Annotated in this window: 44 protein-coding genes (1 of these 44 running past the window's edge); 27 read left to right on the top strand and 17 right to left on the bottom strand. The window is 58.7% G+C overall.

What is annotated here, in order from left to right:
• Window positions 1–63, top strand: partial view of a rod shape-determining protein gene (locus HRF49_01305; protein MEP0813288.1) — the 3' portion only. Its footprint begins 942 nt before the window's first position; 63 of the gene's 1,005 nt are visible here — the last part of the coding sequence; the start codon falls outside the window, past its left edge; it ends in the stop codon at window positions 61–63.
• An 18-nt stretch (window positions 64–81) separates the two neighbouring features.
• Here the strand turns inward: HRF49_01305 and HRF49_01300 are convergent, their stop codons facing one another.
• The 3 genes from HRF49_01300 to HRF49_01290 all read right to left on the bottom strand — a co-directional run bounded on the left by HRF49_01300 (window position 82) and on the right by HRF49_01290 (window position 5,989).
• The gene (locus tag HRF49_01300; GenBank protein ID MEP0813287.1) at window positions 82–2,004 is read right to left on the bottom strand and encodes a hypothetical protein; all 1,923 of its coding nucleotides are present in this window, start codon (window positions 2,002–2,004) and stop codon (window positions 82–84) included.
• A 90-nt stretch (window positions 2,005–2,094) separates the two neighbouring features.
• Window positions 2,095–3,255 carry a fused response regulator/phosphatase gene (locus tag HRF49_01295; protein MEP0813286.1) on the bottom strand — a complete coding sequence of 387 codons (1,161 nt, stop codon included), beginning with the start codon at window positions 3,253–3,255 and terminating at the stop codon, window positions 2,095–2,097.
• Window positions 3,242–5,989, bottom strand: coding sequence for a PAS domain S-box protein (locus HRF49_01290; protein MEP0813285.1), 2,748 nt, complete (start codon window positions 5,987–5,989; stop codon window positions 3,242–3,244). Before HRF49_01290 ends, HRF49_01295 begins: the two co-directional genes overlap by 14 nt.
• 154 nt (window positions 5,990–6,143) lie before the next feature.
• On the opposite strand from HRF49_01290, the gene HRF49_01285 reads away from it, so the two are divergent.
• Both HRF49_01285 and HRF49_01280 read left to right on the top strand, forming a co-directional pair.
• Window positions 6,144–6,632, top strand: coding sequence for a metal-dependent transcriptional regulator (locus HRF49_01285; GenBank protein ID MEP0813284.1), 489 nt, complete (start codon window positions 6,144–6,146; stop codon window positions 6,630–6,632).
• Window positions 6,632–8,512 carry an Nramp family divalent metal transporter gene (locus HRF49_01280; GenBank protein MEP0813283.1) on the top strand — a complete coding sequence of 627 codons (1,881 nt, stop codon included), beginning with the start codon at window positions 6,632–6,634 and terminating at the stop codon, window positions 8,510–8,512. The genes HRF49_01285 and HRF49_01280 overlap by 1 nt, the downstream gene beginning before the upstream one ends.
• Here the strand turns inward: HRF49_01280 and HRF49_01275 are convergent.
• From HRF49_01275 to HRF49_01245, 7 genes are all read right to left on the bottom strand, one after another.
• A complete protein-coding gene (locus HRF49_01275) occupies window positions 8,509–8,967 on the bottom strand; it encodes a gamma-glutamylcyclotransferase (GenBank protein MEP0813282.1) in 459 nt (152 codons plus the stop codon). The genes HRF49_01280 and HRF49_01275 overlap by 4 nt on opposite strands.
• Window positions 8,968–9,008: 41 nt before the next feature.
• Window positions 9,009–10,118 (bottom strand): ABC transporter permease, encoded by a 1,110-nt coding sequence (locus tag HRF49_01270; protein MEP0813281.1) that lies wholly within the window; start codon window positions 10,116–10,118, stop codon window positions 9,009–9,011.
• Between the two features lie 23 nt (window positions 10,119–10,141).
• The gene (locus HRF49_01265) at window positions 10,142–11,275 is read right to left on the bottom strand and encodes an ABC transporter permease (protein MEP0813280.1); all 1,134 of its coding nucleotides are present in this window, start codon (window positions 11,273–11,275) and stop codon (window positions 10,142–10,144) included.
• Complete coding sequence (locus HRF49_01260; protein MEP0813279.1) at window positions 11,272–12,198, bottom strand: ABC transporter ATP-binding protein; 927 nt, start codon at window positions 12,196–12,198, stop codon at window positions 11,272–11,274. The genes HRF49_01265 and HRF49_01260 overlap by 4 nt, the downstream gene beginning before the upstream one ends.
• Window positions 12,199–12,243: 45 nt before the next feature.
• Window positions 12,244–13,164, bottom strand: coding sequence for an ABC transporter ATP-binding protein (locus HRF49_01255; protein ID MEP0813278.1), 921 nt, complete (start codon window positions 13,162–13,164; stop codon window positions 12,244–12,246).
• 1 nt (window position 13,165) lies between these two features.
• Window positions 13,166–14,320 (bottom strand): efflux RND transporter periplasmic adaptor subunit, encoded by a 1,155-nt coding sequence (locus tag HRF49_01250; GenBank protein MEP0813277.1) that lies wholly within the window; start codon window positions 14,318–14,320, stop codon window positions 13,166–13,168.
• Window positions 14,321–14,418: 98 nt separating this feature from the next.
• The gene (locus HRF49_01245) at window positions 14,419–15,063 is read right to left on the bottom strand and encodes a TetR/AcrR family transcriptional regulator (protein MEP0813276.1); all 645 of its coding nucleotides are present in this window, start codon (window positions 15,061–15,063) and stop codon (window positions 14,419–14,421) included.
• A gap of 217 nt (window positions 15,064–15,280) precedes the next feature.
• On the opposite strand from HRF49_01245, the gene HRF49_01240 reads away from it, so the two are divergent.
• From HRF49_01240 to HRF49_01230, 3 genes are all read left to right on the top strand, one after another.
• A complete protein-coding gene (locus tag HRF49_01240) occupies window positions 15,281–16,708 on the top strand; it encodes a hypothetical protein (protein ID MEP0813275.1) in 1,428 nt (475 codons plus the stop codon).
• A gap of 112 nt (window positions 16,709–16,820) precedes the next feature.
• Window positions 16,821–19,901, top strand: coding sequence for a HEAT repeat domain-containing protein (locus HRF49_01235; protein MEP0813274.1), 3,081 nt, complete (start codon window positions 16,821–16,823; stop codon window positions 19,899–19,901).
• A 214-nt stretch (window positions 19,902–20,115) separates the two neighbouring features.
• A complete protein-coding gene (locus HRF49_01230) occupies window positions 20,116–24,081 on the top strand; it encodes a GAF domain-containing protein (GenBank protein ID MEP0813273.1) in 3,966 nt (1,321 codons plus the stop codon).
• Here the strand turns inward: HRF49_01230 and HRF49_01225 are convergent, their stop codons facing one another.
• The 3 genes from HRF49_01225 to HRF49_01215 form a co-directional block, all read right to left on the bottom strand.
• Entirely contained in the window at window positions 24,082–24,558 is a 477-nt protein-coding gene (locus tag HRF49_01225; protein MEP0813272.1) for a hypothetical protein, read from the bottom strand.
• A gap of 169 nt (window positions 24,559–24,727) precedes the next feature.
• A complete protein-coding gene (locus HRF49_01220; GenBank protein ID MEP0813271.1) occupies window positions 24,728–25,066 on the bottom strand; it encodes a hypothetical protein in 339 nt (112 codons plus the stop codon).
• A gap of 18 nt (window positions 25,067–25,084) precedes the next feature.
• Window positions 25,085–26,107, bottom strand: coding sequence for an ADP-ribosylglycohydrolase family protein (locus HRF49_01215; GenBank protein ID MEP0813270.1), 1,023 nt, complete (start codon window positions 26,105–26,107; stop codon window positions 25,085–25,087).
• Window positions 26,108–26,312: 205 nt separating this feature from the next.
• On the opposite strand from HRF49_01215, the gene HRF49_01210 reads away from it, so the two are divergent.
• The 3 genes from HRF49_01210 (at window position 26,313) to HRF49_01200 (ending at window position 29,549) form a co-directional block, all read left to right on the top strand.
• Entirely contained in the window at window positions 26,313–27,206 is an 894-nt protein-coding gene (locus HRF49_01210) for an HDIG domain-containing protein (GenBank protein ID MEP0813269.1), read from the top strand.
• Window positions 27,207–27,311: 105 nt separating this feature from the next.
• Window positions 27,312–28,172: a 50S ribosome-binding GTPase gene (locus HRF49_01205; GenBank protein ID MEP0813268.1), complete on the top strand. Its 861-nt coding sequence runs from the start codon at window positions 27,312–27,314 to the stop codon at window positions 28,170–28,172.
• A 60-nt stretch (window positions 28,173–28,232) separates the two neighbouring features.
• On the top strand, window positions 28,233–29,549 hold the full coding sequence (locus HRF49_01200; protein ID MEP0813267.1) for a hypothetical protein: 1,317 nt from the start codon (window positions 28,233–28,235) through the stop codon (window positions 29,547–29,549).
• A 2-nt stretch (window positions 29,550–29,551) separates the two neighbouring features.
• On the opposite strand, the gene recF is transcribed toward HRF49_01200, so the two are convergent.
• A complete protein-coding gene (recF, locus tag HRF49_01195; protein ID MEP0813266.1) occupies window positions 29,552–30,691 on the bottom strand; it encodes a DNA replication and repair protein RecF in 1,140 nt (379 codons plus the stop codon).
• Between the two features lie 25 nt (window positions 30,692–30,716).
• Here recF and HRF49_01190 point away from each other — a divergent pair, with 25 nt between their 5' ends.
• From HRF49_01190 to HRF49_01175, 4 genes are read left to right on the top strand one after another with little or no spacing between them, the layout of a single operon-like run.
• Window positions 30,717–33,326, top strand: a complete 2,610-nt coding sequence (locus HRF49_01190) for a hypothetical protein (protein ID MEP0813265.1) — start codon at window positions 30,717–30,719, stop codon at window positions 33,324–33,326.
• A 12-nt stretch (window positions 33,327–33,338) separates the two neighbouring features.
• The gene (gene kdsA / locus HRF49_01185) at window positions 33,339–34,187 is read left to right on the top strand and encodes a 3-deoxy-8-phosphooctulonate synthase (GenBank protein ID MEP0813264.1); all 849 of its coding nucleotides are present in this window, start codon (window positions 33,339–33,341) and stop codon (window positions 34,185–34,187) included.
• 48 nt (window positions 34,188–34,235) lie between these two features.
• Window positions 34,236–34,949, top strand: coding sequence for a hypothetical protein (locus tag HRF49_01180; GenBank protein ID MEP0813263.1), 714 nt, complete (start codon window positions 34,236–34,238; stop codon window positions 34,947–34,949).
• A gap of 57 nt (window positions 34,950–35,006) precedes the next feature.
• Window positions 35,007–35,645 carry a hypothetical protein gene (locus HRF49_01175; protein ID MEP0813262.1) on the top strand — a complete coding sequence of 213 codons (639 nt, stop codon included), beginning with the start codon at window positions 35,007–35,009 and terminating at the stop codon, window positions 35,643–35,645.
• 34 nt (window positions 35,646–35,679) lie between these two features.
• Here HRF49_01175 and HRF49_01170 read toward each other — a convergent pair whose 3' ends face one another.
• Together HRF49_01170 and HRF49_01165 are read right to left on the bottom strand one after the other, a co-directional pair.
• The gene (locus HRF49_01170) at window positions 35,680–37,173 is read right to left on the bottom strand and encodes an FAD-dependent oxidoreductase (GenBank protein ID MEP0813261.1); all 1,494 of its coding nucleotides are present in this window, start codon (window positions 37,171–37,173) and stop codon (window positions 35,680–35,682) included.
• Between the two features lies 1 nt (window position 37,174).
• On the bottom strand, window positions 37,175–38,902 hold the full coding sequence (locus tag HRF49_01165; GenBank protein ID MEP0813260.1) for a DUF4127 family protein: 1,728 nt from the start codon (window positions 38,900–38,902) through the stop codon (window positions 37,175–37,177).
• A gap of 84 nt (window positions 38,903–38,986) precedes the next feature.
• Between HRF49_01165 and HRF49_01160 the strand changes: the two genes are divergently transcribed.
• The gene (locus HRF49_01160; GenBank protein ID MEP0813259.1) at window positions 38,987–39,994 is read left to right on the top strand and encodes an NAD(P)-dependent glycerol-3-phosphate dehydrogenase; all 1,008 of its coding nucleotides are present in this window, start codon (window positions 38,987–38,989) and stop codon (window positions 39,992–39,994) included.
• A gap of 7 nt (window positions 39,995–40,001) precedes the next feature.
• Here the strand turns inward: HRF49_01160 and HRF49_01155 are convergent, their stop codons facing one another.
• On the bottom strand, window positions 40,002–42,878 hold the full coding sequence (locus HRF49_01155; GenBank protein ID MEP0813258.1) for a S8/S53 family peptidase: 2,877 nt from the start codon (window positions 42,876–42,878) through the stop codon (window positions 40,002–40,004).
• Between the two features lie 615 nt (window positions 42,879–43,493).
• Between HRF49_01155 and HRF49_01150 the strand changes: the two genes are divergently transcribed.
• From HRF49_01150 to HRF49_01090, 13 genes are all read left to right on the top strand, one after another.
• Window positions 43,494–45,887 (top strand): hypothetical protein, encoded by a 2,394-nt coding sequence (locus HRF49_01150; protein MEP0813257.1) that lies wholly within the window; start codon window positions 43,494–43,496, stop codon window positions 45,885–45,887.
• Between the two features lie 18 nt (window positions 45,888–45,905).
• Window positions 45,906–46,820 (top strand): AtpZ/AtpI family protein, encoded by a 915-nt coding sequence (locus HRF49_01145; GenBank protein ID MEP0813256.1) that lies wholly within the window; start codon window positions 45,906–45,908, stop codon window positions 46,818–46,820.
• Window positions 46,804–47,664: a F0F1 ATP synthase subunit A gene (gene atpB, locus HRF49_01140; protein MEP0813255.1), complete on the top strand. Its 861-nt coding sequence runs from the start codon at window positions 46,804–46,806 to the stop codon at window positions 47,662–47,664. Before HRF49_01145 ends, atpB begins: the two co-directional genes overlap by 17 nt.
• A gap of 32 nt (window positions 47,665–47,696) precedes the next feature.
• Window positions 47,697–47,903, top strand: a complete 207-nt coding sequence (atpE, locus tag HRF49_01135; protein MEP0813254.1) for an ATP synthase F0 subunit C — start codon at window positions 47,697–47,699, stop codon at window positions 47,901–47,903.
• A 46-nt stretch (window positions 47,904–47,949) separates the two neighbouring features.
• On the top strand, window positions 47,950–48,447 hold the full coding sequence (atpF, locus tag HRF49_01130) for a F0F1 ATP synthase subunit B (protein ID MEP0813253.1): 498 nt from the start codon (window positions 47,950–47,952) through the stop codon (window positions 48,445–48,447).
• Window positions 48,444–48,992, top strand: a complete 549-nt coding sequence (gene atpH, locus HRF49_01125; protein MEP0813252.1) for an ATP synthase F1 subunit delta — start codon at window positions 48,444–48,446, stop codon at window positions 48,990–48,992. The genes atpF and atpH overlap by 4 nt, the downstream gene beginning before the upstream one ends.
• A gap of 40 nt (window positions 48,993–49,032) precedes the next feature.
• The gene (locus HRF49_01120; GenBank protein MEP0813251.1) at window positions 49,033–50,688 is read left to right on the top strand and encodes a F0F1 ATP synthase subunit alpha; all 1,656 of its coding nucleotides are present in this window, start codon (window positions 49,033–49,035) and stop codon (window positions 50,686–50,688) included.
• 16 nt (window positions 50,689–50,704) lie between these two features.
• The gene (locus tag HRF49_01115) at window positions 50,705–51,064 is read left to right on the top strand and encodes a hypothetical protein (protein ID MEP0813250.1); all 360 of its coding nucleotides are present in this window, start codon (window positions 50,705–50,707) and stop codon (window positions 51,062–51,064) included.
• A gap of 9 nt (window positions 51,065–51,073) precedes the next feature.
• Window positions 51,074–51,958 (top strand): ATP synthase F1 subunit gamma, encoded by an 885-nt coding sequence (gene atpG, locus HRF49_01110; GenBank protein MEP0813249.1) that lies wholly within the window; start codon window positions 51,074–51,076, stop codon window positions 51,956–51,958.
• Between the two features lie 11 nt (window positions 51,959–51,969).
• A complete protein-coding gene (atpD, locus tag HRF49_01105) occupies window positions 51,970–53,424 on the top strand; it encodes a F0F1 ATP synthase subunit beta (GenBank protein MEP0813248.1) in 1,455 nt (484 codons plus the stop codon).
• A 3-nt stretch (window positions 53,425–53,427) separates the two neighbouring features.
• The gene (locus tag HRF49_01100) at window positions 53,428–53,889 is read left to right on the top strand and encodes a F0F1 ATP synthase subunit epsilon (protein ID MEP0813247.1); all 462 of its coding nucleotides are present in this window, start codon (window positions 53,428–53,430) and stop codon (window positions 53,887–53,889) included.
• Window positions 53,890–53,891: 2 nt separating this feature from the next.
• Window positions 53,892–55,187 carry a UDP-N-acetylglucosamine 1-carboxyvinyltransferase gene (gene murA / locus HRF49_01095; protein MEP0813246.1) on the top strand — a complete coding sequence of 432 codons (1,296 nt, stop codon included), beginning with the start codon at window positions 53,892–53,894 and terminating at the stop codon, window positions 55,185–55,187.
• Between the two features lie 203 nt (window positions 55,188–55,390).
• A partial coding sequence (locus tag HRF49_01090) for a VWA domain-containing protein (GenBank protein ID MEP0813245.1) occupies window positions 55,391–57,671 on the top strand: 2,281 nt, incomplete at its 3' end.

Genomic DNA, 57,671 nt, shown 5'->3' with positions numbered 1-57,671 from the left:
TCCGTCGCCCTTGGAACCCAGGCGATTATCGAAGATCCGTTGACTTACCGCAGCTTTTACTAGCGCCCGGTTTTTGAAATTTCAATCGTGCGGATGATTCCGGGCATCCTCCCGCTGGTTTCCGCCGCCGGAATAATAGCCGCCTTCCTGTCCAAACGCATCGTCGAGAAGCGCTTTTGACAGGGGGACTCCCTCGTCCACGGATGTAAGCGTGCGCCAAAGATCCAAAAACTCGTTACGGGTCAACGCTCGCCCTGCACCGGCTTCCCGCCAGACTCTGTCAAGCCTTTCCAGTGCCATCCGCCGATCCAAGTCCCCCGAATGCGCAAGCGTGATGTACCCTCTGCGCCAGTCCATGTACGACAAAATCGCGTCTACCGTGGAAAGCGAACTGGCGACGGCCTCTTTGAGCCGCGTCGCTATCTTTTTTTCTATCCATTTTGCGCTCTCATGGTTGTAATTTTGAAGCATATCCAGGAAATCCTTGAACCGCCTGCGCCTTGCCGACTCCACGGGCTTGTCCGTCGAGTGCAGTCTTGGAATTTCCGGCCCGGCTGCGTTTGCGAGAGAATCCGCATCCGCCGCAACGGCGATGAAATTCGCCGGATTGATCATCTCAAGCGATGCAAAATCCTCGCGCGTGATCGGATTGACCGACAAGCCGCCGGCGGTTATCGCGCCCGCGGGGATTGCCGGCTCGGCGATTTCGCCCGTGTTTTCATGAACCTGCCCCGCGCTTGTCCCTTCAATCCATTTCGTAAGTCGGTCGAGCGATTCCAATGAAAGCAATCCGCCCCGCCCGAAGTAACTTTGCGGATCCGAAACGAGCCGCCTCATTTCGGCGGATAAAGGCAATTCAGGCAGCTGCTCCGGGTGCAACGGCGCGGGCGCGGATTCAACACGCGCATCGATTTTTTCCAAAGCGGCGAGGCTGTCCGCCAATTCCTTCTTATAAATTTCCAGGCTGGTTTGGAAGGCTTGGGTATCAATCGCGAATTCCCGGTCGCGCTCCGATTTGCCGACAATGGTTCGCGATTCGATCCACCGCCTGAACCTGTACCACAACTTGTATTCGTCCACCCTTCTGTCGTGCTCTTTGAGTCCGTACAAGGCCGACAGCTTGGATTCGCGCGCCGCATCCAGCTGTTTTTGAAGATTCCACGCTTCTTCCGGTAGGGATGACTGCCTGTCGATCAATTCGAGAACTGCCGAGAGCGATTTCGCATAATTCCCGGCGGCCGCTTTCACGTTCTTTGCTTTATCAACCAGCGAAGATGCGGCCGACGACAGCTTGTCCTTCGCGTAATCCGGAATTGATTCGATGTCCATCTTCAATGACGCAAAGTCGAGCCAGTCGTCCCAGGTGTATAAGGCAACCGGTTCCGGCCACACGACAATGCCTCCGTCCGAAACGAAGCCGGATGGCAGAATCACCGTCGGCGATTTTCCTTTATCCTCCGGCGCCGGTTTTTTGAATCCCGGCGGCGATATCGTCGCGTATTCATCCAACAATTCAAATAACGTTTTTCTGTCCGTTTTATACGATTCGATGGCGATCAAAAGAAGGTTATACGCTTCATCACAATCCAATCTCGCCGCGGCAATCCGCACCTCGAGGTCGGTGTAATCTCCGGTAAGCGCAGCCGCCTTCGCGTTCGCGCGATCGAAAGCGGCTGATGAATCGCGCATGTGGTTGATGAACAGGTTGTGATTTGTAAGCTCGTTTCTTATGCCGACCAGAATATCATGGTCGCTCGGCGTGAGTATTTCGACCTTCACCGACGCGACGGCGGCGTTGTCCCCGTCCCTTCCAAGGATGAATCCATCTCCAGGAGCATCTCCCCGGAAAGCTCCTCCCGCGATTTCGCCGAGCTCTGGCGGATAAACCGTCCAGTTTGCGCCAGCGCCGAGTAGGCTCCAAAAGGAAATGTACTCCCCCGGCTCGCATCGGATTTTCGCGGGCAGGACGGGTGTCAGACTTAAACCATCGCCCGAGCGGGACATTGCGCCGGAGGAACATACGGTCGCGGCAAACACCACGGCGACGGCCATTGCTTTGAAAATGGAATGTGGAAAACTTGCCGGACTCATCGTTCAAATAATTTCGACAAGCATAAGCGAAAAATCGTCGATTATCGGCGCGTCCGCCCTGAATTCGCGAACGTCGTCTTCGATCGCGGCTATAAGCCCGGAAAGGGGTCTTTTCGCGTGCTTTAACAGCGATGTGGCCAGGCGCGTTTCGCTGAACAAATCCCCTCCCGAGTTGCGGGTTTCCACCACGCCGTCCGTGTAAATGCAAAGCCTGTCTCCGGGATAAAGCGCAAGCACGTGCTCGACGTATTCGTGCGAAGGTACAACGAGCAGTCCGGGGCAGCTTGTTTCTAGGAAGGAGCATTTTCCTTCAGGAGTGACCTGAATCGGAGGGGGATGCCCTCCGATTGCGTACCTTAAAACGTATTCCTCGCCGTCAAACACGCCCGCGAAAGCGGTGAAGGCGCTGTCCATGTGGTATTCGTCGTAAAGGAACGAGTTGATGGAAGTGAATGCCTGCGCGGCGGACTTGCCGTCCAACATCTCTTTTTTTATAAGGCGCTGGACGATGCCCGTTTGGAGGCTCGCGGGAAGTCCATGGCCGACGACGTCGCCCACGACGAAACCCAGTCTGCGTTCGTCCAGCTCGACCACGTCCATAAAGTCGCCCGAAAGCTCCTCGGCGCTCTGGTATCCCGTTACCAGGCTGATGTGCCTTCCCTGGTAGCCCTGGGGAATCCATCGTTGCTGGATTGCGCCGGCCTTTCGAAGCTCGCTTTCACGCGTTACGTCGCGCTTTCGTACGGCTTCCAATTCGGCCTCGCGCCGCTTTGTTTTGGTGCGGCGCTCCAGGATTTCCCGCACTTTTTCCAGCATTTCCTTGGGTTTGTTCGGCTTCTGCAGGTAATCCGTGGCTCCTTTGCGCAAAGCGTCCACCGCGCTGTCCACGCTTGCGTACGCCGTGGAGATTATCACGTCAACCGCCGGGTACTCCGTATTGATTCGGCGAAGAACTTCAAGCCCGTCCATTCCCGGCATCCGCAAATCGGTGATGACGATGTCAACTTTGTTCGCGGCCATAACTTCCATTGCCTGCTCGCCGCTGGCCGCGATGAGCGTCCGGTAGCCGCCGCGGCGCTCGAGGAGCTGCGCCATCGCTTTGAGCGCTTCAAGCTCGTCGTCCACCACCAGAATTGTGGGAGTTTCAGGATTACTTTCCGTCATCTTTGTAGAGAGGCAAGTATACGGCAAACCGCGTACCCTGTCCAACTTCGCTTTCGACTTCGATTCTGCCCCCGAACTGGTTCACGATGCTTTCGCAGATGGCAAGCCCAAGCCCCACGCCCGACAAGCCCTTCGTGCTGAAAAACGGCTCGAAAATCCGCGGGAGCACTTCCGGCGGGATGCCGCAGCCGTCGTCGGAAACAACGAAGTAGCCGAAATCGCCCTCGCTTCCGGTGGCGATGTCTATTCTGCCCGGCTTTTCATCGAATGACTGCAGGGAATTTGTAATCATGTTGATGACAATTTGCTTGATCGGGCCGGACAATCCGTTGATATCCGGCAATCCGTGTTTCGGCTCGAACACGACTTTCGCGCCTTGCTCCAAAATTTGCTTGCGCATCAGAACGAGGACATCGTTGATTACGGCATTGAGGTCCAGAGGAATCGGCGACAGCCTTGAAGAACGATGAAGGTCGAGAAGGTTGCGGACTATGTCGCCGATCCTGTCGATTTCGCGGTTGACGGTGTGAAGGTACTCCTCGATTGCCCCTATCCCGTTTTGGGCATGCTTTTCGGCAAAATCTTCGAGGTCCATTTCCGCAAGCTCAAGGTTGTATCGAATCGAATTCAGAGGGTTGTTGATTTCATGCGCAAGGCTGGCGGCCAGCTGTCCGGTCGCGGCAAGCCGCCGGTTTTTGACCAGCTCTTCCCTGATCTGCACCTGGCGTGTGCGATCGGCGGCGATGACCAGCGCTCCTTCGATTTCCTCGTTTTCTCCGACGAGCGGGACGCCCCATATGTCCAGGTACGACGCGCCTTCTTCGCCTTCCGGCGTGAACTTGATTTCCTCGCTGTAGAACGATTCGCCGCGCAGGCAATCCGCGAGTTTTTCAAAGGCGCGGTCGGGGAGAATGGGATGTTCGGTATCGAGCGGCCGCCCCAATATTTCGGCGGCCATCCTGCCCGGCGCGCAAAGCTTCAGAATAAGGTCGTTGGCGAACGTCACGGCCAGCTCGGTGTCCACCACCATCAGCCCCACCGGCGCGTTTGCGATTATTTTTTCGTGCAGCTCCTTAAGCGCGATCAGAGTCCTTGTGCGCTCCTGGACCAGAGTTTCCAGGCTTTCATTCAGCTTTTCAAGCTGCTGGTTTTTTTCGATGATGTCTTTTTCGAGTTTTACCCTCTCCGTCACGTCTCGGACGGATCCCGCAAAGCAATGGCTTCCCGGAATCGGCCTGCTGTAAACTTCCACGTAAATATAAGTTCCATCCTTCCGCTTGATGTAAAGCTCGTAAGGGGAATCCAGCTTCTGTCCGCGCCTGCGAAGTTCCCGCTGCTCGTCCGCGTACGCGCGCTCCTCCGGTGGAACGATATCGTCAACGCTGATTCCGCCCAGCTCTTCAAAACTGTAACCGGTTATTTCGCAGAACTTGCGGTTGTACATGATGTACTTTCCGGTATCCGGATCGAAAGTGTAAAGCCCGTCCAAGCTGTTTTCGTACAAGTCGCGGTATTTGGTTTCGCTCTCGTAAAGCTCTTCGTTTTTCTTGGTTAACAGCCGGTTCGCCTCCTCCAGAGACCTGTTGATTGATTCGCGTTCCTTGAACGAGGTGGACAAATCGCGCGCCATCGCGTTGAAGCTGTTGCCGAGAAGTTCAAGTTCCATTACCCCGCTTATCGCGACCATCCGCTCCCAGTCGCCCTCGGCGATTTCGCGGCAGCGCGCAACAAGCTGGATCAGGGGGCGGGAAAATCTGCGCGCCTGAAGCGCAGTCAAAATGAAAATGGAAAGGAAAAGGACAAGCAGGGGCGGCCCGAGAATTATTGCCGTGCTTTTCATCTCTTCCACAAAAGCGGCGAGGGGCAGTTCCGCCACGACGATTGCCTGCTTGCCCGAAAGCACGGTGAAGCTGCCTAGGACGAGCACCCCCGTGTGATTCCAGTATCGCGCGGAGTCGGTTTCCCCGAGACGCGCGCGCTCTATCGCCTGACTGTACGCGAATGACTCCCTGACGGTGGCGGACTGGCTTTCGGACCATTCCAGGTTTCGTCCGTCAATCGTGAATATTGCGATGCTCGTGTTCCAGCTCTTTTCGAACAGCTTGCGCGTTCTTTTAAGCCAGCCCACGGCGTCCACGTGCTGCGCAATCACGAAGCTTCTTCCGCTCGGAAGGACAACCGGCGTGCTCTGCGATAACGCGACCTGCGAAAGCCTGCGGTCGAAAGCCAGGGGCGGATTGTAACTGCCTGTTTTGCCGTATTCGAACAGCCTCTCTTCCCTGAAATTCTTTCCGACAGAGTCAGCGGATAACTCCGGCCTGAAAACCATGTCCATTATGCAGTCGCCGGTCGCGCCGTCGAAAACCAAAAGCTCCATTACATGGGAATCCGGCTCGAGTGCGAAGAGTTTGAATTCGCGCTCCAAGCCGGCAAGGATGCTGCCCTCGTCCCCGGAGTTTTTCGCGTATTCGCCGAAAAGCGCCCGCACTGTCGTCCTTTTGGAAAGCAAATCCAGCCTGTCCATGCTTTCGCGGAAAAACTCCTCCGCCAAATTGGACGCGATGTGCCTGTCCGCTTCAATGGTGCGCATCGCAGTCCGTTCAAGCGCGGCGTAAAACTGCCATCCCAGATATAGGCCGAGCAGAATCAGAGGCCCAAGAGTGAACGACAGAAAGTACCGTCTGAAGACGTCCTGGATGCTGGGGGAATGCCTGAATCTGCGACGTAAACTCACCCGGCAAAAGCTCCGTCGGACAAAAATATCCTGCTGGCCAAGCGATTATATCGCAAGCTCGGCCTCCGGACCGCTTCCGCCGGGCATCGAAAAAGGATAAAAAAATTTATGCGATAAAGCCTATTACCCAAGGGTAATTGCAACAGGGTGACAAGTGCCGACTTCCGCTCTTACTCCGGTGCAACAGGATTATCTGGAACTGATGCTCCGCCTTTCGGGGGAAGGCGACGCGGGCGTTCGCGTGACCGACATTGCTTCCGAGATGGGGATCAAACCGCCCACGGTCGTCCGCACCGTCGCGCGGCTCCGCGCGGCCGGCTTCGCCGTGCAGGAAGAGCGCGGGCTTGTGCATCTGACCGACGCCGGACGGCGTGTGGCCGAGCAATTGCGCCACCGTCACCGCGACATCGTCGTTTTGCTCGTTGACGTGCTGGGGCTCGAACGTTCGCGCGCCGAAAGGGACGCCTGCGTTATCGAGCATGGATTGGCCGACGAGACGGCGGAGCGGCTTCACGAGTTTCTCCTGCGATGGTTCGAGCTTCCCGACGAAACGCGCGCCTTGCTGGCAAGCCCCGTATCTAAATTGGATTCTCCCCATTTCAATCTACTCGAAACGAAATCGAACAGAGGCGCCAGATACTGATGACAACCACCGCGAAATCGCACGACTTGTCGCTGTCCGAGGTTCATTCCACCGTCAAGATTCCTGCTTTCGGAAGTTGGTGGCGCCGGCTTTTCGCGTTTATGGGGCCGGCATACCTGGTAAGCGTCGGGTATATGGATCCCGGGAATTGGGCCACCGATCTGGAGGGCGGCGCGCGCTTCGGCTACCAGCTCATTTGGGTTCTTCTGATGAGCAACCTGATGGCCGTCCTTCTTCAGACGCTGTGCGCCCGTATGGGCATCGCGGGCAGGCGCGACCTTGCGCAAGCTTGCAGAGAATCCTATCCGCCTATTGTCAACATCCCGCTGTGGATTTTGTGCGAGCTCGCGATCGCGGCGTGCGACCTGGCGGAAGTGCTCGGAACCGCGATCGGACTCAATCTGCTTTTCGGTATGCCTTTGATATGGGGCATCGCGATAACGGTTGCGGACACGCTTTTGATACTGCTGCTGCAGCACTGGGGAATCCGCAAGCTCGAAGCGTTCATTCTTTCACTCGTTTTTATTGTGGGCGCGTCGTTCTTCGTCGAGATGCTGCTTTCCCCGCCGGTGATGGGAGACCTTATTGCGGGATTCATTCCCAGCATCGATGGAGACAGCCTGTACGTCGCGCTCGGAATGCTCGGCGCGACAGTGATGCCGCACAACCTTTACCTCCACTCCGCGCTCGTGCAAAGCCGCGCGGTTGAACGCACCGATGAAGGCAAACGCGCCGCGATGCGATTCAATCTGATAGACACCGTGATCGCGCTCAACGCGGCGTTTTTCGTCAACGCGGCGATACTTACGCTTGCCGCTTCGGTATTCCACGCGCGCGGAATCGAGGTCACCGAAATCCAGCAGGCTCACGAGCTGCTCGCGCCCCTTGTTGGAACCACGCTGGCATCCACGTTGTTCGCCGTCGCGCTGCTTGCCGCCGGCCAATCATCCACGCTCACCGGCACTCTCGCGGGCCAGATAGTCCTTGAGGGCTTCGTCAGGGTGAAAATGCAGCCTTGGGCGAGGCGGCTGGTTTCTCGCATGATCGCGGTCGTCCCCGCGGTTATCGTGGTGGGGATTTCGGGAAGCGAAGGCACGTACAAGCTGCTCATTCTATCGCAGGTGATTCTATCGCTTCAGCTTCCGTTCGCGATTGTGCCGCTTATAGATTTCACGAGCGACAAAAGAAGGATGGGCAAGTTCGCAAATCCGGTTTGGGTTAACGTATTGGCCTGGGCATGCGCGTTCGTCATCATCGGATTGAACATGTGGCTCGCATACCAGGTTATAAACGAATGGAGAAAGGCGGGGCCGTGGGTGGATTTTGTGGTCGTGCCGCTTGCAATCGGGCTGGTGATATTATTGGGGTTCGTGACGTTCCGTGCGCTTCTGCGGCGGTTGTTCGAAACCAAGGCGCAAAAGCCCGCCTCCCTCGACCTGGCAAAGCTGCCCGCTTCGCCCAAATACAAAAAGATAGGCGTCGCGCTCGAAGTGAAGGAAAGCGACATCAAGATAATGGAAAAGGCCGCGCCCATCGCCTCGCAGTGCGGCGCGGAGCTGATACTTATACACATAGTGGAAAGCGCCACCGCGCAGGTGTACGAGGGTTACGCGGAAGACAGGGAAGCGATCGAGGACGAAGAATACTTGAAAAATCTGGTTCAGCAACTCGAAGCGTCCGGGAGAGCCGCACGTTACAGGCTCGGATTCGGCAACGCTGCCAAAGGCGTGGTCAAAATCGCCACCGAGGAAAAGCTCGACCTGCTGGTTCTGGGCAGCCACGGCCACCGCGCGGTGCAGGATTGGATTTTCGGCTCGACGGTCGCGGTAGTCCAGCACGAGATCGGGGACATCCCGATTCTGGTCGTCAAGGGCACCTAAGGATCCGCGAATCTGGACTTTTCGGAGTTCCCGCAATCTTCGAGAGTCATAATCGCGTCGAGCGGATCCTCCGGATGTCCCCAGTCGCGGTATCCCTTGCGGATCGTGTCCAGATACCGTTCACTGGGCGGGCGGAAGTCCGTGGATCGCCCGATGTACGTGTATGCCTTTTCCCCGTCTATCTCGATTTCCAGCCGGTCGTAAACCGTGGGCACCCCTTCGAACCGATCCAGCGAGCGCTCGTCCGTGACGGAAAGCTCGTACAGCGCGCCGGGCACCGACGCGCCTTCCTTTGGAATTATCGTTGCGGTTCCCCCGCCGTCCCACCTGACGCTCTCTCCCACGAAAGCGAGTTGGTAGCCCTCAAGCACCGCGGCGCGGACGGGAACGGATTGCCGGCAGCGGACCGCCATCTGCGCCTTGAACAAGTTGCTCGCGTAAGCGAAGTAAAGCATGCGCGCCCCCTTAAGACCGCGACTATTATAGCTCCCATCCGTCAGTTCATTGATTTCCTGAACCTGGATATCGCGAACGACGCAATGGCGATGCCGAGCGCAAAGAGCGACGCGTACTGCGGCCATAGAACGTCCAGTCCGACTCCCTTCAAAAACACCGTGCGGATGATCAGCAGAAAATACCTCATCGGATTGACTGCGGTAAGCCATTGCACCGGCTCGGGCATGTTTGCGATCGGGAACATGAATCCCGAAAGCAATACCGCCGGAAACATGAACAGGAACGTGCTCATAAGAGCCTGCTGCTGCGTCTCGCTTATAGTCGAAATATACAGGCCGATGGACAGCGTGCAAAGCAGGTAGCAGGCGACCGCGAGAACAATCAGCAAGAGGTTCCCGCGCACGGGCAACCTGAACCAGCCGGTCGCGACCGCGACGACTATCGCCATGTCCGCGTAGCCGATTATCGCGAACGGCAGCGTCTTGCCGAGGATGAACTCGAGGCGCGTTATCGGAGTTACGATGATTTGCTCGATCGTCCCGATTTCCTTTTCGCGCACGACCGCCATTCCGGTAAGCAGCAGGCTGATAAGCGTGACGAGAATCATCATCAGTCCGGGGAGGAAGTGCCACCTGCTGTGCAGGTTCTCGTTGAACCATGAGCGCGTTTCAAGCGTGACGCCGGGCGCGGCCGCGGCCGCGCCGTAACGCGTTTTCATCGCGCTTTCAAGAAGGTCGCGCGAATATTCCGTAATTATTCTGGAACCGTACTGGAGAACTACTCCGCCGGTGTTTGAATCCGTTCCGTCCACCAGTACCTGCACCTGCGGCGCTTTCCCGGCTTTCAGCGCGGCGCCGTATCCATGCGCGATATGCAGCACAATGCTGACCGCTCCGTGGTCAAGGAGCTTTTCCGCCTGGTTTTCGTCGGCGATGCGCGCCGCGATCCTGAAAAGACCGGTACCCTCGAATTTCGACACCAACTCGCGCGATGCCGGCGTGCCGTCAAGGTCGTATACCGCCATCGGGATATTCACGACATCGGTCGTCGCCGCGTACGCGAAGACGAACATCTGGACGAGCGGCACCACGAAAATTATCGTGCGCATCCGCGGATCGCGGAAAATCTGGATGAACTCCTTACGAAGCATATGGAGGATGCGCGTCCGCGATATCAATCGAGCTTCCTCCTGAATTTCCGGTTGGCGACGAAAAGCACGATCGCGCCGAACACGGCCAGGAGCGCGGCTTCGGACAGCAGCGCTTCGGTGCCGAGCCCCTTCAAGTAAATTCCGCGCAAAATCCTTATGTAATACATCGCGGGCACGATGTGCGACAGATATTGAAGCGGTGCAGGCATCTGGAATATCGAGAACATCAGCCCGGAAAGAAGATACGACGGCAGAAACGTCGTTATCATCGCAAGCTGGCTTGCAAGCATCTGGTTTTTTGCGACGATGCTTATTATCATTCCCATCGAAAGCGCGCCCGCGAGAAAGACGGCGGAAAGCGCGAAAAGAAGCGCGACGCTCCCGCGCATCGGAACATGAAAGATGTACCGGCCGAGCAGGTATGCAAGAACGAGGTTCATCATCCCGATTGTGAAATACGGAACCAGCTTTCCGAGGATAAGCTCCGGGCCGCGCACCGGAGTTGAAATAAGCTGCTCCATCGTGCCGCGCTCCCATTCGCGCGCGACCGTGAGCGAGGTGAGTATCGCGGCGATTATCATCATTATCACCGCGATCAAACCGGGGATGATGTAATTCTGCGATTTCATTTCCGGGTTGTACCAGGCGCGCGGACGGAAATCCAGCGGCGCGGATATCGTGCGCCCGGTAGCGCGCAGAGCGTACCCGCTTACGATTTTTTGCGAATACGCGGCGGCGACCGCGTTCGCGTAACCGGTCGCGATCGTAGCGGTGTTCGCGTCGCTCCCGTCCGCGATAATCTGCACCTCCGCGTTTCTGCCGGAAGCTATTTTGCTCGCGAAATCATGCGGAATAACGACGGCGACAAGCGCGCGCGCGTGGTCTATCTCGCATTCCAGTTCCCGGTAGCTCGAAACGTACTTCTTGATATTGAAATAGGGTGTTCCGTCAAAGTATGAAACAAAATCGCGGCTCTGCGGAGTTTCGCTGGAATCGAATACGACCGTCGGCACTTCGTCCACGTCCAAAGTCAGCGCCCATCCGAAAAGCGAAATCAAAACTGCAGGAATAAGCAGTCCAAGCGCCAAGCTCCTCGCGTCCCGCAATACATGCAGGAATTCCTTGCGGGCGACCGCGGCGAAACGCCTGAAGCTCACCGCTCCACCTCGCGGTTGTCGTTTTCGCGCTTGTCGCGCGCTTCGATCAGCGATACGAATACATCCTCCATCGACGGCGCGACTTTTTCTATTTTGCCCGTCGGAACTATCCGCGCTTCGAAAAATCGCCGGATTTCCGCTGCAGCCCTATCCGCATCGTCCGTCGTGACATGCAGCCCGCTTCCGAAAAGCGCGGCTTCGCTTACGCTTGGAAGCTGTTCAATTTCGCCGATGAAATCCTGCGGCCGCGCGCAGGCGACTTCGATTATCGAGTGGGACATCGCGGTTTTCTTGAGTTCCGACGGCGCACCCACCGCGATCAGCTCCCCCCGGTAAATCAGCGCTACCCTGTCGCAAAATTCGGCCTCGTCCATGTAATGCGTCGTGACGAAAACCGTCGTCCCGCGCTCCGCCAGTTCGTAGATAACATCCCAGAAGCGCCGGCGCGTGAGCGGGTCAACGCCCGAAGTCGGCTCGTCGAGAAATATCACCGGCGGCTCGTGCAGAATAGCGCAGCCGAGCGCCAGCCGCTGCTTCCATCCGCCCGCGAGCGTTTTCGCGCGTTTTTTGCGGTGAGCCGAAAGCCCCGCCATTTCGATCGCCCATTCCTTGCGCTCGACGTGCTTGCCGCCGTTGAGTCCGTAAATTCCCCCGTAAAAATCGATATTCTCTTCGACAGTCAGATCTTCGTAAAGCGAAAACCTCTGGCTCATGTATCCGATGTGTTTTTTTATCTTTTCAGGCTCGCGCATCACGTCGAATCCGGCGACTCTCCCCTCCCCCGACGTGGGAGTAAGAATGCCGCAGAGCATGCGGATGGTGGTGGACTTGCCCGCGCCGTTCGGCCCCAGGAAGCCGAAAATTTCGCCGGTGCCGACTTCGAGGGTGATTTTGTTCACGGCGGTGAATGTCCCGAATTTCATTTCGAGGTTTTTCAACCGCACCGCGGCGGCGGGATTGTCGTTCAATTAAGATTCCGCCATCATCGAAACGAATACGTCTTCGAGCGACGGCTCCTCCTCCTTTATTTCCAGTATAGCGATTCCGGATTCGCGCAAAATCCGGGGCGCTTCGCGCATAGTCCGCGCAAAGTCATTCGTCGTTACGTGCACCGCGCCGCCCAAAATACCGACGCCGTCCTCCGGCAAGGCGCGCTTGAGCACGGACGCGCCGCGCCGCGGATCATCGGTTGAAATTACAATCAGGGAACCCCTCATCAGTTTTTTCACTTCGCCGGGATCGCCGGTTGCAATCATCCTTCCATTGTGCATCAGCCCGATCGCGTTGCACCGCTCGGCTTCGTCAAGGTACGCGGTGGAAACCAGAATCGTCACCTTTTCCGATAGCAGCCGGTAAAGAATCCGCCAGAAGTCGCGGCGGGAAACCGGATCCACCCCGTTCGTCGGCTCGTCCAATAGCAGCACTTTAGGTGTATGCACCAGCGCGCACGCGAGGCCCAGCTTTTGCTTCATTCCGCCGGAAAGCCGCCCGGCCTGGCGCTTCTTGAAATGCAACAGTCCGGAAAAGGAAAGCAGCGCGTCGATTTTCTCCGCGCGGCCGCGCGCCGGTATTCCGTAGATATCCGCGTAAAAATCCAGATTTTCGATGACGGTCAGATCCGGATACAGCCCGAACCGCTGACTCATATATCCGATGTGGTTCTTCACCGCGTCCCCGTCCTTGCGCACGGACAGCCCGGCGACGCGCGCGTCCCCCCCTGTCGGATCCATTATCGCGGCGAGCATCCGCATCGTCGTCGTCTTTCCCGCGCCGTCCGGGCCGACGAGTCCGAATATCTCGCCTTCCGGCACCGCGAACGTAAGCGAGTCCACGGCGACTACGCCTGGGAATTCCTTTCGCAATGCGGATGTTTCAATCGCGTTTGACATTTCATTCCCCGTTAATTTCGATCGCCGCGTCGGCCGGCATCCCCGGCTTCAGCTCCCCCCCCGCATTCGCGATTTCGATCTTGATCCGGTACACGAGCTTTGTGCGCTCTTCCTTCGTCTGCACAGTCTTGGGTGTGAACTCGGATTCGGGCGATATGAAAACGATCTTTCCGTCGAAAGTCTTTCCCGGAAACGCGTCCACGCTCACTTTGACGACCTGGCCGATCTTCACTATGCCCAGCTCCGTCTCCGAAACAAACCCGCGCAAGTAAACCTTATCAAGTTCCGCAAGCGTCACGACCGGCGTCCCCGGCACGACGTACTCGCCGGGCTCGACGTTCTCGCTGACAACCACTCCTCCCGCGGGCGATGCGAGCGCCGCGTATCCAAGCCGCGTTTCCGAGAGAGAAAGCGCTTCCTCCGCCTGCTTCACGCGCGCCTCCGCCTGCGCGATCCGCTCCGCGCGCGGCCCCGCCTTGATCAGCGAATACGACTCTTTTGCCTGGGACAGCGCCGCCCTGGCCTGGTCTATCTGCTCGGTTTTCGGCCCGCTTTCCACAAGATCGCGCTGCTCCTGCGCCGTTTTCAGCCGCTCGGTTGCGACGGTAAGCGCCGTTTTCGCCGCGTCGAAAGCCTGCCCCGAAATCACGCCCTCGTTAAAAAGCTTTTCCGCCCGCTCAAAATCCGCTTTCAGCCGATCCACTTCCGCCTGCGCCTGGCGCACCGAGGCCTCCGCGGTTTCGCGCTCCTGCGGCCGCGCGCCGGATTCGAGTTCGCGCACCTTCGCGTCCGCCTGTTTCACAATCGCCGCCGCTTGAGCGATTTCCTGCGGACGCGCACCCGCCTTAAGCTCCTCCAGCGCCGCGCGCGCGGCTTCCAATTCCGCCCGCCGGATAGCGGCGTCCGCCAAAAGCTCCGCGTCGTCGAGACGCGCGACAAGCGCGCCCGGCTCGATGCGGTCGCCCTCGGACGCGGCACGCTCAATCACCCGTCCGGCGATCTTGAACGAAAGATCGCGCTCGGTCGCCTCGATGTTGCCGGATATTTTAATTGAACCGTTCCCGGTCTGCGCCTTGTTCGCCTGATAATTCCATACGAAGTACGCGGCCGCGGCTATAACAAGCACCGGAATCACGAATTTCAAACGATGCGCCATAGGAAATCACCACCAGTATCAACCGTACGGGGGGGGGGAATTTACCCCCGCCCACATCCAAGGCGGGGGCGGGTAAGCCGCCCCGCTGCGATTTCATTTCACGCCTCGAGCGACCTCCTCACCACCTTCCACGCCTCGCGGGAAAACTCGCCCCGCGCGAAGTCACGGCCGAAGTGGATCGTGAGAATCGTCGCCGTAGGAAGAAGCCCCCAGTACATACGCGCCGCGACGCCGGGGTTGACGTCGCGCCTTATCTCGCCCGCCTCCTGGCCGCGGCGGATGAGCTTTTCAAGCTCGCCCAGAAGCCCGGACAGCATCCGGCGCAGCTTCTTGCGGAATGCGGGATTGCCCGCAGGCCCGCCGCCCGCGGCGAATAGAATCCGCGGGATCGCCACAAGCTCGTCCACGAGTTCGAGCTGCTTGTACAAAAGCCGCTCCAGCGCGTCCAGCGCGCCGCCGGAAGACGTTACCGCCTCGCGGACGTTCGCGCGCGCGCGCGAGACGACGTGGTCAACCGCCGCGGCGACCATCTCGTCGCGCCCGCGGAAGTGGCGGTAAATCGCCGAGGGCACGATGCCGCAACGCTCGGCGACGGACGCCATGCTGAGCGCCTCGACGCCGCCCGCCGTGATGATCTCGAGCGCCGCGCGGGCGATCTGGCCGCGCCGCGCGTCCGTCAAGAGCCTTTCCTCGGCCAAGCTTCCTCCGCCGCCCACCAAAATGGAATGTGAACGGTCATTCACATTGTACCACGGGATGGCGGGGAATGTGTGAAAACCGGAAGTAGGAAAGATATTCCAAAAGCCCATTCAGGAGTGCGCAGGCCTTGCCTGCGCTCGATTTTGACCTTGAATTAAGCGGCGGCATTGCGCCGGCACTCCTGAAGCTTCGCGTAATTGCGCATGCTAAAATCTTATCGGACAAGTACGGCATTGCACCACGCTTGTCGGAGGCACGAATATGCAATGGAGATTCGCTTTCCGCCCGCCGCTTTGCGCGGCGATCATCCTTCTCGCGCTCGTTTTCCCTCCGGCGGCATCAGTTTGCGCCCAGGGCGCGTCTTCGGACAGCGGCGGCTCGCCCTCCGCGCTGGATTCCGCCGCGGCCGCAACTGTTGACGACCTGTTCAGGTTCTACCTAGACCACCGGGATAAGTCGCTCGGCTTCGGGGATTTCCACGCAGCCGGCGCGTCCCGAATTCAAAGCAAGCTGGATGCAGACCTGGCCGCGAATCTGGAGAGGTTCGGCCACATGCCCGAGTATTGGGAGCTTCGCGCGCAAACCTCTTTCGCCAAGGAGCGAGGCGCAAGGACGATGTTCAACCGCCGGTGCCTGGAGCGCGCAGTGGAGCTTGACCCGTCGCGCTCCGCCGCGATAATCGAGCTTGCCGCGATGGACAGGGAGTCTATGGAAAAAGCCTTCGAGGAGGAGCATACCGGCGGGGTGTCCGACACTCCGCCGCCGCCGGAAATGTACAGCGCAATCGCGGACGGATACGCGCGGGCTGCTCGTGGCGATCCCGACAACGGATACCTGCCTTTTTTCGAGGCCGTCGAGCGCGTCGGGCTGGGCGAGCTGGACAGGGCGTGGGAGCTGTTCGAGAAGTGCGCGGACTCGCCGAGGTTTTACAAGCCGGAGCTGTTTCCGATGGATTATGTGAAGTGGCGGAACGACGCGCTGGCGACCGGCGAGCCGCCGTTTGAGGGACTTTCCATGGGGGAACGGTATTACCTGCTAAGCACATACGGCACTGCGCTTCCCAATTTCATTCGGGCGAAGGATGCCTGCAGAACGGCGGCCATGGCAACCCGGCTTGGATGCGATTACACGCGGCCGTTTACCTCGATCCACCGCGCCGCATGCCGGATGGCGAAAAACGACGAGCCGCGCGGGATGATATACAGCCTTGTCGCGATTGTAATGATCGGAATTTGCGCACGCGAGGCAAACGACATCGCGATTGCAAACGGCGACGAGGTGTTGCGGGACGCGGCGGCCGCTGTCGTGTCGGAGTGCAATGCAATAAAGACATTGATCCGCGGATGGTCGGAAGGCGGCAGAGGTTCATATGATGCGCTGGCTCCATTCGCCATTTGGACTTTGGAAAACATCGAAAGCCTGCCCGAAGGAGATTTCAAGGACGCGCTGGAGCTTTCAATGAAAACCAGCCAGGGCCAGTCGAATAACGACGCTACAAAATTGGAAGTCGCCTCGACCGCGCTGGGCTATCTTGCATATATGAGCGCAAATTCGGCGGATTCGGAGAAAAATCTGGTGGACGGCCCGCTTGCGAAAGAAATCGACTTGATAAGCACCCTCGACTACGCCAATCCCGGCGAGTGGTACGCGAAGTGGCTGGACGAGCGCGGGCTTGCGGGGGAGGAGTAGCGACCAGATCCGTGGCAAAATCCCAAGCTGCAATCGTATCTCCAAGCCAGTCGCCGCCCGGCGTATAATCCTCCACGGTGAAACACCATTTGCCATTTCCGGAGGTGCTCCGATGATCCGCCGCCGTTTTGCATTCGCTTCGGTTGTCTTTCTGGTTGCCGCCGCGCTTTTCCCGCTTCCCGCCGCCGCGCTTTTCCCGCTTCCCGCCGCCGCGCAGGATTCCGGCCAAGCAACGCCGTCCGCTCAGTCGCCCGACGCCGCGTCCGCCTTGGGGTATTTTCCGCCAAGCTACACGCCGGAGGAGCTTGCCGCGCTCGACCGGGCGCTCGCGGCAGTCAACATGAACCGCGAAGACCTGCGGTTCAAGAAGGACTACACGAAGGGGTACGAGTGCCTGCCCGTCGTCCTGCGGTTGATGGACGACCCGCTTCTCATAGCTCCCGTGATGGACGGATTCGCCGACTGGAGCAAGCCCGGCAAGCGTCCGCATCCGTATTCGGAAATGGCTCAGGCCGTGAAGGCGCTTGAAGATATGCGCTCGCAGCCGATGGTTCCCCCCAGCCCGACTGGCAGGAACCTGCCGATGGAGTTTATAAACGGCGTCCGCAAAATTGAAACGACTGACGACCTCGCGGCGCTTCTGGAGGCGTTCGCCGCTTACCCGATGACTTACGGCGTGGAAGGCGCGGAGTTCGACCTGCTTCGGTACAAGCTGCCCTACCAGATGGCATGGCACGACGTGTTCAAGTCGCCGTTCGACGCGGCGAAGGGCAAGGACTGGGACGCGGCGCTCGAGGACAGGCCCGCGGATTACCTTTACAAGCTCGCGTCGAAAATCGACATCGTAATGTTCGCGATAAACCACGAGTACGTTTTCGGATACCCGCAGGACTGGCTTGAGCTGATTCCCGCGGACGCGTTTCCGAAAGCCGCGCCCGCGATTTACGAAACGAAAGCGGGACGGATCGCAATCGGAACCGCCGGAGACGACACGTACACCGGCAATTTCGCGGCGCTGATAGATCCCGGCGGAAACGACCATTACGTAAACTGCATCATCGGAGCTGCGTACGGCGCGCCCGAAACCGGCATCGGAATGGGGCAGATCGGCTTCTTCGCCGATCTCGGCGGAAACGACTTCTACGACTGCGGAGAAACGAACATCACGCTCGGCGCGGCGGTGCTTGGAATAGCCGCGTTCTACGATCTCGGAGGAGGGAACGACCGCTACGTGGCGGGAAGCTGCACGCTCGGCGCCGCGGTGGGGGGGGTCGCGACGTTCTACGACGACGGCGGAAGCGATACGTACGAAAGCAAGGTGTACACCCAGGGCGCGGCGGGATTCGGAATCGGAATCATGGTGGACGATTCGGTCGAGCCCGCGCCGGACATCCCGACGGACGTCGAGACGCCGGATCCGGTCGCGATCGCGGACTTCGACAACGATTATTACTTCGCCTGGACGAACGCGCAGGCGTTCGCGCGCACGAAGGCCGTCGCGCTCTGTGTGAACACGCGCGGAAACGAGGTTTACCATGCCGGGGGTGTGTACCTGCACGCGCCGCTCTTCGCGGATCGCTATCAATCCTTCAGCCAGGGATTCGCGATCGGCGAGCGCGACATAGACTACGCGGGCGGTATCGCGATGCTCATTGATTACGCGGGAAACGACCGGTATCTCGGCGACATATACAACCAAGGAGTCGGCTACTGGTACAGCGCGGGATTCCTGTGGGACGGCGCGGGCAACGATGTGTACGAAATGACGCAGTACGGTCAGGGCAGCGGCATCCACCTGGCGATAGGCGGATTGATCGACGGGGGGGGGCATGACACCTACGTAATGCACAGCGGGCTGGGACAGGGCGGAAGCCACGACTTTGCGGCGAGCGTGCTGATGGATCGCGGCGGGGATGACCACTATATGGGCCTGACCTCATGCAACGGAACCGGGCTCACGAACAGCGTCGGGCTGTTTTTCGACAGGAGCGGAAACGATATATACGCCGGAAGGCGCGACGGATACATGAACGGCGGGCGCCCGGACCGCGGCACGGCCAGCATCGGGGTGTTCGTGGATCTCGGCGGCGCCGACGATTACCTCGGCAAGATGAAAGACGACGGCGCGTGGTCGAACACGAGCTTCGGCACAGGCATTGATATTGCTCCCCCCCCCGCTAAGGATGCGGAGCCGCAGAGCGGCCCTAACGTGGTCTCCGGCCAGGCGCCGATCCCCGAAGTGTGCAATTACAAGGGCGAAATCACGCAGGAAGTTTTCGACGAGCTATGGGAAATATCAATCCGGTGGGAGGTGGGCGATAACCGCTACATCGTTCCCGAGGCGCGCAAGCGGCTGATCGAGTTCGGAAGCTCGGTGCTGCCGTATATCGAGAAGGTGATGGACAACGACGCGTCGGGGCTTGCCATCCGCGCGTTCGACGACGTGCTGGGCAGGATTTTGGAGACGGACAGGGCGGGCGTGCTCGAAGTCATCCGCCGCAACGCGCAATCAACCAATGAAAAGCGCAAGCTCATCTCGCTTGTCGTAATAAACGACCTCAAGCTGACCGAGTTGGCGGACGAGGTTGTGAAATATCTCGACGATCCCGACCCGGCCTTCGTCCGGCGCGCGGCCGGCGTCCTCGGCACGCTGGGCAGCCACGCCGGCGACGAGCGGCTTTTCGCGATGGCCGCGCTCGACCGGGACGAGGCGATGATCCGCGCCGCGATAACCGCGCTGGTGCAGCTCAAAACCGACTGCTGGCCGCAGCTCCGCGCGCTCCTCGATTATCCGAAGCTGACCGTCCGGGAGGCGGCGGTCAACCTCCTCGTCGCCAATTACGATTTCTTCGGCGCGCAGATGAAAAAGGATCTTGTTGACATCGCCCGCTCCGCGCGCGCGCCCGAAGACCTGCCGCCGCTTTCCTTGCGCGCCGTGCGCTCGCTCTTGGCCGCGTTCGCGCGTATCGATGCGCAGCCCGACGAAGCGATGATTTACACGGTCTCGCTGCTCCTTGACGATACGGACTGGGGCGTGCGCGCGGACGCGGCGCGGCTGGCGATGCGCTGGAAGTCCGAGTACGGCCTGAATTCGGAAGTCCGTGACGCGCTGGAGCCGCTTGTGAAAAAGCTGGGCGCGATGCGGCTGAAAGAGTCCGAGCCGTACGTGAAATTCATTCTCGAAAACGGGTAGCGCGTTACTGATTTGTTGCTTACCATGCCCAACGCTGGGTATAATCGACGCGAGACCCTTCACAGGCCGGCATTATAATTTCGGCGTTTGCCAAAACGCCTTCGGACTTGCTGGATGCCAGTCCCCAGGCGTTGTCGATACAAGTTGGATTTGGTTTTGTTCCCGCGCCAAGCGGGATTTCGGGTGTTGCCCATTCCATATACGGGGTGCAAATTTGAGCGGCACTGGGGAGAGCGAAGGCAGGCTCAAGCAGGAGCTTCAGGCGATCAGAAACAGGCTTTCCGGCCTGGAGTCCGACGCGGATGTCCACGCGGCCGCCGTCGCGCGCGGGCTGCGCGCTAACGCCATACTGCGGATCAACCGCGCCGTCCACAGAATTTCCGAGTCGGGCTGTCCGATGGCGGAATTCCTGCGCCGAGCCTGCGATGCGATCACGTCCGGCGGGATTTTCGAATCGGCGTCGGTCTGGCTGCTTGACGGGCGGGGCGAGCTGTTGGGCCGGGCAAGCGCCCCCGAAGGCGCGCCCGCCCCCGAAACGGAGGATTTCGCCGAAGCCGCGGGGCAAATGGAATCCGGCACAGACGCCGCGGGCGCGCCGGAATGGCCGGGCATTGCGTCCGGGCGGGACGTTTCGGTGGCGCGCGGAAAAGGCGGCGCGATTACGATCAGGGCGACGGTCGAATACGGCGATTCAATCCGCGGGCTTCTGACGCTGCGAACCAACGATCCGAACGCTGGCGGAGACGAGGAAATCGGGCTCGTGCGCGACCTCGCCGGCGAAATCGCCGAAGCCGTTCACATGTTCGGCGTCGTGCGCGAACGGGAGGCCGCCTTCCAGGGGCTCGTCGAAAGCGAACGGCAGAAACGCCTAATGATGGAGCAAAGCATATTCGGAATCGGCATTCACGAGATAATTCTGGATGACGACGGCGAACCATGCGACTACAGATTTCTCTATTTGAATCCCGCATTCGAAACTTTGACCGGGGTCAGCCCCGAATGGGCTGTAGGGAAAACGGTAAAAGAAGTAATCCCCGGCATCGAAAACGAGTGGATCCAAAAATACGGAAAGGTTGCATTGACCGGAGAGCCGATCAGCTTCGTCAATTACTCCAGCCAGCTGAAGCGCTGGTACGAGGTGTCCGCGTTCAGCCAGGGTCCCGGCCTATTCACTGTGGTATTCGCGGACGTGACCGAGCGCGAAAGAGCGCTGGCTGCTGAAAAGAGGCTTATGCGCGCGTACCGCGTGTTGTCGGAATGCAACCAGCGGCTCGTGCGGGAGAGCGATCCCGTGGCGCTCAAACAGGCGTTCTGCGACGTAATAGTCGAATTTGGAGGATACAAGCTGGCAATGGTCGGCCTGCGCGAGTACGACGAAAACAAAACGATTCGCATCGTCGCACACGCGGGACTGCCCGCCAAATTCGTCGAATCTCTGGATCTCACCTGGGGGGAAGGTCCCAAGGGCGAAGGTCCATCGGCGACTGCGATTAAAACCGGGAAGCCGTTTATTTCGCACGATTTGCCGAACGACACGCGAATCGCGCCTTGGCGCGATATCATCGAGGAGTTTGGGCTGCGCGCCTTGACTGCTCTTCCGCTCAAATCGAACGGCAACTTGATCGGTTCGTTGTCAATCGGTGCCGGCGAGCCGGACGCGTTCGACGATTCAGAGATCGCGCTTCTGAAGGAACTTGCCGGCGATCTCGCCTACGGAATAAACATGCTTCGCATACGCAAAGAGCGCGAGGAAGCGGACTTCCGCTATCGGATGCTTTTCGAAACGAGCGTAAGCGGATTTCAGCTTCACGAAGTACTTTACGACGAGAACGGCAAGCCCTACGACACGCAGATTATTGATGTGAATCCCGCGTTCGAGCGGATATTGGGATTGCCGCGCGAAAAGGCCGTGGGAAGGCGGGTTACGGAAATATATCCCGACGCGCCCGCGAACTGGTTCGACGTTTTCGCCGATGTTGCGATAACCGGCGAGCCGAAGTACGTCGAGAACTACTGGCCGCCGCTCGACCGCTGGTACCACCTGCTGGTTTTCACTCCTATGCCCGGGCATATAGCTTTTAATTTCGTCGACATCACCGACAAAAAGCGGGCCGAGCAGGCGAAGGAAAGGCTTTTGCGCGCGTACCGCGTCCTCTCGCTTTGCAACCAGCAGCTGGTCCACGAAACCGACTCGTTGTCGCTCAAGCGGGAATTTTGCAGGATAATAGTGGAGGAAGGGGGTTACAGGCTCGCTTGGGTGGGGCTGAAGCGCGACGACGCGAATAAAACCGTCCAGCCGGTAGCTTGGAGCGGCGTCGAGGAGGGCTATCTTTCTAAGGCGCGGATTTCGTGGGCGGACGACGAGTACGGCCGCGGCCCGACGGGCACAGCAATCCGCACCGGGCGGACTCAGATCGCGCGAATCGAAGAGAGTCCGGACTATTCGCCGTGGAGAGAACTCGCGCTCTCGCGCGGGTACAAATCCTCCATCGCGATTCCGCTCGAATGGGGGGGCTGTGTAATCGGCGCGCTCAATATCTACGCGGCCGAGCCGGACGCCTTCGACGACGAGGAGGTCGCGCTCTTGAGCGAACTGGGCAAGGATTTGACGTACGGCATACACTCGCTTCGCGCCCACGCGGAAAAGGCGATTGCAGAGGAGCGTTTTGCAAAGCTGTTCGAATCGATGACGGACGGCTTCGCGCTTCATAAAATCATCGCCGATGAAAACGGCCGGCCGGTGGATTCCGAATTCGTGGACGTCAACCGCGCGTTCGAAACACTCACCGGGTTGCGCCGCGAGGATGTCGTCGGCAGGCGGTTCACCGAAGTATTTCCAAAGTCGCTCCCCGGCTGGATCGAGCGATGCGGAAAGGTTGCGCAAACCGGCGAATCCGACCGGTTCGAGGAATATTCGGAAGCGCTGGGCAAGTGGTTCGACTTCACGATTTACCGTCCGGAGCCGGGGCACTACGCCGTAATCCTTGCCGACGTTTCGGAGCGCAAGCGGGCGGAGGATGAAAAGGCGAAGCTTTCCGAGCAGCTTCGGCAGTCGCAAAAACTGGAATCCGTAGGGCTGCTTGCGGGCGGCATCGCCCACGATTTCAACAACCTGCTCACTCCGATAATGGGATACGCCGACCTCGCTCTTTCGGAGCTTGCACCGGATAACCAGCTTTATCAGGACCTGGAGGAGATCAAACGCGCGGGCGAGCGCGCGGCCGCGCTGGTTGCGCAGCTCCTGGCGTTTTCACGCAAGCAGGTTCTCGAAGTGAAGGTGCTGGACATCGACGTGATAGTCAACGAATGCACAAGAATGCTGTCGAGGCTGATCGGCGAAAACATCGAGCTTCGCGTCTTTCCGGGCGCCGATGGAGCGCGGATAAAAGCGGACGTGAACCAAATTCACCAGATACTTATAAATCTCGCGGCGAATTCGCGCGATGCAATCGAGGGCAACGGAACGATAATCGTCGAAACTGCGGTGAAGCATCTGGACGACGAGTACGCGAAATCCCATGCCGAAGTGACACCAGGCGAGTACGTGATGCTGTCGTTCCACGACACGGGGAAAGGGATGGACAAGGAGCAGATCGACCGCATATTCGAGCCGTTCTATACTACGAAGGAATTGGGAAAGGGTACCGGCCTGGGGCTTGCGACGGTGTACGGCATCGTCAAGCAGCACGGGGGGCACATCTGGGTGTACAGCGAGCCGGGGCGGGGCACGACGTTCAAGGTGTACTTCCCGCGGGTGTACGAATCTATGGAAGCTTTCGCGCCATGCCTGGGCGATATCAAATCGGTGAAAGGAGCGGAGACTGTTTTGGTGGTGGAGGATTCGGATATCGTCCGCAGCCTTGCGGTGGAAATACTCAAGAAGAACGGATACACCGTGCTCGAGGCCGGCCATCCCGACGCGGCGATCGAAATCGCGAAGTCGCATCGCGGGCCGATTGATTTGCTGCTTACCGACACGATCCTGCCCAAGATGGACGGACGACAGCTGTATGGCGAAATTTCTAAGGCTCGTCCGTCGATCAAGGTGTTGTATACGTCAGGTTATTCCCAAAATGTAATCGCGCATTCCGGCGTGCTGGAGCAGAACGTCGCGTTCCTGCCCAAGCCGTACAGCGTAACGACGCTTCTGGGGAAAGTCAGGCTGGTGCTGGATACTTAGCTACTTCATTCCGAACCAGTTTCCGGCTTCGAGATCCTGAAAGAAATAATCCCGATCGTCCTTTTCCTCGATAGTTTCGCCCAGCCGCTTCGCCTCCGCGTAGTGCTTTTCGAAATTCGCCCTGTCGCCGAGCGCCGCGTACGCGCGCGCGCATGCCTCGTGCGCGAACGGCAGGTTGAAATCGGTCACGCCGCCCTCCTCGCATTCGCGCAGGCTCTCCTTGGCGTAAATCAACGCTGGCTCGCCGCGTCCCAGGATCGCGTACACCCGGCTGCACTGCCAGTCTCCCGCCGCGAAGTTCTTCGGCTCGCCGACGTGCTGCCAGTGCCAGCGGGAGACGTGCGCGCGGCGGATCATTTCGAGGTCTTCCTGAAGCGTGCGGTCTTTCTTGTCTATCAAATCCCAGCACGCGTTGAACGCATCGACCGCCGTCTTCTTGTGCCATTCCTTTTCTGTATATGTTTTTTCGTCGGACATGATGACTCCTTGCATTGAGAATCGGCGTCCTTCCCCCGCCGGGAGCAGGAATAATAACACGCTGGGCGCAATGGTTGATACAGGCCGGAACTAATTACATACACTTAGCGATAAGTGTAGGTAATTTGGACATAACTTTCCTCGAAGATATAAACAGACTGATACCTTGTCATCCCGCCTTCTCAAGCGCGGCGTTGAAGCTTTCGAGCGCGAAAGGCAGCAACTTTTCCAGGTCGCCCTCGCCCGAGACGGGGCACTCCATCCATCCGCCGATTTTCTTTCCGCCGCTTGAAAACGGCCGCGCGCCGAACTTTGCGGCCAGCCGCTCCCGCATCTCCGGGTTGGTGCAGGTAAGCACGACGCCGCCCGTTACCAGAAATGCGAACATCTTGTCGGCGGCCAGGTAGCACGGGCAGCCGAACATCTTCCGGGTGTCCGCCAGCGGCCAGCGCAGGACAGCGCCCTCGAACGCCGCGCAGATGTCGCGCATCGCGGATTCGTCGTACATCTTAGCCACGGACGGGGATTATGGCACGGGAGCGAACGCGGCTTGCCCCAGCGCGAACACGCGGTAGAACGTGTCTCCCATTTTATCTATCTCGTCCCGCTTTTCGAGCTTTCCAAGCCACCTTTCCGGAATCGCGCGCGCGCCCAGAAGCGTTCCCATGATCGCGCCGCAGATGGATGCGGTCGAGTCGCTGTCGCCGCCGTGATTCGCGGCCGCGGCTACCGCGTCCTCGAAGCTGTCCTGAAACCGCAGCGCGCAGAAAAGCGCGATCGCAAGCGCTTCCTCCCCCGTCCAGCCTTCTCCTATTCCGGCGATTTCATTGGACAGGAAAACAGAATCCGGTTCGCCTGAAACTCCGGCTGGTATCCCCGGCATTCCCGCCGCCGTCACCGCCAGCTCCACAATCGCGCTCGTTTCCTCATGCCCGTCGCATCCCGAAAGCATCCCGCGGCATTTGCCGATCGCCGCTTCCAGCCCCTCCCCCCCCTCGATGTGCGCGATCAGCGCCGCCAAAAACGCCGACGGGAGGATCGCGCTCGGATGTCCGTGGGTGATAGCCGCGAACGCGGCCGCGTACCGCCACGCGTCTTCCGGCGGGTAAGCCAGCCCCGCGGGCGCGACGCGCATCACCCCGCCGCATCCCTTGCTTTCGTTCAGCGGCTCGTCAACCTGTCCCATTTTGCCGGTGCGAAGCGCGCCTACGCAGGTGCGGCCGGGGAATCTGTCGTTCGCCGGATCGGCCAAGCTCGCGAGCCAATTTTTGTACTCCTCGTACACCATAGAGGGCGGATGGTAAATCCCGCGGTCGATTCCGCGCTCGTGCGCGGCGAGTATCCCGCGCGCGGTCGCAAGCGACATCTGTGTGTCGTCCGTCCAGCAGCCCGCATCGAATCCGCCCCACGTGTCCATTTCGCGGATTCCGCCGGCTCCGTAGCGCGCGCGGATCTGGCGCGCGCTGAAAAACTCGACGGGCGCGCCCAGCGCGTCGCCCGCGGCTAGTCCGAGGAAGCATCCGGTGTATCTGTCGCGAAGGTCGGGCACGAGATGAATTTTATCATCGCGTGGCGCCGCGAATCCCGGAATCCCGGAGGATACTCCAGAATATTGCTATAATTCTTGAGTGGCGTTCCTTGTCCGAATTTGCGCGTACGTTTTCATCCCCGCGGCGGTCGCGGCCGCGTTTATCGGGCTGTTTTTCGGCATCGTTAAATTCGTTTCGCTCATGCAAAAGTAGGCCGCGCCCGATATGAGCCAATCCGATGCCCGCGTAATCCTGCATTCCACGCTCGCCTCTCCCGACTCGCCGTTCGCGTTCGAGGAGCTCGACCGGCGCGGGATACTCACCGTAGCGATCCCGGAGCTCGAAGCGGCGCGCGATTGCGTGCAGAACGAGTTCCACCACAAGCCCGTGCTCGCACACACACTGGAAGCGATGGCGCATCTTGAAATGCTGTTGCGAAATGTGGACGCGGCGGTTGCTTCGATTCCCTTTCCTGAAAACATCGTATCGCCGTATTACGCGCGCATCAGGGAATCGCTGGCCGCGCCGATCGGCGGCTCGGATTCGCACATCGTCCTGCGGCTCGCGATGCTTTTGCATGATATTGACAAACCCGCGACGAGCGAAAAAAAGGCAAACGGTCGGATAACGTTTTACGGCCACGACGTGCGCGGCGCACAAACCGCGCGCGCGATTTCGCATCGCCTCGGATTGTCTGAATCCGCGGCGGACGCGGTCGCTCTTCTCGTCCGTCATCACCTGCGCCTCGGATTTCTCGAACGCGACGCGGGTTCGGATCTGCGTCTCGTCCGCCGTTTCATCCGCGCATTGGGATCGCTTGTTCCTCATGAAATTTTGCTCTCGCTCGCGGACAGGCTGGCGTCGCGCGGAAAAGCGGTCACGCAGGAGCAGATCGACGCGCATTTCAAAATCGCGGCGCGCGTGCTTGCGGAATATTACGAGCCGGCGCCGGTGATCCCGCCTCTTCTTTCGGGCGACGAAATAATGACCGCGCTCGGTATTCCCGAAGGCCCGGAAGTGGGCAGGCTGCAGAATGCGGTCGAGGAAGCGCGCGCCCGCCGCGAAATCCGCACGAAACGCGCGGCAATCGCGCTGATTAGGAAATTGACAAATAAATAAGCGCGCGCAATTTTTGCGCTTGCGAATTTGATTGGCACAGCTTATTTCATTTTTCCCTGTTCACTATTCACTACTCACTACCTCGCTCATTGCTATACTTTCCCCGTGACCCAGCGTCCGAGCCGTAAGGAAGTTTTCCCGCCCGAAATCGCCAGATACATAGACCTCGCGGCGTACGTGCTTGACGCGCGCGCGCCTTCCGCGTGCCTGTGGCTGGACGACAAGCTCGCCGGCCGGGAATGCTTCGTTCTTTCCCGCGCCGACCTTGCGGACCCGCGCGCGACCGCCAAATGGCTCGCGTATTTCGCGGCGCACGGCTATCCCGCGTTCGCGCTTGATTCGATAAAGGGCGAGGGCGTCGAGGAATTCATGCGGCATTTGACGGAGGTTTTCGCGGCCAAGGCGAAGGAGCGCGCCCGCCGCGGCATTCAAAAAACGACGCTGCGCATAGTCGCGCTGGGAATTCCCAATACCGGAAAAAGCACGTTCCTGAACGCGATAATCGGCCGACGCCGGATGCGCACGGGCAACCGGCCGGGAATCACACGCGGCCACCAGTGGGTGCGCGTGATGGACGGCGTGGATTTGCTCGACACGCCTGGGATAATCCGGGAGACCGCGCACTTCAAGCGCGTGCGGGCGACATGGCTTGCGCTCAACCTTTTGCCGATGGACGAGACGCTGCTCGAACCCGCGGTATCCGGAATTATAGCCGCGCTCCCCCCCCGCGCCAGGACGAAGTTCGAGAAGCTGTACGGGATGGAGATGCCGTGGGAGGACGAGGCGGAGGCGATCGCGGTAAAAGTCGCTGCGATCAAGCGCCTGTACCTGGGTAAAGGCGTCCCCGACCTGTCCCGGTCCTACCGCCTGATTTTGCGGGACTTCCAGCAGGGCAAGCTTGGAAGGATATCGCTCGAAACGCCGGCGTCGAATCCGGTGGCAAGCCCGGTGTTTGCTGCAAGATAAGCGTTGCCGAAGGCCGCGCGGCCCTATGGCGCGCTTCCCGCGTGTTAAAATTTCCCCGCCATGACCGTGCCGGACAGCCTGCGCTCCCAGCCGCCCAACCTGATAACGGCGGTGATTCTGTTCGTCGACCTCCAGGGCAGCGTCAACCTGTCGAGCTCGCTTTCGATATGGGACTACGACCGGCTGATCGACGACTACCAGCGGCTTTTGTCCGATGCGCTCGGCCAAATGCGGGAGCGGTATTCGATTCCGGAGTGGAGCGTCGTCGGGGACGAGCTGAAAGCATTCTTCTACGTCCCCGGCGACGTGGAAACGCAGGCCAAGCTTGCGGAAATACGCGAGAAGGGCGGCTGGCACAGCGACGAATACAACGCGCTCTCCCAGGCGATGCGCGCCGAGCACGACAGGCTCATTTACGGCGCGCTGCGCACCGCGATACACGCCAAGCACAGCTGGGTGAGCTATCCGACAAACGTCGAGCGCATCCATGTGAAGCAGAGTCCGATAGAGCTCGGCTGCGGAATCAACAGCGGCCGCGTGATCCTGGGCGACCGCATCGACGGCCGCCGGCGCATAGAGGGCTACGCGATAAACTACGGCAAGCGCGTCGAGGGGACCAGTCGATACGGAAAGTATTCCCAGATCGCGCTCTCTCGCACCGCGTACGAAATGATGCGCAACATCAAGATCGCGCACTCAATGCTCAAGCAGCGCGTTTTCTTCCGCGAGATCGCCCTCCCCCCTGACGCTATGAAAGGGCTTTCGCAGAGCGAGCGTATCCATGAGGTCACGTTCTTCCACAGGCTCGCCGGTGTGAAGGTGGCCGAAGACCAGTGCGACCTGTTCATGAAGATACTCTTGACCGATCCGTCGAATTTCTGGGCGTACACGAACCTTATAAGCTACCTGCTTTACGACAAGGGCGACCTTTCCGAAAGCGAGCGCATTACGGAGTTCGTTATGAACTCGATTCCCCCTTCCGAGAAGATTTACTACGACATGGCTGAGATCCACTTCCGGCGCGGGGACTTCGAGACCGCGCGGGAGTACTGCTTCATGGCGCTGCGGCTGAACGACGAGTTCGACATCGCGTACAACCAGCTTGTGGACATCGAGGAAGCTGAAGGCGGCGACCCGGCCAGAATCCTCGAATACGCAAGCAAGGCGGCGAGCCTCACCCCCGGCAGCGCGATGAACCACTTCGCGCTAGCCCGCGCGCACCTCGCGCTTGGGAACGAACAGCACGCGAAAGCGCACGCGGAAAGGATGCTTGCGCTTTATCCGGAGTATCCGGCGACGAGCGAGAAAGTCGCGGAGCTTTTGGGGAAGGTGGGAATGAATGCAGACACAACGCAGAAAACCGATAAAGCGAAATAAGGTTACTTTCCTCCCCCATCAAAATTCCCATTTTTCACCGTCCACACCGCGGCGGCCATGCCGCGCACCAGCCCCAGTTCCTTTTCGCTTGCGAGCGTTATAAACGCCTGCGTGCGATGCTTCAGTGCCGCCAAAAGATGCGCCTTTCGCGCGTCGTCAAGCTCGGAAAGCGCGTCGTCCAGGCACAGCACCGGATCTTCGCCCGAAAGCTCGCGCGCCACGTCGCATAGCGCGATCTTTAGCGCGAGCACCGCGCTGCGCTGCTGGCCCTGGCTGCCGAACTGGCGCAGCGTGTGCCTGCCCAGCGAAAACAAAAGCTCGTCACGGTGGGGGCCGGCGACAGTGTATCCGAGTTCGGTTTCCTTCGCGCGCCCGTCCGCCAGCTTCTCCGCGAAGTCTTTCCGCAGCCTGTCGCGAGCGTCCGATTTTCCGTCGGATATCGTCGCAATGTAGTGAAGACCAACCGGCTCCGGATTATCCGATATTTTCGAATAATGATCCAGGAAGTGCGGGACGATTCGCGCCAGAAGATTGCGCCGCATCCGGACGATTTCAACTCCAGACGCGATCAGTCGCTCGTTCCACGGGGCAAGCTCCGCCGATGCTTTCGCGTCGCCGCTTTGAATCCGGCGCAGGAGCGCGTTGCGGTGTAGCAGAGCCCTGCGGTAATCGGAATAAATCCGCACGGATGACGGGACGGCCTTGAGCACTTCCAGATCGAGCGTCTCGCGGCGCAGCGCGGGGTCGCCTTTGACAAGCGACAAATCGCCCGGGAAAAAAAAATGCGCGGAAAGGATTCCTATCGCGTCCTCGAACCGGGTCACCGGATTGCCGTCCAGCTTGACGAACTTCTTGCCGCGCGATACCGCGACGACAAGCCTGTGCAGGCCTCCGTCCGCGCGCGTCAGGTGCACTTCGCAGCGCGCAATTTCGGCGCCTTCGCGCACAACTTCGCGCTCGCGCGCCGCGCGCGCGCTTTTGAGATACGTCGCGAGGTGAAGGGCGTCCAAAAAGTTGGTTTTGCCCTGCGCGTTCGCGCCGAACACAAGGTTTACGCCCTTCGCGGGCGTAATATCAACCTTCGCCAGATTGCGGTAGTCGCGGAGCCGGATGCGCTCGATTAACACGGGGCATGATAGCATGCGTCTTCGCCGGAAGGAGGCTTCAATGCGCAGATTCGCACTGGTTATTTCGATTGTCGCCGCAGCCGCGGCGTTTGCGGCGCCTGTTTTCGCCCAGGGAAAGGCCGATCCCGCGCAGCTGTCGGTCAACCACACGGGTTCGACGTTGATTATGCTTCCGATGGGAATCGCGGTCGTGAAGTCCGGGGATATGACGCTTCTTCCGTCGTCGCATACGGGCGTTCACCTTCTTTTCGCGGGCGAAGCGAGGGCGGTTCTCAAGGATCTGCCGAAAAACGATGCGCTCAACCTGTTCGCCGAATCCGGCCAGACGAACGAAAAAGGGGAATTGGAGTTCCAGGTCGCCGGAATGTACATGAAATGCGGAACCGGCTCCGGCGCGGCTTTTCCTTCGATGAAGTTGACCGGAGAAGGCGTAGATCCCTCAAGCGACATGTGGGGCTACTACATCCAATCCTGGAGCGACGCGTTCCCCGTGGAAATGACGGACGAAGAAATGATGGCCGCGATGACGGGAGGGGGGGTGCCCGCCGGCCCGGCGGTGCGCGAGCCCGACGACGGAGAATTTTTTATCGCCATTTTCACGAAGGACGGCCGCAGATTCGACTATTCGCGCGACAAATCCGGCAAGACGACAATCGTGGATTACCGCGAGAGCTTCACGTATTACGAGCACCCGTATTTCGTCGCGGAGGAAGATTACGACCCAAGGCTGGATTTCGGCGAAAAGACGGTTTATTACAGCTTCGATCCCTCGTCGAAGCAAATGTTCGCAACCGTCCTGATGCGGGCCGAGGCGCTTGAAAGCATGCACGAGTATCCGTTTTACTGCTACCCGTGGGCCGAAGTGTCGTATGCGGAAATAGACGGCGCGTCCGCGGAATTCGAGCGTGTATCCGCGGGCGGCGAGCCGACCTGGCGGGTCAATGTGAAAGCGGAGTTCAAAAAAGGCTCATCGCACCAGATTTATTTCGAGTTTTCCGCGCAGGTACCCGACAGCTACGATTCGATAGGATACGGCGGCGTATACCGGTTCGACGACTACATCGTATACACCGCGGACGACGCGTGCGACAAGCTCGTGCAGGCGGAGCTGCCTGAAGGAACAACATGGAGCATTATCGCCGGTCCCGGGGGGGGAGTGGATCAGCATACGGCCAACACGCTGTCGGCCAAATGGAGCGCAAGCAACCGCGGCGTGATGCTGGTCGCGACGCAGTTTCCGATGCGCGAAATCCAGAGCGGCAGCGTGACGCTCGAAGTGTATGCGCCGCAGGACATAATCGACAGCGTGCATGAGAATCCCGCGGTCGCGCAACTCGGTCAAATGCTCGATTATTTCGGAAGCGAGTTCGGCGTGTACAGCCGGATGTTCCCCGGCGGAAAAATCGAGCGCCAGCAGCTTTTCATTATTCCGGACGAGGGGGGGGTGGCTGCGTTCGAAAACGCGGGGCTGCTGTTTTATCTCGGAAGCGACAATTCGCTTCCGCTGGTGGCGCACGAGGTGTCGCACATCTGGTGGGGGCACATGGTTGACGGCCCGGTGTGGTTCGTGGAGGGGATGGCCAATTACTGCCCGATCGCGTACCTGGAGGAATTCGAGCCGGAGCGCGCGGCCAATTACCGCCGCTACATAATGGGCACCGCGGTTTCGCGCGCCAAGCCGATTTCGCTCGGCCGCAGGAGCGAGCTCGGCGATTCGAGCGCCCGCTATCAATATTCCGCCGGGCTGTTCGTGACGCTCGCGACGATGTGCGGCAAGGAAAAGTTTCACGCGGCGCTTAAAAAGCTCTCACGCGATTTCACGGACAAGGAGCCGCTTACGATTGATACGCTGATGCGGTCGCTGGGCGATTCGCTTTCCGGCACCAAATTCAACGCGGAGGATTTCAGGAAAAATTTCTACGACGAGACGCTGGCCTACGGCGTAAGCGGAGGCTGGGAGCCCATCCCCGGTATCGCGCCGGACAAGGCGGTCCGGATATGGATTTCGCGCGATCCCGCGGTAGAGGGCTGGCTGCCCGTACCCGTCAGGGTTGCGCTTGCCGACGGCAGGACTATCGACGCGGTCTGCGACACGCGAAGCGCGGATTCGACGATGCGGCTGGACGTCACCGCGGAGCCGGTGTCGATCACGCTCGACCCGGACAACGAGCTGCTTGTCGTCACGCCGGAGCGCGCGAACTACATCGAATTCCTCGGATGGCTGACGCCCGCTTGGATGAAGCGCGGTATGGGCGACACCGAGGGCGCGATCTACTGCTTTGAGCACGCTCTTGTCTTCCGGCGATGGGCGCGCGACCTAAAAGATTTGGCGGAACTGTATTTCAAGGCGGGCAGGACTGACGACGCGTGGAAGCTGGTCAACGAAATAATCGATGCCGGAAATTCCGGTGCGCAGATCGGCGGCCGCGCGGTCGAGACGGACGCGCTGGCGCGAACGTACTGGCTGGCGGGCAAGATGACCGAGGCTGCGGGCGACAAAGACGGCGCGAAATCTTACTACGAGAAGGCGCTGGAGCTTGCCAAGCAATCCGGGCTGTACGATCTCGTCAAGGCCGCGCAGGAAAAGCTGGGCATCGAGCCGGAGGAAGGCGCCGCCCCGCCCCGCGGGATGATGGGGATGGGGGGATAGTAAAATAGCCTTATGTCAGAGACATTAATTACGAACCACACAATCACGCGCCTCGGATTCCCCATCGGATGGGGGCATCCCCTCGCGCTCATCGCCGGGCCGTGCGTCATCGAAAGCCGCGACCTGTGCTTCGAGGTCGCGGGCCGGATGAAGGAAATCTGCGGCTCGCTCGGCGTCCCCTACATCTTCAAGGCCAGCTTCGACAAGGCCAACCGCACAAGCGTCGCGGGCTACCGCGGCGTCGGCATGATCGACGGGCTGTCGGTGCTGTCTGACATCAGGCGCTCTCTTGAAGTTCCGGTATTGACCGACGTGCACGAGGCGTCGCAGGTTTCCGAAGTCGCGCCCGCGGTGGACATCCTGCAAATCCCCGCGTTCCTCTGCCGCCAGACCGATTTGCTTTTGGCGGTGGGCGCAAGCGGGCAGGTTGTGAACGTCAAGAAGGGGCAGTTCCTTGCGCCCTGGGATATGGCGCAGGTTGTCGCGAAGATCAAATCCACTGGAAACGAGGATGTGATCGTCACCGAGCGCGGATCGAGCTTCGGCTACAACCGCCTCGTCGTGGACATGCGCTCGCTCGAAATAATGCGGGAGACGGGATGCCCGGTTTGCTTCGACGCGACGCACAGCGTGCAGGAGCCTGGCGGCAAAGGCAGCGCGTCGGGCGGCGACCGGCGGTTCGTGCCCGGATTATCGCGCGCCGCGGCGGCGGTGGGCGTGAGCGCGCTCTTCTGGGAAGTACATCCCGACCCGGATAACGCGATGAGCGACGGCCCGAACATGCTTCGGCTGGAAGACGTGGCGGAGGTGCTTGCGGGGATCGTCGGGATAGACCGGATGGTGAAAGGGAACGCGGGGTAGGGCGCAAGTCCGCCGCGGGCGGCGATTTTGCGGTAAAATATCCGCGGAATGAAACGCCGGAGATGGAAAACCGCCGCATACATTTTGCTGCTGCTGATTGCCGCGGCGGCGCTTGCCTGGAATACATCGCCGGAACTGCGGAATTTCAATTTCCCAGGGCTCGAGCCGGGCGTGGCTTTTATCACATTCAACACATCAAAAGTTGAAGGACAGTCTGGAAATCCAAGCGGCCTTTCATTAATTGAGCCGGTCGACTATCTTTGGGCTGCAAATCTTTCTGGAAGCAATGTTTGGGTTGCCACAAACCTAAAGGGAACATCCAAAGACGACGGTGCTTATTTGTATTTTTTCGACTCATTCATAGTGGATGATTGTGTTCCGCCGTTTAACTATCAAGAGTATTCTGAAGGAAACTGGATTGACCTTAAGACCGGATTTTTCAGGCGCGCCCACAAGAAACCGACTGTAGTTTCTTTCCCATTTGCCTCAGCCGACGAAAGGCGCGACTGGTACGCCAAAAATCTTCCTGGAGATGGCATTTATTATTGGAATGTGAAGAACACCGAATGGAAAGAACTTAACTTTGGGCCGGCTTATTCATTGCAAAACGACTATTGGTTCGAGGCGGTTGTAGCTTCAGGCGACGAACTGGTAAATTCCTATTGGGTCGACAGCTATGATCCAAATCAAAGCGGTAGCTGCAAAAGATATTATCCTGGCTATGCTGCGTTGTCTTTTTTTAGCATCGCCCAGCAAAAGTAATTAAAAAGATGGTGGATCGTTTCGGAAGCAAAAAAGGACTCGTCCGAGCATTTGCTTTTGACAAGCGAAATGCAGGCTGCAGACTTTGTTTCCAGAACTCAAGTAAAGCAAGGAACATGCTCAATAATTTATGCTGCAGCCCCAATAATGCCTGGCACCAAACCCGGCGAGTGGACGTTTTTTATTTCATTTCAAGTTCCCGTACCGAACGAAAGCAGAATGTATGCATTGCGGACAGCATTCATAGCCGCCAACCTGAATTCGGGTGCCCTTAGGCGAATTCCACTTTCGATAAACGAGCTTGGCGGGAAGTTTATTAACGACTTTGAGGGAGCACTTGAATGGCCCGTGTATAGCCCACTTGACCGAAAAACATACGCTATCTTTTCGGAGAGCCTGTTCGGATCCACGAATTCTGGCGATTCAATTGGGGTACTTGCTTCGATAACTGCGGATGGCAAACTGGAATCTGTTGACAAGGCTGCGGCAAGGGCTGATGAGTACTATTACTTTTATTATAAACCAGTCATCGCATCCGATGGGGCACTATGGTACGTCCGCGTTAATCAAGCTTCAAAAGGCAAAAGTGACCGTTTCGAACTCGTCCGTTACGATCCGGTCACCGAAGAAAAACGCGTCATTCACCGCGCCGCCCGCTTCGGCGCGATCCTCGTCAAGCCGGAGAAGGAGTGGTAGCAGGGATATTAATGCAGCTTTGAATGCAGACCCCTTACCACCCCACTTGCTTGTCATCCACAACCGCGCCTTCCGCGATTAACAGCTCGCGCAGCGCGGCGTAGAACGCGTGATATTCCCGTATCTCTCCCGGCGTCGCGCCCGCGCGCGATCCCGCGGCAACTTTCGAACCAAGGCCTTCGCCTTGAGCTATCCCCGCGGCTGGCCGCGTCCCCGCCGCGATCAGCGCCGCGGCCGTGCCCGCGGCCTGGCCGACGGCCATCGATGTGGGCATCACCCGCGTCGACGCGAACGCCTCGTGCGTGACGCTGATGTGCCGCCCGGCCATCACCAGATTATCCATCTCGTTCGTCAGCAAACACGCGAGCGGAATGTCGTAGTGGCCGCGCGCGCCGACCTTTTCCGCGATCAAGTCCCCCCCCCTCGCGGCGTGAATGTCTATCGGGAACGCGCCCAGCGCGATGGTATCAGGAAACTTTCGCCCGCCCACAACGTCATCCCGCGTCAACACGTACGGCCCGTTTATCCGGTAGCTCTCGCGTACGCCCAGCCTGTCCGCCTTGCGCGAGATGAAGCATTCCCCGAATCCCGGAACGCGCTCGCGGAAGAAATCCAGCAGGAATTCGATCTGGCGCAGCCCTTCCATCGCGATTTCACGGTCGCTTCCAAAATCGTGCGGGATGCGCGTCGTGTTTATCATCACTTCGCCCTCGCGCGGCGTCCCGAAAAACAGCAGCCGGTCGCGCGGCAGCGTCCACTCGCCGCGTTCCTTCGCCTCGTTCACGAGCGAGAAGAATCCCGACACGCCGATGTAATGCTGCTCGCGCGCCCGCGGATCGTCCGACAGAACGAAATCCTCCGGATGCGACCAAACATGGCGGCTCACCGCGCCCAAATCCACGCCCGCGAGCGCGAAGAGCCAGCTCATCGGCTGGCGCGCATCCGACAGCTCGCAAGGCACGCCGCACATCCGCGCGATCCTTGCGCTGCCCGTCGCGTCCACGACCGCGTCCACGTCGAACCATTCCTCCGATACTTCAGGCAGCGTTTCCTTTTCCCAGTGGCCGAACGGCAGACCCGGCGGAAATTGCGATTCGTCCAGCGCGGAAAGCTTCGCACCGCATATTTTTCCCGCCTCGATTTTGATCTCGGCGACCGCGGTCGAAAGCCTTGTCTCGACGCCTTCCTCCGCGAGCATCTCCTTCATCACGCGGCGCGCGATTTCGTCGTCAACGGGCGTCACCGTCGCCGCGAATCCCAGCGGATCGAGCAAATGACCCAGCGATCCGCCCGCCGCGACCAATGCCTCGATGTATTTCTGCGGGATGCCGCGGATAACCTGTCCCCGCGGCGAATGAAAAGTCTGGTACGGCTGCACGAGCGCCTGGTTGGCCATTCCGCCCAAATAGGAATGCGCTTCCGCCAGCACCACGCTCGCCCCCGCGCGGGCCGCCGCAACCGCGGCGATAACGCCCGCGACGCCCCCCCCCGCGACGAGAACGCAAGGCTTGCTGTTCGGGGAATTCAATCTATTTGACCGGGGAGCCGGCGTAAAGCTCGGCGTCGAACGCGTCGTCGTGATAGATGCGGATGTCCACCTCGAACAGCCGGTTCCAGGGGAAGTTGATTTCTGGCAAGAGCGCCTTTGGCACGCTTATCCCGCGGCGCAGGTAGTTGCCCCGGTGGCGCTGATCCCATGCGCCGCGCACGGGCTTGCGCAGATCCTCGCAGCCCTTCTCGACCATTTCCACCGTGTACAGCCCGAAGTGCCACGGATCGCCGCCCGCGTCCAGCACCATTTTCCAAAGGCGCGGCCGCACTATCTGCGGGAACCAGCGGTCGGAAAGGAGCGATTCGAACTTGAACCGCTCGTGCGCCCAGCTGGCCTCGGTCGAAACCGTGCCCACCGGGTCGCTGGCTGCGCGGTACGCGCGCGCGACGATGTGCGCCAAAGCCTTGCCGATGGTATTGCCGGCAGTGTTCCATCCGGAGTACCCGGCAAGGAAATTGCCGTTTCCCTGCGAAAGCACGCTGTCCATCGCGGGATCCCCCCCGTTGCACCATGCGATGTCCGCGATGTATATGTCTAGCGAGTCGAGCAGGAGGACGGGCAGAAGCCACGGCATCGGGCCTTCGCCTTCGTAAGGCCGGTAAGCCTGTGGCGAGCCTCCCTTCAGGTGGTCTTTCTGCTCTTCTTCGAAATTGTTGATTACCAAAAGCGCTGCCTCGCGCTTTTTTACAACCTCCGGCGCGGTGTCCACTATTACGGCCGCGTCCTTCGACCACGTCGCGAACTCCGCCTCAATCGGCGACAGCCGCAGGTGCTCCATGAACCGAGCCAGGTTTGTTCCGACCGGCACGCCTTCAAAATTCGCAATCTTGTCTATGGAGTCGGGATACGTCCACCATATTCCGACGGGCAGCCTGCCTTCGATCTTGTCGCGCAGATGGCGCGCCAGCATCACCATTCCCTGCTCGTCGCATCCGTTGACGACGGTCACCTTTTTGTCCAGCTCGCGCGGAAGCTCGGACAGAAGCTCCTTGACCTCGCGGTTCTGCGGGCCGTCCGGATGGTTGTCCTCGATCGCGATAACCCATGACGTCGCATGCGGCAAAAGCGCGGCCAAAAGCCCCGCATGATCGTTCTGGTTGCGCGAGCGCGCGATTTGGTGGTTCTGCCATTCGATGTCTTCGGCGGCGGCAGCTTCCGCGTCGCCCTCGCCCGCGACGGGCGCGCCGGTGAGCGTGCGGGCGCGCAGCGCCTCATGCGATTTCAGGTCGGCCGCGGATAGCACCGTTTTTCCCAGCCGCGGCACCGATTTGAAGCAATGAAGTTTGCATCCGGGCCTCGCCGCCAGGAACCTAGCCAGAAAATCCGCGATTTCCTCCGGCGGCTTGATCGCCTCATCCGGCGTTCGGCTCTGCACAAGCCCGCCGTACAGCAGCGCGTCGAGCGACACGAGCAGCGCCTCGGTTTCCTTCGGAAGCGCGTCCATCCAGTCGAAAAGCTCGCCAGGGTCGCCGGCGCGGTCGCGCCACCCCAGGAATTCAAGCGGCGGGACGTGAAGCCTCACTCCCGCGATGTCGGCCAGCCGCAGCGGATAAAGCCAGTTGCATGGCCGTGAATCAAGCGGCACGAGCGCTATCTGCGGCAGGATCTGCCGCTTCAGTATTGATTCCTGCATCGGGTCGGACAGCGGCGCGGCCTCGGCAGGCGCGGTTTCTTCAACGGTTGAAACGGGTGCGCTCGTCCTCATAGGGAGCCGATTGTAGCATCAAAACCGCGCGCGTTAAAGCGTGGCGCGGAGTCGAATTATAATGTCCGCGCGGGAGGCTTGAGCATGGCAGAGCAACGCAAAATCGCTGTAATCGGCGGCGGAAGCTGGGGCACCGCGTTCGCATGGCTGCAGGGAACGAAAGGCGTTCCGGTGACGGTATGGGCGCGTGAGCCGGAAGTCGTAGAGGGGATAAACACATTCAAGCGCAATCCCTTTTTCTGCAAGGGCGCGCTGCTTCCGACTTGCGTCTGCGCCACCGGAGACCTTGCGGAAGCTCTCGACGGAGCGTGGCTGGGCGTCGCGGCCGTGCCGTCAAAATTCCTTCCCGGAATGGTTGACGAGCTTCGGCCGGTCTGGCCGGACGGAACAGCGTACCTTTCGCTGACGAAGGGGCTTTGCGGCGAGCCGCCGGGATTCGCCAACGAGTACTTCGCGCGAAACTGGCCGGAGCTCGGCTCCGCGCGTTTCGCGGTTCTTTCGGGTCCGAATCTGGCGGACGAGGTCGCGGCGGGCAAACCCGCGGCGGCGGTCGTCGCGAGCGAGTCGGCGGAGCTTGCCTTGAAAATCCAGGGAGCGGTGAGCGCGCCCACTTACCGCGTTTACACCTCATCGGACGTCACGGGCGTGGAGGTCGGCGGTAGCGTGAAAAATATCATCGCCATCGCCGCGGGCATCGTCGAGGGGCTGGGCCTGGGGATAAACGCGCGCAGCGTGCTTATCACGCGCGGGCTGGTGGAAATGTCGCGGTTCGCGCGGTCGCTTGGCGCCCGGCCGGAGACGCTGATGGGGCTTTCGGGACTGGGAGACCTGATTACGACATGTTCCGGCCCCAAGTCCCGCAATTTCGGGTTCGGGATGCGGCTGGCAGCGGGCGAATCCGCGGACGCCATCGTCGAGTCCATGCGGATGGTGGCCGAGGGCGTCACGACCGCGCGCGCGATCCGGGAGCGCGCGGCTTCGATGGGCGTGGAAATGCCCATCGCGGAGCAGGTCTGCCGCATCCTTGACGGCGCGGCGACGCCCGCGGATGCGATTTCCGCGCTTATGGGGCGCGAGCTGAAGGCGGAGTAAGGAGCTTCTACTCGGATCGTTGGCGAACGAAGACAGGATAGATTTTGTAATCATATCTGCCGTTTTCATCCCATTTATTAAACCCAGCAAGAAACACCGCGCAGTCTCCAGAAAACGACGTTGGGCTGCCTGTTAGTAGCGGTCCATTAGGCGCTGTTGATAAATTGGGGTCATGCGATACAGCGTCATACTCAATTGTGTCGTTTTGATCGACATATACCAAGTGGGCTATATCTGGCACTCCGCCCACAAATGGCGGAATAAGTGCATTAGGCAAGCACCATAATGCGGAATTGTACCTTGTCCATGGTGCATTAGGGGAAAAAACGGTGCTGTACAGGCAATAGGCACTGTCATCAAGCAACTCAATCCCAAGCTGCGGCTCAGCTGTTCTTGTAATCAACTCGCCAATGAAATGGTCTCCGCCTATGGGACCGCCCTCCATTTCGCCATAAAAGCCTTGGTAAAGCGAAACAAAGTAATTCCAATATGGTCCCATTTGCACAATCTCGCGGCATAATACCGCGATTTCGTCGTCATCATTAACATCAAGGTCAATTTCAGAGCTGTCCCAGAGGCTTGTTGAGATCGTTTCAACAGGACTTGCCCATTCCTCATTAGAAGAATCGAAATATGCAAGCTGAAGGCTATGGATTCCTGACCAGTGCTTCGCATATGCGTAAATGACATCTCCGTTTGATAGCGCATGAATGCTGTTGCGTAAATGATATGCCTTGTCTGGAAAATAATAAACGTATTCAGGCGTGTCGTACTGCTGATGCGATGCCCCACTGAAAACATGCAGTTTTCCAGGGCTATTTGAAGAACCCATTGTTAAAACCTGAATATTTCCATCGCCAGACAGGGAGCAATCTAGTACTCTGCCTCCAGATTCCACCTCACCTGCTAACTCCCAGGATCCGTTATCATATGTATAAACTTTCAGATCAGGATTAGTTGTGGTGGATCCGCTTGTACCAAAGTCGTTTATGGCTAGATATATGGTATCACCTTCAAACGCGATGGAGTAATTGCCGTATGAAAATCCGGGAACTGAGGTGGGTGTGTCACTCCAAGAAAAGGTGGATTTATCAAAAGAGACTATATGGAAAATGGGCGATTCGCTGGAACCTGTCGGCAGGACTGCGGTCAAATTGTAATCCGGACGGGCGACCAGCCAGTCAAGGTCCTTGGTGTAATCTACAAGCTTGTATGCCCCATGCTCTGTTCCCCCGAGGTTCATTTCGCCTAAAAATTCAAGAATTTCCTCGAAGTCGAAGAATGGCGTGTAGTCGCTTTGGTCGTCGGGATCATAATTGTAATGAACGCAACGGCTGTTAACTATGTCCAAAAATTCATTATAGGTAAGATCGGGCTTTAGTGCACACAGCGCCAATGCGCCGACCGTGACTTCAGGCGCGGCCCAGCTGGTGCCGCTGGAGTTGTATGTTCCTCCGCCGGAAGCAAGAACCTGCAATGGCTCGTCATCCGACCCGCTTACGCAATAAACGTCCACCCAAGGCCCGTAATTGCTTCCCTCATTTGAATCGATCCATCGTTGGGATTCATCCGTTGCGGTCCCGCCTACTGCTATAACCGTGGAATACGACGAAGGATAAATTCGGCCATCAATGTCGTTATTTACACCTTGGTTATGCGCGCCAGTCACGCAGATAACATCAAAGTCGAGCACCATCTCCCGTATCTTCGCATGCAACTCCTGCCGATCTCCCAATGAGGCTTCGCCTTTAGTGTATCCCACACTAATGAGGCAGGTTTTAATATTTAAGTCGTTATATTGCTTCCAGGTCTTAATTAGGTCAATAGCATAAATAACATTAAGAATATCAATGCTTAATTGATCATCAGAAACGCGAATGGGCAATATTTTGGCTTTTGGCAAAATGCCGCATAGCATGCTCCCGTTTTCCGAAGCGGCCATTATTCCGGCGCATGCGGTGCCATGGTTTTGGTCGCCAGCTTCTGGCAGATCATCTCCGTCAACCAAGTCTGTTTCAAGGCCTTCGGGAAGAAATAGGCTGTCCTGGATGTCTGGATGGTCCAAGTCAACACCCACATCAACAAGCGCGCAAATCAAAGGATTTCCTTCCTCGTCCTTTGGATCCAGATTCAAATTCCATACCAGGCTGGAATGAATCATGGGCAAGAAATATGGAGATTCCGGCCATTGCTGCCGGTCATAATACTGGCCTGAACCATTGACGTATGGATCGGAAACCATATACTCATATTTGTCCGCAAAAGGTGCCGATGCGCATTGACCTTCAAATTCAATCGGTTCGATTAATCTGATAAAGTCCGAATTATCTTCCCATATTACTCCAATTAAAGATTCAACGTCGACATTTGTGGTGACAAATAGAGAAGGGTACTCGAAGACGTAGGTGTCGCCGACATACTCAATCAATGGGCTTTGGCCTTCACCGTAAGTGTCTAATAAATATTTTGAAAGGCTGATGTACTGGGTGTCCCTGAGCAATTCCGGAACAGGGGCGTTATTGATCCACGAGGCGATTTGGCTTGTATTGGCAACCGGAATGAGAGGAAGGCTTTGGCCTTGGCGTTCGTTGTTCAGTTCGGCGAGATCAATATCAGGAAAGTACATAATCGCAACCTTAAACGGTGGCTCCAGAGTGGACACCTGTCTAAGCGCGTCCATCCGCTGGTCAATGGACAAAGTCTGCAAAAGGAAAGGAACTTTGCCGCTTTCATCCAGATTTGGCGCTGTGCCTGGCTGATTCTGCGGATTGGGCTTAGGTGCCATTGGATTCAGAAGTTGTTGTTTGTGACGATTGCCACAAGAGTCGGCAAGACCGGAGACAAACGCGGCAAAGCTGACAAGAAAGAACACACGCAAAATCAACTTGGCAATTCCAGATACCTCCGAGTACGGAAATGCGATTGTTCGGAGGAATTTTAACTGGTTGTTTGAGTTCTGTCAAGCGTTTTCAGGTGCATTCTCAAAGGAATTTAAGGTATAATGCCACATGCCCTTTTGGGTGTTTTTTGTACTGGTGGATTCATGAAGTTAACTTTCATCCTTTTTGCGCTACTTACACTTACGCTTTGCGCTGTTGCGCCTTTTGCGTGTAGCCGGAATTCGTCACGCGCCATTGGCACTGCTGAAAGTAAAAGTAAAGGTGCTACAGCTGATCAACCAGGCGCAATGGAAGACAAGGCCGGGAATGCCGTTCTGAATTCACTTGAAGATGACCCTCACGCGCGCGAGGTTGCCGAGTATTTAAGAACGGGCGTTCCCGTGCTTATTCCCCGATGGAGAGACAAGTTTGAGCTTCCTTATGTCGGACCTGTCACGACAAGCCAGGGGATAGTTGAACGTCCGAATATGCCGAACCCCAAACTGATCATTTCTGGTGGTGATTCTAGTTCCCGCGGCAATTCAAGATCAGCTACCAAAGTTGGCCTTGGGAATCCGCAGCCTCCAACTGTTGGTACTTGCAGGCACGCGTTTTTGCTTGTGAAAAGCGGAATCTACAGCCAGCCCAACGATGCAGCCTCCGCCAATGAAAAGCTGTTTGGAAGTAATTCTGGAAACACATGCCCTTCGCTAACCGACTTTTACTCGGAGATGAGCTTTGGAAAGCTTACAATTTCCGGAGGAGTCTTTCCTTCGTCCGGAGCGTACGAAGTGGGGGGCATTAGCTCTTCCAACTGGAATCCAAGCACGGTTGTCACTGATGCGATGAATGCTGCAAACGCGGAGGTGGATTTTTCGCAGTACGACGGTGACAACGACGGTTACATCGATTGTTTAACAATAGTGCTTCCCCATCTAAGCGCAATACTGGAGCCGGTTCGCGCATTTGTCAGTTTTGGCTGGTCCGGTCCATTATTTGATGGCAAACGTATTACTACGATTGGATTTCTTGGTTACTCGGACTTAGATCCTGAAAGTCGCACGGTACATCACGAGCAAGGCCATTTTTTCAACCTCCCCGATTACTACGACCTCGGCGGCGACAGCGCGCCGGCCAATCCCGGCACAGACGGCAACGAATCGCTTGGCGTCGGATATTGGGATCTCATGTGCGCGGGCAACCTGACCAATCCGCCGATGCACATGAGTCCGTACAACAAGTGGCTTCTCAACTGGATCGAGCCTACGGTGCTGAATACGGACGTGCAGGATTTGGTTCTCCAGCCAAGCAACGACATCAACAATCCCGGCTCGTCGTACATCCTGTGGACGGAGGGCAGCTTCGTCCGCGAGTTCTTCATCATCGAAAACCGCTGGCAGGTGGCGACGTCCGACATCGGGCCGAATCCGGGCCGCGGGCTTCTCGTCTGGCACGTGGACGAGGACGAGATGATCAATCCTTCGTCCGGCTACGGCGTGAACGACATCGAAGAGCACAAGGCGCTGGATCTGGAAGAGGCGGACGGCCAGGCGGCGATCGACCATATGTGGAATTACGGCGACGCGGGCGACGTCTATCCGCAGGGCACCAAGGAATTCAAGTTCACGACGAATCCATCGAGCGCAAATTACGCGGGCGACGACACCCAGGTGCGCATTTACAACATTCGAAAGGACGACGCATCGCAAACGGTAACGATAAACGCGCAGATAACTAGCTTCACATTCGACTTCAACAGCCTGCCTCCGATGATCGGCACGGGGACCGTGGACATCGCGCCGAACATTGACGGCAATCTGGACAAGGTCGAGCTTTACCTCAACGACGCGCTGGTGTTTGAGGCCACAAGCCCGCCCTACTCGTATTCCTGGGATACGACCGAAATGGTTTTCGGCCAGGTTCTTATCCGCGGCATCGGTTACACGCCTTCCGAGCAGCGCGAGGTGGCGCAGGACATGCTGGTGGACAACACGCCTGTCCTGTTCCCGTTCGCGGACAATGCCGAAAACGGATTTTTCCAGATATTCCCGCTCGACTCGCGGCATCCTTCGACCTCGCTGCGCACCTCGACGCGCCAGGCGCCGGGCACGCCCGAAGACCTCGCGAATGCCGGAACCGGCCAGTGGCGGCAGCGCGCCGATTTCAAAACAAGCGGCGAGCGCAGCTTTTACTGCGGCAAAGGCGCGGGAACCTACGACAACTTCGAGAGCGATTATCTCGTAACGCGCAAGATAAACTTGAACGGCGTGAGCACTCCGGTGCTTTCGTTCAGCCACCAGTACGATATGGAGGAGAACAAGGATTTCGGCCGCGTCTACATCACCGACAACAACGGCCAGACATTCACCCAGCTCGCGCAGTACACCGGGACGCACGCGAACGAAAAAATCAACATCCCGCTGTCAAGCTGGATCGGAAAGACGGTGCGCATCGTATTCTTCTTCGAAAGCGACGGAACCGGCACGGATCCCGGCCCGTCCATAACCGGCAGCGGCTGGTGGATTGACGACATCGTGGTCTCGAACGGGCCTGCCAGTCAGCTTCCGACGATCACGATAGTCGATCCGGGCGACAAGGCCGGGGTTTCGGGATCGGTTCCGATCGCGGTGACCACCACCGGATTCGTAAGCAGGGTGGACTACATCGTCTATCACTCCGGCGGAACGTTGATCGCCAACTCGACAACACCGCCGTATTCGACCACGCTGCTGACGGGCGCGCTCCGCAACCAGCGCGCGCTGCTGGAAGCGAAAGCGATTTCGTCCGGAGGCGTATACAGCTCCGACTGGGTGGAGATAGACCTGAACAACCTTCGCGGCGACATCAACGCGGATGGCAAAGTGGACGCCGCGGACGTGGACGCGCTGGCCGCCCGGTTCGGAATGCCTACGAGCGATCCAAACTACCGCGGCTGGTTCGACGCGAACGGCGACGGCTCGGTGGACGAGCGCGACGCGTCGATGATCGGCTACCACTGGGGCGAACAGCTCTAGCCAGCTATACTTGCGCCGATGGGCGGCTACGATTCCGGCGGATGGCGCGGCGTGGGACTCGCCATGAGCATACCTTTCATGCTCGGCGCGGGGCCGATTCTCGGCTGGTTCATCGGGGTCTGGCTTGACGGCGTGGCCGGCACCGGCTTTCTGCGGTTCGCGTTTCTCGTTCTCGGATTCGTCGCGGGCGTGCGCTCGGTCGCGCGCGTCCTGCGCGAAGACTTGCGGCCGGAACCGGTTTCCGTGCCCGAAATGCGTCAGGGAGCCGACGAGTTCACGGCGATAGGCCGCGCGCCAACCCCGCATGCGGCCTCGGAGTCCGATAGGTTTGTGGACGAGGACGGCCACACGATAGGAACGATGAGCTACAACGCGCGCATCCGACGTCCCGCGAGGCCGTTCGCTCCTTCCCTGCAATCCGAACCGGAGACTACTTGCGAAAAGCCGCCTGATCCTCCCGCTTTGCCGGAAGCGCCGGTTGAAAGTGATTCCGCATCTGCAGCGCCCGGAATCGGCGGCGAAGCCGCCGGCTACGGCGACGCGCTTTTTTCGCTTCCCGCGATTCTGGGTTCCGGGCTGGCGGTCACCGCCGCCGCGGCCGCGGTCGCGGGATTCGTTATAGACCGCGAAATCGGCCTGGGCATGATCGCGGCCGGATTGTGGAATCTATGCAATTTCGCGGTGCTCTGGATGGCGTTCAAGGTTTTGTTTTCCGGCAAGAAATGGATGTTATCCTTTACAATCCCCATCGTTTTCATTAAGATACCGCTGCTTTATTTCCTGGTGGTTCAACTTTTCAGGCTCCGCCTGTTCGATTCCCGGGGAATGGTGCTTGGACTGCTGGTTTTGCCGGTGGTCTTTTTATATTTGGCCCTGATTGGAAGCAAGGCCGGTTCAGGTCGAATGAATGCAGTATATGGTTCTCGCAAGTGAGCAAGGTCACGAGGTAGCCGGAGCGGCGGAACACGCCGCGCATGCCGCGCACGAAGGCGGCCACCACGTACCCGAGCTTCCCAACGTTTTCGTCGTCTTGAAAGACCTCGGTGTGATTCACGCCGATAAATTCACAATCTTCGGCCGCGAACTTTCGCTCACCGACATCACTTTCATTTCATACAGCATCCTCATCATGCTCACGATAATCGCTTGGATTGCGATCGCGCGCGGCGGGATGAAGATGCGCCCGACCGGCAGGCTTTACATCGTCACCGAGATGTTTCTGGGCGGATTGCGCGACTTTTTCGGCGGCGTTCTGGGCAAGCACGAGGTCAACAAGCACATCTGGCTGATCGGAACGCTGTTCGTTTACATCCTGTTTCAGAATTTGAACGGAATCGTCCCGCTCGGCTTCGCGACCTCCGCAAGCCTTTCAATGAACCTCGCGATGGCGACGATCGTGTTCTTTTACGTGCAGTACGTAGGCATTTCGCGAAACGGATTCGGAGGATGGTTCAAGCACCTTCTCGGCAGCCCGACCGATGCCATCACATGGGGTCTCTCGCCGCTTTTTCTCATCCTTCACATTCTCGAAGAGCTGATAAGACCAATAAGCCTGTCGCTTCGTCTATTCGGCAACATCCTGGGAAAGGATATTCTTCTGGGCGTTTTCATCGGACTCATTTCCATTCCGATTGTCGGATGGTTCAAGCTGATGATTCCGCTTCATTGGCCGTTTTTGTTTCTCGCGCTTTTGCTTTCGGTGATACAGGCGCTGATTTTCAGCATGCTCACCGCGGTTTACATATTGCTTGTACTTCCCCACGGGGAACACCATTAGTTGTCGTTTCATAAACTTCGGAGGAATCAGGTATGGATCTGTATTTTCTCGGTCTGGGCATTGCGGCCCTCGGATCCGGCATCGGAATCGGCATCGCGGTCAACGGCGCCCTCCAGGCGATGGGCCGCCAGCCCTCCATCCAGGGCCAGCTTCAGACGTCGATGATCATCGGCGCGGCGTTCATCGAAGCGCTCACGATTTACGCGCTGGTTGCGACTTACCTGCGCGGCGGCGGCTAGACGGCGGAATGTCTGCATTGGTATTTTCCGCCAGGGAGGTTCCGGCGTGGGCGAACTTGTAAGCATCAATCAACTTATCTGGCACATCGTCGCGTTCATCCTGTTCGCGATCGTGCTTTACCGGATGGCTTGGAAGCCGATCCTCGGCATGATCGACGCGCGCAAGGACGCGATCGACCGCTCCTTCGGCGAGGCGGAGGCCAAGCAGGCGGCCGCCGTCAAGCTCCAGGAGGAGTACGAGTTGAAGCTGCGCGAAATCCAGGAGGAGGCCACCCGGCGCATCCAGGACGCGATAAAGCGCGGCGAGGAAATCGCGGCCGAAATCAAGTCCGGCGCCGAGGCCGAACGCGAAAAGCTGCTGGCGAAAGCCGCGGCGGACGTGGAGCGGGCGCGGGAAATCGCGCGCGCGGAGCTGCGCAACGAAGTCGTCAACCTGACGTTCGCGGTGTCGGAAAAGCTGCTCAAGGATCCGTCCGTACTCGACCGCAAGGCGCATCTGGGGCTGCTTGAGCGCTACCTCGGTGAGGTGGAGAGCGTCCGATGAAAGACCGCCGTGTGGCAAAGCGGTACGCGGTGGCGCTGTTCGAGCTGGCGCTCGAACTGGGCAAGGTCGAGGAGATCGACGCGCAGTGCCTGCAACTGGAAGAGGTGTTTGCGGACAAAGCGCTGCAGCGGTTCTTTTCGCAGCCGCAGATACGCATGTCGGACAAGCGCGCTTTCCTGGAAAAGGTCTTCCGCCAGTCCGTTCATCCCGCGGTGTTCCGCACATTGGAGCTGCTTCTCGAAAAGGGCAGAATGGGCGTGGCCGAGATCGTCTTCGACTATTTCGACATTCTGACCGACCGGTTCCGCGGCATCGAGGAAGTGAGGCTGGTCACCGCCGTTGAAGCGGACCAGGATTACGTAGATCGGCTGGTCGCGAAACTGCGCAAATTCACTAAATATCCGGACTTGCGCGTCAGGACCGAAGTGGATTCAGGAATCATAGGCGGAGCGAAAGTTTACCTGGGGCGCCACACCGTGATTGACGGCACGATCGCATCCCGGCTCAAGCAGATGCATGAGGCGCTCCTGATTTACCAGCATTGATGATCCTGCGGCGGATTCCCGCCGGAGGGGAGGAAGTTAAGTGAGCATCAGACCCGAAGAAATATCGAGCATTCTCAAGGCCGAAATCGCCACCTACCAGGGCGAGCTGACGATGGAAGACCGCGGCATAGTGCTTTCCGTCGGCGACGGCATCGCGCAGGTGTACGGGCTTGAGAAGTGCATGGCGGCGGAAAAGCTGGAATTCCCGCACGGAGTCGCGGGAATCGCGCTCAACCTTGAAGAAGAGAACGTGGGCGTGGTTCTGATGGGCCATGACCAGCTCGTCAAGGAAGGCGACGAAGTGCGGCGCACGGGCGAGATCATCCAGGTTCCGGTCGGCGACGCGATCATCGGGCGCGTAATCAACCCGCTCGGCGAGCCGCTGGACGGCAAGGGCGTCATTGCCACGCACGAAAAGCGGCCCATCGAAAAACGCGCGGACGGCGTCGTACAGCGCCAGCCGGTCAAGGAGCCGCTCCAAACGGGACTTAAGGCGATTGACTCAATGATCCCGATCGGCCGCGGCCAGCGCGAGCTGATAATCGGCGACCGCGGCACCGGCAAAACCGCGATCGCGGTGGACACGATTATCAACCAGCGCGACACCGACGTGCTTTGCATTTATGTCGCGATCGGCCAGAAAAGCTCGACCGTCGCGCGCGTCATCGACCGCTTCCAGAAGGAAGGCGCGATGGAGTACACCACGGTCGTCGTCGCGGGCGCGACCGACCCCGCGCCGCTGCAGTACATCGCGCCTTACGCGGGATGCGCGATGGGAGAGCACTTCTTGTACAACAACAAGCACGTTTTGGTTGTGTACGACGACCTGACCAAGCATGCACAGGCGTACCGCCAGCTTTCGCTGCTGTTGCGCCGTCCGCCGGGCCGCGAGGCGTATCCGGGCGACGTGTTCTATCTGCATTCGAGATTGCTGGAGCGGGCGATCAAGCTGAAGCGCGGCGGGAGTCTCACCGCGCTGCCGATTATCGAAACCCAGGCGGGCGACGTGTCCGCGTACATCCCCACGAACGTGATTTCGATTACCGACGGCCAGATTTATCTCGAATCGGATTTGTTCTACCAGGGCGTTCGCCCCGCCGTGAACGTCGGCCTGTCGGTATCCCGCGTCGGCGGAAATGCCCAAACCCGAATGATGAAGAAAGTCGCGGGCTCGTTGCGCCTCGACCTCGCGCAGTACCGCGAGCTTGCCGCGTTCGCGCAGTTCGGCAGCGAGTTGGACAAATCCACGCAGATGCAGCTCACCCGAGGCGAGCGAATGGTCGAGCTGCTCAAGCAGCCGCAGTATGCTCCAATCCCGGTCGAAGAACAGATTGCCGTGATATATTCCGGCACGGAGGGATACCTGGACGGATATCCCGTAAAGGACGTGCAGCGCTACGCCCAGGAGTTTGTGGCTTTTCTCAAGGACAAGCATCCGATTATTTTCCAAACCTTCAAGGAAGTGGCGGCTCTTGAAGGCGAGGATCGCAAGTTGACAGACCAGTTCGAAGATCGCGAGGAAGCCGCGGCCAAGGGGCAGTCGTCCGCGCACGCGGAGGCGGAGACGATTAAGTCCAAGATCAAGGAAAACAACGACTTAATCAAGAAAAAGATGGACGAGCTCTTTGCCGGTTTGGCCAAGGCTTGCAAGGAGTTCGCGGGAATATTCAAACCAAGCGAGGCGATGGCGGAGTAGCCGGAGCGGAAACCGTTTGAACGAGCGCACCATAAATCTGGAGGAAGTCGTCGGGCGTCAGGTTCTATTGATGCTGAAGCCGGACGCGTTCAGTCAGCTCAAAATCGAAGGGCTTAACAGCCCGAAATTCTACGCAACCGTTTCAGGTTACGACAGCTTCGGCGTTTGGGTAAAGGACGAGCGATACTGCATCACGCCCGCTTACGACTCTGAAGGCAATTTCATTCCTGCGACCGAGCGCCGTGAGGAGTGCCACGTTGCGCATATCCTCATCCAGTGGAGTTTCATACTTTCGATGATTTACATTCCCGGCAGGCAGGGCGTAACCGGCGTTCCGGATGACGAAGCGAGAATGGGATTCCTCGGCAGGCATTAGTAACCGGATATGGGCAACAATCTACGTGACATACGGCGCAGGATAAGGAGTGTCAAGAACACTCAACAAATCACGCGCGCGATGAAGATGGTCGCGGCAGCCAAGTTCCGTCGCGCCGAGGAAAAGGTCGAGCATGCGAAGCGATTCATGAGCCGCATCGACGCGATCCTGGAGCGGCTTTCGCCTGTGATGGGCCAGGTTGCGCATCCGTTCATCTCGTCGGGCGGCCAAACGGAAAACAACCGCGTGCTGTTGGTGTTGCTCACCAGCGACAAGGGGCTTTGCGGCAGCTTCAACTCAAACCTTGTGAAAAAGGCGCTGGAGCATGCCAACGGGCTTACGGCCGCGGGCCGCTCGGTGGAGCTGTTTGCGGTCGGCAAAAAGGGGCGCGACTTTTTCCGCCGCCGCGGCTTCAAAATCTGGCAATACGAGCAGAATCCGCGCCGCGGCCCGGGCTGGGGGATGGTGCGCACCATCGAGAGGCAAATCTCGGCCGCGTTCAAGGCGGGTGAATTCGCGGAGGTTCATGTGGTTTATTCGGACTTCGTGAACGTGACGAAACACATTCCAACCGCGGTGAAGCTGCTGCCCGTCGAGCCGCCGGATCCCAACACGGTTTCCGCGCCCGAGTTCGAAAACGTGATTCTCGAGCCGAAATCCGAAGAGCTTGTCAGGCATACGCTTGATCGCTATTTGGGAATCGAAATTCTTTGCGCGCTTCACGTCAACTACGCCAGCGAGAACGGCGCCAGAATGGTGGCAATGGACAACGCAACAACCGCCGCGGGCGACATGATCGACGCGCTTACGCTTGAATACAACAAGGCCCGCCAGGCCGCGATAACGAAGGAACTTCTCGACATCGTGGGCGGGGCGGAGGCAATGAAGGTATAGGTGCACAAACTATGAGTACGCAAGTTTCAACTGCATTCGCAACGGAGCAGTCCCGGCTCAAAAAAGGTCGGATCGCGCAGATAATCGGCCCGACGCTGGACGTCGAGTTTTCGGACGGCCACCTGCCGGAGATTTTCAACGCAATCGAAGTTTTTAATCCGGCCACCAACACGCTGATCGTCAGCGAGGTCGCGCAGCACCTCGGAAACAACATGGTGCGCGCGATATCGATGACGTCCACCGACGGGCTGGTCCGCGGTATGGAAGTAACCGACACAGGCAAGCCGATAGCGGTGCCTGTGGGCAAGAAGTGCCTGGGGCGCTTGATCGATGTGACTGGAAATCCGATAGACGAGCTTGGCGAAATCGCGGCCGATGAGTACTGGCCGATTCATCGCGAAGCGCCGATGCTCAAGGATCAGAATGTGGAAATTGAAGTTCTGGAAACCGGATTGAAGGTCGTGGATTTGCTGGCGCCTTATCTGAAGGGAGGAAAAATCGGGCTGTTCGGCGGCGCGGGAGTCGGCAAGACGGTTCTCATCCAGGAGCTGATCCGCAACATCGCGACCGAGCACAGCGGTTTTTCCGTTTTCGGCGGGGTGGGCGAGCGCACGCGCGAGGGCAACGACCTGTGGCGCGAGATGAAGGAATCCGGCGTAATCAAGAACACGGTCATGGTGTTCGGCCAAATGAACGAGCCGCCGGGAGCGCGGTTGCGCGTGGGGCTTTCCGCACTGACCATCGCGGAATACTTCCGCGACCGCGAAGGTCTGGACGTGCTTCTTTTCATTGACAACATTTTCCGTTTCGTCCAGGCGGGCAGCGAAGTTTCCGCGCTTCTCGGCAGGCTCCCCAGCGCGGTCGGCTACCAGCCGTCGCTCGCGACCGAAATGGGCGAGCTGCAGGAGCGCATCACTTCCACCAAGAACGGCTCGGTCACTTCGATACAGGCGATTTACGTGCCCGCCGACGACTATACCGATCCCGCTCCCGCGACGACGTTCGCTCATCTGGATGCGACTACCAACCTTTCGCGCCCCATCGCGGAGCTGGGAATTTATCCCGCGGTCGATCCGCTCGATTCCACGTCGCGAATTCTCGATCCCGCGGTGGTCGGTTTGGAGCATTACACGGTGGCGCGCACGACGCAGCAAATCCTGCAGCGGTTCAAAGACCTTCAGGACATCATCGCCATTCTGGGAATGGAAGAGCTTTCGGAAGACGACAAAATCGCGGTTGCGCGCGCGCGGCGCATCCAGCGCTTCCTCTCTCAACCGAACTTCGTGGCGGAGCAGTTCACGGGCAAGCCGGGACGCTACGTTCCTCTCAAGAAGACGGTCGAAAGCTTCCGCACGCTGATAGACGGCAAATGCGACCACATCCCGGAAAAATATTTCATGTACGTCGGCGACATTTCGGAGGTTTTCGAGCATTACGAAGAGGACAAGGCCAAGGGTCTGGTGTAAAGAATGAGCATCGGGCGCAACTTCAAGGTGGAAATACTGGAGCCGGACGGAAAGTACGTCGAGCTTGCGCCGGGCGACCGGTTCAGCGGGCTGGCGACCGACCTCGTTTTTCCCGCGCTGGACGGATTTGCAGGGATAAAGCCCGGCCACGCACAAATGCTGGCCGGAGTGGGCATCGGCGACTTGATGATTATCGAGGACCGGGCGGAGGGCGGGCCGCGCGTCCTGCACTTCGCGATCAGCGGCGGGCTTTTGGAAGTCGCGGACGGCGGCGACGTGACCGTTTACGCGGATTCGATCGAATACGCGGGCGCGATCGACTGCGAGCGCGCCCGAGAGTCCGAAGAGCGCGCGCGCAAGCGCCTGGAATCGAAGGAGAGCGGCACCGACGAGGAACGCGCGCGCGCGGCGCTTCTTCGCGCACTCAACCGCGAGGAGATCGCTAAGAAGTACGGGAGGCGGTAGGTTTGTCCCACCTCTGGATTCGGGGGGGAAAGACCCTCGAAGGTTCGGTCGAAGCCAGCGGCAGCAAAAACGCCGCGTTGCCCATCATCGCGGCATCTCTTCTTGTGCAGGGCAAGGTTTCTCTCTCGCGCATCCCCGACCTGACCGATATCCGCGTAATCTGCGAAATGATCGACGCTCTGGGCGCGAAGTCCTCGTATAACGCGGCCGAGCATACGCTTGAAATAGACGCATCGGGAGTATCCGGCGTCGAAGCCCCGTACGAGCTTGTCGAAAAGATGCGCGCCAGCTTTCTCGTTCTCGGGCCGCTCGTCGCGCGGTTCGGCGAGGCGCGTGTGCCCCTTCCGGGCGGATGCCGCATCGGCGTGCGCTCCGTGGATTCGCATTTGACCGCTCTCAAGGGGCTGGGGGTTGAAATCGAGCAGGACAAGGGCTTGATCGTCGCGAAAGGCAAACCCGCGTCCGGCGAGCTTTACCTTGAAATGCCGTCGGTCGGCGCAACCGAAAACGCGATAATGGCCGCGGTTCTGTCGGAGGGAAAAACGAAAGTTTACAACTGCGCGATGGAGCCGGAGATTTACGACCTCGCGGGGTTTCTCTCCGCCTGCGGCGCGCGGATTTCGGGCGCGGGCACGCGCGAAATCGAAATTGAAGGCGTCCGCTCGCTGCACTCCGCCGACTATACGATTATTCCGGACAGAATCGAAGCGGGCGCGCTGCTTATCGCGGGCGCGGCGACAGCGGGAAAAGTAACGGTGGCCGGAGCCGAGCCGGAACACTTGACGGCGCTGACCGATAAACTGATCGAAATCGGCTGCAACGTCGTTTTGACCAAGGATTCGATTTCCGTGGACGCGCCGGAAAAAATAGCGCCCACATCGGTGCGCACGCTCGTGTATCCCGGATTCCCTACCGATCTCCAGCCGCAGATGATGACGCTGCTGACCCGCGCATCGGGCGTATCAATCGTCACCGAAACGCTTTACGAAAATCGTTTCACCCATGTCGCGGAGCTGAACAGGATGGGCGCGCGAATCAAAACGCGCGGAAACACCGCCATAGTCGAGCCGATGGAAGGCTCGCTTTCCGGCGCGCCGGTCAAGGCGTACGACATACGCGGCGGCGCGGCGATGGTCATCGCCGGGCTTATGGCGTCGGGCGAGACTACGATTACCGGAGTGGGATTCATTGACCGCGGCCACGAACACATCGAGCGAAAGCTGGCCATGCTCGGTGCGGAAATAGAGAGAAGGGACGGCGACATGTACCTGGAATCCGGCGAGGAGAACGGCGCCTAGCCCAAAAGGGCCGTTCCAACACATTTAATAAATGCGCCGCGATATTTTTTATTGGAAGATTTTTTCTTCCCTGCGACAGTAAACCATTGCAGCCCGCAGCCGTTAAACCGCCTTGTGTTTGTGAACCAGGCGGAAAATCGGGCGTCTTACCGTTTTGTGTATACTTTGGCGCATCCGGGCCGCATCCATCGGAGGTACCAACCATGAGCAATCGTTTTGGGGCGTTTTCCGCCTTTTTTGCATTAATCGCAGTTTCGGCGTTCATTTTGGCGCCCGCGATTCCCGCACATGCCGACGGGATAATGATCCCCCCTGCGGAAATTCCCGTGCGCGACGCGTTCGCCATCCGCTACCACCGCGTCACTGTCGAAATATCCGACGGCCTCGTGCGAACCCGCGTGGACCAGGAATTCGAGAATCTGACCGGGCGCCGCATCGAAGCGGACTATGTTTTCCCCATTCCGCACGGCGCCACTCTGGAGAATTTCGCGATGTGGGTGGGCGGCGAGAAAATTTCCGGCAAGGTGCTGCCCGCAAGCGAGGCGCGCAAGATTTACGAGGACATCGTGCGCCAGCAGCGCGATCCGGCGCTTCTCGAATACATCGGAAACGACGCGTTCCGCGCGCGCGTATTTCCAATAGAGCCGGGCGAGAAAAAGCGCGTCGAGCTTTCGTACACGCAGATGATAAAGGCGGACAACGGGCTGTACGAGTACGTTTATCCGCTCAACACGGAAAAATTCAGCGCCCAGATGATCGACTCGGTTTCCGTCGCGTGCAAGATCGAAACGTCCGCGCCGCTGAAGACGATATACTCGCCGACGCACACGATCAGCGTGAACCGCCAGGACGACAAGCGGGCTACCGCCAGCTACGAAGCTTCGAACGTGCGCCCAGACGTGGACTTCGCGCTCTACTATTCGGTTGATTCGCGCGAAATCGGTGCGAGTCTTCTGGCTTACACCGAAGACAGCGGCGAGGACGGATTTTTCGTCGCGACGGTAACGCCGCGCGTCCAGTCTGAAAGCGCGAAGGTGATAGCGAAAAACTTCATCTTCGTTCTCGACAAGAGCGGAAGCATGCTGGACGACGACAAGATATCCCAGGCCAAAGACGCGCTGCGGTTCGTGCTGCGCAGCTTGAATCCCGGCGACCGATTCAACGTGATCGCATATTCCGACTCGCTTTGGGAGTGCTTCAAGAGCGGGATGAAAACGTGGGACAACAAGAGCCGCGACGAGGCGCTGGATTTCGTAAACCAGTTCGAAGCGGACGGAGGAACCAACATCAACGAGGCGCTCCTCCGCGCGCTGGAGATGCTCAAGGCAGAGGGCGGAAGCAAGCCATCCTACATCGTGTTTTTGACGGACGGACTGCCGACCGTGGGCGAGACCGATGAAAGCAGAATAATCTCGAACGTTAGTGCTGCGAACAAATCCAAGGCGCGGTTGTTCTCGTTCGGCGTCGGATACGATGTGAACACGCATCTTTTGGACAAGCTCACCGAGGCCAACCATGGCATGACGGAATACGTACGCCCGAACGAGGACATCGAGGTCAAAGTATCCAGCCTGTACGGCAAGATTTCCAGCCCCGTTCTTACCGACGTGACCATTTCGTTCGAGGGCGCGACCGTCCGTGAGCTTTATCCGCCCCAAATGCCCGATTTGTTCAAGGGCAACCAGATTATCCTGACGGGCAGGTTCAAGCCGGGCGCCGGAAGCGCGACGATTAAGCTTTCAGGAAAGGTTGACGGAAATGCAAAGAGTTTCAGCTTTCCGGTCAGCTTCGCCTCGCGCGCGTCTTACAATTTCGTGCCGCGCATCTGGGCGGGCCGCAAAATCGGCTATCTGACGGACGAAATACGACTACACGGAATCAACCAGGAGCTGATCGACGAAATAATCCGCCTGTCCAAGCGCTACGGAATAATCACGGAGTACACAAGCTTCCTGATTCGCGAAGACGACATGCTGTACGCTCCCGCGGAAGAGCAGTTGGAGCGCGCCTCAAAAGAAGCGCAGGACTTGGCGATGGACGTCTCCGGCGCCGGCGCGGTCGGCCAGTCGGCGACCAACCAAATGCTAAAAGGCCAGGCCGCGGGCGGCCAAGGCAACGCCGCCGCGCCGATGGCTTACTACAACGCGGAAGGCGACGAAGTGCAGGTGACCAACATCAAGTACGTAGGCGAGCAGACGTACTTCCTCAACAAAGGATACTGGACCGATTCACGGTTTGATCCCGACAAGATGCAAGTGACCGAAATCAAAGCATACAGCCAGGCATATTTCGACCTAATGGCGCAGTCGCATGAGCTCGGCAAGTACCTTTCGCTCGGCGAGCAGGTTATTCTGGTGTTGGCCGACGGTACGGCGCTTAAGGTGAGCACAGACGCCGGTCTGGAAACGCTTCCTCAAGACAAGCAGGAATATATCGGAAAGCAGATTGCGTCCGGAGGCGGCAACCGATCGGGAGGACTCAAAG

The sequence above is a fragment of the bacterium genome (assembly GCA_039961635.1).
Taxonomy (GTDB): domain Bacteria; phylum 4484-113; class 4484-113; order JAGGVC01; family JAGGVC01; genus JABRWB01.
Note: the sequence above shows the minus strand (reverse complement) of the source record. Positions and strands in the feature narration are given on the sequence as shown.

Bases quoted from the DNA above. Each gene is read 5' to 3' on its own strand.
- HRF49_01300 (MEP0813287.1), bottom strand. From the start codon at position 2,004: ATGTCCCGCTCGGGCGATGGTTTAAGTCTGACACCCGTCCTGCCCGCG.
- HRF49_01295 (MEP0813286.1), bottom strand. From the start codon at position 3,255: ATGACGGAAAGTAATCCTGAAACTCCCACAATTCTGGTGGTGGACGAC.
- HRF49_01280 (MEP0813283.1), top strand. From the start codon at position 6,632: ATGACAACCACCGCGAAATCGCACGACTTGTCGCTGTCCGAGGTTCAT.
- HRF49_01275 (MEP0813282.1), bottom strand. From the start codon at position 8,967: ATGCTTTACTTCGCTTACGCGAGCAACTTGTTCAAGGCGCAGATGGCG.
- HRF49_01270 (MEP0813281.1), bottom strand. From the start codon at position 10,118: ATGCTTCGTAAGGAGTTCATCCAGATTTTCCGCGATCCGCGGATGCGC.
- HRF49_01260 (MEP0813279.1), bottom strand. From the start codon at position 12,198: ATGAAATTCGGGACATTCACCGCCGTGAACAAAATCACCCTCGAAGTC.
- HRF49_01255 (MEP0813278.1), bottom strand. From the start codon at position 13,164: ATGTCAAACGCGATTGAAACATCCGCATTGCGAAAGGAATTCCCAGGC.
- HRF49_01250 (MEP0813277.1), bottom strand. From the start codon at position 14,320: ATGGCGCATCGTTTGAAATTCGTGATTCCGGTGCTTGTTATAGCCGCG.
- HRF49_01240 (MEP0813275.1), top strand. From the start codon at position 15,281: ATGCAATGGAGATTCGCTTTCCGCCCGCCGCTTTGCGCGGCGATCATC.
- HRF49_01235 (MEP0813274.1), top strand. From the start codon at position 16,821: ATGATCCGCCGCCGTTTTGCATTCGCTTCGGTTGTCTTTCTGGTTGCC.
- HRF49_01225 (MEP0813272.1), bottom strand. From the start codon at position 24,558: ATGTCCGACGAAAAAACATATACAGAAAAGGAATGGCACAAGAAGACG.
- HRF49_01220 (MEP0813271.1), bottom strand. From the start codon at position 25,066: ATGTACGACGAATCCGCGATGCGCGACATCTGCGCGGCGTTCGAGGGC.
- HRF49_01210 (MEP0813269.1), top strand. From the start codon at position 26,313: ATGAGCCAATCCGATGCCCGCGTAATCCTGCATTCCACGCTCGCCTCT.
- HRF49_01200 (MEP0813267.1), top strand. From the start codon at position 28,233: ATGACCGTGCCGGACAGCCTGCGCTCCCAGCCGCCCAACCTGATAACG.
- recF (MEP0813266.1), bottom strand. From the start codon at position 30,691: ATGCTATCATGCCCCGTGTTAATCGAGCGCATCCGGCTCCGCGACTAC.
- HRF49_01190 (MEP0813265.1), top strand. From the start codon at position 30,717: ATGCGCAGATTCGCACTGGTTATTTCGATTGTCGCCGCAGCCGCGGCG.
- kdsA (MEP0813264.1), top strand. From the start codon at position 33,339: ATGTCAGAGACATTAATTACGAACCACACAATCACGCGCCTCGGATTC.
- HRF49_01180 (MEP0813263.1), top strand. From the start codon at position 34,236: ATGAAACGCCGGAGATGGAAAACCGCCGCATACATTTTGCTGCTGCTG.
- HRF49_01165 (MEP0813260.1), bottom strand. From the start codon at position 38,902: ATGAGGACGAGCGCACCCGTTTCAACCGTTGAAGAAACCGCGCCTGCC.
- HRF49_01160 (MEP0813259.1), top strand. From the start codon at position 38,987: ATGGCAGAGCAACGCAAAATCGCTGTAATCGGCGGCGGAAGCTGGGGC.
- HRF49_01145 (MEP0813256.1), top strand. From the start codon at position 45,906: ATGGGCGGCTACGATTCCGGCGGATGGCGCGGCGTGGGACTCGCCATG.
- atpB (MEP0813255.1), top strand. From the start codon at position 46,804: ATGGTTCTCGCAAGTGAGCAAGGTCACGAGGTAGCCGGAGCGGCGGAA.
- atpE (MEP0813254.1), top strand. From the start codon at position 47,697: ATGGATCTGTATTTTCTCGGTCTGGGCATTGCGGCCCTCGGATCCGGC.
- atpH (MEP0813252.1), top strand. From the start codon at position 48,444: ATGAAAGACCGCCGTGTGGCAAAGCGGTACGCGGTGGCGCTGTTCGAG.
- atpG (MEP0813249.1), top strand. From the start codon at position 51,074: ATGGGCAACAATCTACGTGACATACGGCGCAGGATAAGGAGTGTCAAG.
- atpD (MEP0813248.1), top strand. From the start codon at position 51,970: ATGAGTACGCAAGTTTCAACTGCATTCGCAACGGAGCAGTCCCGGCTC.
- HRF49_01100 (MEP0813247.1), top strand. From the start codon at position 53,428: ATGAGCATCGGGCGCAACTTCAAGGTGGAAATACTGGAGCCGGACGGA.